This window comes from Deinococcus sp. YIM 77859 (assembly GCF_000745175.1).
GTDB lineage: Bacteria > Deinococcota > Deinococci > Deinococcales > Deinococcaceae > Deinococcus.
Map to the genome: position 1 here is coordinate 382,501 of NZ_JQNI01000004.1, position 57,671 is coordinate 440,171.

Consider the following 57,671-nt stretch of genomic DNA (forward strand, 5'->3'; position numbering starts at 1 on the left):
CAATCTCGAGTTCACGCTCGAGGTGCTTGATCCGTTCTTCCTGTTCAGAGCGGGCCGCGACACCGCGCCCCGTGACTACGGGGCGTCCTGCGACTTCCTGCACCTCCTGTTGCTTTTTCCAGCGAACGACGTCGTGGGCGGGAACACCGAGGTCGCGGGCGATCTGGGCGCAACTCTTGCCCGTAGATTTAACCAGTCGCATGGCCTCCTGCTTGAACTCGGCGGTGTATTGCTGCCGGGGGGTAGTCATGGCTGTCTCCAGTCTGGATCAACCCGAACTCCCCCTCCACAAAACCCTAACAAGACCATTACCAAGTGCGGCCGTAGTACCTAGTACTAGGTGAACAGGGAGGGATTGTAGCCGATACGGATGGACAGCCGCTCCGTAACACGAATCACCGCCGTCCGGTACGCGGCCTTCCGCGCGTAAAAGCGGGGAGCGGGTGCTGCGAGACTTAGTGACGCCACCACATCACCCAGGTGATTGCGAATCGGGGCGGCGACGGAACAGGCGTCATGACGGTACTCGCCGACGTCGTACGCGAAGCCCTGCGCACGAACCCGCTCCAGTTCGGAGGCCAGTTCGTCGTGCGTCACGATCGTGTTCTCTGTAAAGCGGTTCAGGTGCTGGTTTTCCAAGACCTGCATGGTCCGTTCCGTGGAACTGAAGGCGAGCAGGATTTTGCCATTCGAGCTGCAATGCGGTGGAATGCTGCTCCCAACTTCTGCGATCTGGACGCTTTCGGGCTGCGTTCCCCCCACCCGGGCGACACACACGAGCCGCTTACCATCCAGGGCGGCCAGTTGCACGGTCTCGCCAAATTCCCGCACGAGATCGTGCAGGATCTGCTCGGCAGAATCACGCCAGGGGGTGGTTTGCAGCACGATCCGGCTGAGAGCGAGGGCCCGGTACCCCAGACGGTAGTGCCGGTTGGTTGTACGTTGCAGCAGGCCGATTTCGGCGAGCGAGGCAAGCAGGTGGTGCGCGCTGGGTTTGGGGATGCCCAGCGCGGTGGCCACCTCCGTCACCCCCCACTCCGGCTGTTCGTCCGAGTACAGATCGAGCACCTGTCCGGCCTTTTCCAGCGTTCCCAGCATGCGCTCCTCCAAGATCCGCTCTGTGTTTCATTATATGAAACAGAGGGGTTGTTCACCGGCCGTTCGTTCCACATAGTGAAGGCACACGACAAGCCATACCGCTTGCGCCGGACGAGGCGTCGCCCGTCCACGGCAGCCCTTTCCTAGGAGGAACTATGAAGCGTTTTGCGCCCGGCCTCACCCTGACCGTCCTGCTTGCTGGCCTCGCCGCTGCCCAGAGCACCCCCCGCACTGACCCGCTGAAGGGCAACCCGAGCCTGACCGGCGAAATCACGTACATGACGAACAAGGCCGATGTCATGAAGGGCTGGCTGCCCGCCTTCGAGAAGCTGTACCCGAAGGTGAAGGTGACGCTCGTTCCTGTCGGCGCCTCGGACCTGCGGCAGAAGATCACGACCAGCGCCTCCGCGAACCAGATGCCAGCGGACGTGATGCAGATCGAAGGTGCCGACCTGGAGTTCGTGGTGCGCCGCTTTCCGAACCTGCTGATGGACCTTACCGCGAAGGTGAAGAAGTACCAGGGCGGCTTCTCGAAGGGTCACTGGCAGGGCGGGACCGTCAATAACAAGGTGTACGGCCTCCCACTGGACAACAGCACCACCGCGATGTTCTACCGTGCGGATCTGTTCAAGAAGGCGGGCATCAACCCTGCCACCATCAAGACGTGGGACGACTACATCGCTGCGGGCGTCAAGCTTCAGAAGATGGACCCGGACATTAAGATGACGGCGAGTGACTTTTTCTCCGATGACCTGATGCTACGCACCATGATGCAGCAGGCGACCGGTGGGTATTACTTTAACAAGGATGGGGAGATCACCATCAACTCCGCTGGTGCCCAGAAGGCCCTGGCGACCCTCAAGGAGATGTGGGATAAGAAGATCCTGCTGCAATCCCGAGCGATCGACACGACCGTCGGCTCCTGGAAGGCGAACCGGAGCGCCACGATTCTCGCGCCGGCCTTCATGGCGAACCTGCTGCAAGTCATCGTTCCCGAACAGAAGGGCCTCTGGGGCGTCGCGCCGCTGCCGGGGTTCGGCAAGCCGCAGCCGGCCGACTTCGGCACGACGTACGCGACCGTCGCGCAAGCCAGCAAGAGCAAGGACGTCGCGCTGGCGTTCGTGGAGTGGCTTGCCACCGTCGGCGGCCAACGACGCGGGTTTAACCCGGGCGCGCTGAACGCGTACTTGCCGGGCAGTGACAAACTCAACCTCCGGAACGCTTACTTCGCCACCCCGAACTACGCTTCAGTCTTCATTGCCGGGCAAGGCAAACTGCCGTACCTGCGCTACACCACCGACTCAAACGCCGCGCGCCAGGCGGTAATGACGGCACAAGGTGCTGTTCTCAATGGAGCGCCCGTCGCCGAAACACTTGGCAAGGCTGCACGCGACCTCGCCAACCAGACTGGCCGGGACCTCGCCAAGTAACGCTCGACAGGAACGGGGCCGCTGTCGCAGCGACCTCGTCAACCTAGAGGAGTCCGTCATGACCGACCTGTCCACCACGGCCCGTCCCGCGCTTCGACCAAGACGCCCTCGGCGTTTCAACGCGGCACCGTGGCTGTTCGCATTGCCGGTGCTGGCATTGCTGACGCTGTTCATGCTGCTTCCCATCGCGCAGTCGCTGCTGCTGTCCTTTCAGCGCAACCTGGACGGCGTGGACAAGTTCGTGGGCGTGGCGCAGTACCAGCGTCTCGCGGGTGACGAAGTCTTTCGCACGGCCGCAATCAACACCGCACTGTTTTTCGTGATGCAGGTTCCGCTGACCCTGTCCATCGCGCTCGGCATCGCGTACCTGCTCAACCGCCCCGGCTTTCCCCTCAGTGGGCTCTTTCAAAGCGCGTACTTCCTGCCCACCGTCATGGGCCTCGCCACCGCGGGCATTTTGTTCCGCACACTCCTGAACGAGGACCTCGGCGTGATCAACTTCATGCTGAAGGCCATGGGACTCGCGGGGGTGCCGTGGATCTCGAATCCCTGGTGGGCGAAGGTGTCGATCAGCGGCGTGCTGCTGTGGCGTGCCGTCGGCTTCAACGTCCTGATCTACCTCGCCGCGCTTCAGAGCGTGCCAAAGGAACTGTATGAGGCCGCGGAGATCGACGGGGCGACCAACCCGCAGGTCTTCTGGCACATCACACTGCCGTCCCTGCGTCCGGTGCTGCTGTTCACGGCGATCATGTCGACGCTCGCGACCATCAACCTGTTTGACGAGGTGCAGGTCCTGACGGGCGGCGGGCCAGCAGACGGGACACTCACGCTGGGCCTGTACCTGTACCGCGTCGCCTTCCAGAATTTCGACCACAACTACGGCAGCGCCGTCGCCTGGGTCATTGTCCTCCTGGCCGGACTCGTCGCGTTTGTGCAGGTCCTGGCCGTTCGGAGGAACGCATGAGACGCGAGCGGTTCGGTCCCGCCCAGTGGCTGCTCCTGACCCTGATGGCTCTGGGCGCTCTCGCAGCCCTGTTCCCCTTCGTCTGGATGTTCGCTTCCGCGACCCGTCCGGCCAGCGATGTGCTGGCCCTCCCGCCCCGCTGGAACATCGGGAGTGCGCTGCTGCCCAACCTCCGCACCTTGATTGAGGAGGGCTTCCTACGCGCCGCGTTCAACTCCGTCTTCCTTGCCGCCGTCACCACCCTGCTCACGCTGCTGCTCAGCGCCCTGGGCGGGTACGCCATGACCGGCTTCAAGTCACGGGTCGGGGGGATCCTGTTCGGCATCATCCTGCTCACGCTGTTCGTTCCGGCGCAGGTCACGATCATCCCGGTGTTCAAGCTGCTGGCGGACCTGCACGTACTGGGGACGTACTGGGCGGTCATTCTGCCGGCGATCGCCTCGCCGTTCGCGCTGTTCTACATGCGACAGGGCTTCCTGAGCTTTCCGCAGGAACTCGCGGAGGCCGCCCGCATTGACGGCGCGAACGAATGGCGGGTGTTCTGGCACATCGCGCTACCCGCCGTCCGCCCTACCCTCGCGTCCCTCGCCGTGTTCGTGTTCCTGTTCCAGTGGAACTCCTACTTCTGGCCGCTGGTGGTGCTAAACACGCCGGAAAGCTTCACGCTGCCGCTCTTCCTGAATGCCCTCTCCACACGGAACACCGTGGATTACGGGGCGCTCATGCTCGGCCTGTCGCTGGCCACCCTGCCCGTGCTGCTGTTGTTCGTGTTTGCCCGCAGGCTCTTTACCTCCGCCGTGCTGAGCGGTGCCGTCAAGGGGTAAGGATGGCCCTGCTCGCCTCACACCCCCCCGCTCTCCCCGAGGTCACCCATGACGCTTCCCGACCTGAGTGCATCCCCTTTCTTCCTCGACGATGAGGCGCAGGCCTGGGTCACCCGCACCCGCGACGCCCTGAGTCTGCACGAGAAGCTCGCCCAACTGCTGATCCCGCTGAGTTTTCGCCTGGAACGTGAGGAACTGGACCGCTTCCTGGCACTTGGTGTGGGCGGTATCTCCCGGTTCGCCTCCCTCGACCCTCACGCCCTGCGGGACTCAGCGGAGTATCTGCAAGAACGCAGCCGCGTCCCTCTGCTCCTCAGCACCGACCTCGAAGGCGGCGAACTCGCCTCGGTCGGCGGCCCGGCGGGCACGCCCTACCCCAACCAGATGGCGGTGGCGGCGACGGACGATCCCGCATTCGCCGAGCACTTCGGCCGGGTCCTGGGCCGCGAGGGCCGCGCGGTCGGCTTCAACTGCACGTTCTCCCCGGTCGCGGACCTGGACCTCAATCCCCTGAACCCCATCGTGAATACCCGCTCCTTCGGCAGCGATGCGGCGCGGGTGACAGCCTTTTGCGAGGCGGCCATCCGCGCCTTTCAGGCCGAGGGGGTCGCCGCCTGCGCCAAACACTGGCCCGGGGACGGGATAGACTATCGCAACCAGCACCTCGTCACGAGTGAGAACACGCTGGACCTTCCCGCCTGGGAGGCGAGTTACGGGGCGGTGTACCGGCACCTGATCACCTCGGGCGTGAAGATCGTCATGCCCGGGCACATCACCCTGCCCGCCTACGCCCACGCCAGGGGCCGACCGGACGAGGCGGACCTGCCCGCCACCCTCTCCCCGCTGCTGACGACCACGCTGCTGCGGGACGAGCTGGGCTTTAACGGCGTGGTGGTCTCGGACGCCACCGAGATGGGCGGCTTCACCTCGCAGGGACCACGCGAGAAGCTCGTGCCGCAGGTCATCGCGGCGGGGTGCGACATCCTGCTGTTTCCCACCGACGTGGAGCGCGACCTGGAGTTCCTGTGCCGGGGCGTGCAGGACGGGCGGCTGAGTGAGGCGCGGGTGGAGGAGGCGATCACGCGGGTCCTGGCCCTCAAGGCGTCCCTGGGCCTGCACAAGAGCACGGCCCTGCCGGACCTCGGCACGCTCCGCGCCCCGGACCATCTGGCCTGGGCGGAGGACTGCGCGGCGCGGGCGGTGACCCTGGTGTCTGACACCCAACACCTCCTGCCGCTCGACCCCGCGCGGCACCGCCGCCTGCTGATCATCCGGCAACCCCAGCGCAGGAACGGGCTGGGCTTTCCGCTGCCGGACCTGCGGGTCCCCGAACTGCTGGACGGGATGGGGTTTGAGGTCACGCTCTACACACCTCAGACGCATGTCAGCCCCGACCTCTACGACGCGCTGCTGTACGTGGTCGCGGAGGAGGCGCTGATGGTCACGCCGGACCTGCGGCTGGACTGGGTGGAACTGCATGGCAACCCCTTCCGGGCGATGGAACGGTTCTGGGACGTGCTGCCGACCGCCATCATCTCCCTGGGCACGCCGCACTACGCCCACGACGCGCCGCGCTGCCAGACGCTGGTCAACGCCTACTCGCCGGTCCTGCCCGTGCAGGAGGCGGTGGTGCGTGCCCTCACTGGTCAGCAGCCGTTCCAGGGCGTGAGTCCGGTGGACGCGTGCTCCGCCCTGCGCCCGGTTCGGGAGTGGCACAAGCTCGTGGTGGAGAGATGACCCGCTGGCCGCGGCACCTTTCCACCCTGAGTGTCCTTCACCCCGGCCTGGGGGTGGCGGGAGGTTTTAAGGGCGTCTCCTTCGCGCTGTACGCCAACAGGAACGAACCCGCCACGCCCGCGTTCTTCGAGTGGTTCGAGGCACGCCGTCCAGTCGGGCGGCCCTCCGCCCCTCCCTCCTCCACGTCTCCAGGAGACCGATCGTGACCCAAACCTCGCTACCCACTGAAGAGACTGGTCCAGGCACAGCGTCCATCACCCACCTCCGGGCTGAACGGCGTGACGACGCCCTGGGGGTCGCCTCACCCACGCCGCGGCTCTCCTGGCGGGTCAGGTCGGCCTCGCCCGGCTGGGTGCAGTCCGGGTACGAGATTGAATGCCAGGACGAGCAGGGTACCCACACCTCTGGCCGCATTCCTTCACCCGACGCCGTGCTGGTCCCCTGGCCCTTCGCCCCACTAACTTCCCGGGAGCGGGTGCAAGTGCGGGTCCGGGCCTGGAACACGGAGGAGATGCCCACCGACTGGAGCGTGCCCCTGGCCGTGGAGGCTGGACTGTTCCACTCTGAGGACTGGACGGCCCATTTCGTCACGCCCGAGTTCACGGAAGGACCGGCCCCCCTTTTGCGGCGGGAGTTCGACGTGCGGGGCGGGTTGACGGCCGCGCGGCTGTACATCACAGCGCTAGGCGTGTACGAGGCCCAGCTCAACGGCGAGCGGGTGGGCGATCATGTCCTCGCGCCCGGCTGGACGAGCTACGATCATCGCCTGCGCTACCAGACCTTCGACGTGACCTCGCTGCTACGTGAGGGACGCAACGCCCTGGGCGTGATGCTCGGGAACGGCTGGTATCGCGGGCGGCTCGGCTTCTCGGGCGGGCAGCGCAACATCTACGGCGACCGCCTCGCCCTCCTCGCACAACTCGAACTTCGGTACGCCGATGGGACGGTCGACCGGGTGGTGACTGACGAGGACTGGCGGGCCGCCCGCGGGCCCATCCTTTCCTCGGAGTTGTACGACGGGGAGTGCTACGACGCGCGTCTGGAACCCGTGGAGTGGGCTCAACCCGGATTCGATGACACCGCCTGGCAAGCTGTCCACATCGTCGAGCGGGACCTGAGGACGTTGATCGCCCCCGAGGGTCCTCCCGTCCGTCGCACCGAGCTGGTCGCGCCCACCTCCATCTTCCAGTCACCCTCCGGGAAGACTCTGGTGGACTTCGGGCAGAACCTCGTGGGGTGGGTGCGCTTCACCGTCCGGGGTGAGGCGGGGCAGACCGTCACGCTCCGGCACGCGGAGGTGCTTGAACACGGCGAACTCGGCACCCGGCCCTTGCGGACCGCACAGGCCATGGACCAGTACACCCTGAAAGGTGGGGGAGAGGAGACCTGGGAGCCGCGCTTCACCTTCCACGGCTTCCGCTACGCCGAGATCGAGGGCTGGCCGGGCGATCTCTCGCCGGAGGATGTCACTGCCGTGGTCGTCCACTCCGACCTTGAACGCACCGGCTGGTTCGAGTGCTCCGACCCCCTCGTCAATAAGCTGCACGAAAACGTGGTGTGGGGGATGCGGGGCAACTTCCTGGACATTCCGACCGACTGCCCGCAGCGCGACGAGCGCCTGGGATGGACGGGAGATATTCAGGTGTTCGCGCCCACCGCCTCCTTTCTCTACGACGTGGACGGCTTCCTGACCTCCTGGCTGGGGGACGTGGCCGCCGAGCAGAGTGAGGAGGGCGTGCCGCCCTTCATCGTGCCGAATATTCAGGGCGAGCGGTCGATGGTGCCCGCCGCCGCCTGGACGGACGCCGCGGTTATCGTACCCTGGGTGCTGTACGAGCGGTTCGGCGACCGGGACGTGCTGGCCCGGCAGTTTGCCAGCATGTGCGCCTGGGTGGACTTTCTCGACCGGCACTGCGGCCCGGCCCGCGTGTGGGACCAGGGCTTCCAGTTCGGCGACTGGCTGGACCCCACCGCGCCGCCCGACCAGCCCGGCGCAGCGAAGACCGACGCGGAGATCGTCGCCACGGCGTACTTCGCCCGGTCCGCGGGTCTGGTATCGCAGGCTGCCGCCGTCCTCGGCCAGGAGGACCGCGCCCGGCACTACGCCGCCCTCGCCGCCGAAGTTCGCGCCGCCTTCGCGCGGCGGTACGTCACGCCCGACGGGCGGATGATGAGCGACGCAGTGACGGCCTACACCCTGGCCCTCGCCTTCGACCTGCTGCCGAACGTGGCGCAGCGTGTTCAGGCGGGCGAGCGCCTCGCCAAACTCGTCCGGGACGGCGGCTACCGCATCCTCACCGGCTTTGTCGGGACGCCCCTGATCTGCGACGCGCTCACGGAGGCGGGCCGGGCGGACGCGGCCTACCGCCTCTTGATGCAGCGCGAGAACCCCTCGTGGCTGTACCCCGTGACGATGGGCGCGACGACCATCTGGGAACGCTGGGACTCCATGCTGCCCGATGGCTCCATCAACCCGGGCGAGATGACCTCCTTCAACCACTACGCTCTCGGGGCGGTGGCGGACTGGCTGCACCGCACGGTGGCGGGCCTCGCCCCTGCCGGACCGGGCTACCGGCGGATGACGATTCGGCCCCTCCCCGGGGGCGGCCTCACCTCCGCGTCCGCGCGGCACGTCACGCCCTATGGGGAGGCGAGCGTGGCGTGGACCATCTCGGGGGATACCTTCACGCTGGAGGCCGTCCTCCCGCCGAACACGTCGGCCACGGTGATCCTGCCCGGCGAGGAGGACATGCCGCTGGAGGTCCTGTCTGGTGAGCACCGCTGGGAGCGCCCGTACCGCTCTCCCCAGCGCAGCCTGCCCCCCCTGACCCTCGGCCTGCCGCTGGTCGATCTGTGGGACGACGAGGAGGCCCTGAACGCGGTCCTGGCACTGGCCCAGGAGAAGCACCCCCCGCTCGCCGCTGCCCTGAAGCCGGGCAGTGGCCTGCGGAAGCTCCCCCTGGCCGTGGTCCTGGGCTTCTCGGCAGAGAACAAGACCCTCACGCCGGACGTGCAGGCCATCTTCGACCGGCTCAATCGGGCGCGCGGCCTCATCTCAGCCTGATCCGCCCTCCTGGATGTCCCCATGACTCGAACGACGCTCCCTTCCTGAACCCTCCGAGATGTTCCAGGGGCTCGTGAGTGCCCACCGTCCAGAAGACTGCCTCATTGCCAAGGAGCTGCTATGACTTCCACTTCCCCCGAGACGACCATCCTGCCCGCCACAACCGCGCCTTACGTCCTAGAAGCCGGGGGCGGCACCTCTGGTGTGCTGCTCGGCCAGACCACCCGCATCCTCGTGGGTGGCGCGCAATCGAACGGTTCGCTCGCCGTCGTCGCCGTTCTAGGCCCGAAGGACAACCCCATCCCCTTCCACTCCCACCGGGGGGCGCGCGACACCTTTTTCGTCACCCGCGGTCAGATGCAGCTCTGGGCCGACGGGGAAAGCCGCGTCCTGAACCCCGGCGATTTTGCCTATGTCGCTCCGGGCACCGCACACGCCTACCAGTTTCTGGGCAACTACACCGAGACGGTCGGCGTGATCACCCCTGGCGGCTGGGAGGAGTTCTTCGTGTTCACCTCCAACCCCTACCGGGGTCCGGCCTTCCCCCCGGTCGATACCACCCCGCCTCCATTCGAGCGGCTGGGCCGGGCACAGGAACTGCACGACGTGACGTTCCGCCGCGACCTGACGCCCTTCCCGGCTCAGACGGACCGCCCTGACGACACCCTGCCCGAGGAGGAGCGGTCGTACTTCCTGAAGGCGGATACCGGCGAGAGGCACGTGATGCTGGGGCAGATGTGCACGGTCCTTGCGGGGAGCGCCCAGACGAGTGGGGCACTCGGCATGGCCGTGATCGAGGGGCCGCGAGGAGCACGGATGCCTGCCCACGTCCACCGGGAAACGCACGAGGTGCTGTACGTCCTGAACGGGCGGTTGCGGGTGACACTGGACGGCGCGGAGAGCCTGGTGTACCCCGGGGATAGCGTCAACATCCCCGCCGGGTGCGTTCACAGCTATGGACTGGAGGGCGGCAGCACCCGCTTCCTCTCCATGAACGCGAAGGCGGGGATCGAGGGGCTCTTCGCGGCGGCGGGTGAGCCGTGGGCGTATCCCGTCTTCCCCGACCAGTCGCCCGCCCCAGGGGATCAGCCGGACCTCGCCCGCGCCGAGGAGACCCTCGACATCTCGTTCGTCTCGTGACACCCGGGGGAAGGAGCTGCCGCGCTGAGCTCCGACCCCCGCCATCCCCCTGTTCCCGGCCCCGCACGCCTGCTGCTGGGGCGGCTCTGACCGTTACCCCAGCTCCCCTGAGTCAAGGATACTGCCATGTCCCAATCCCAAAGCTTCACCCCTGCCCACGACCTGATCGCCCGCTTCGGGACGACCTGGAACAAGGGGATCGCCGACGCAACCCTTGCCGCCTACCTCCCGGTGCACCGGGACCAGCCCAACGAGAACATCCGCGTCACCCTCGACCTCCCCTACGGGCCGGATGAACGGCACCGCCTGGACGTGTATCAACCCCGGACGCCGGGTGCCCATCCTGTGGTGCTGTTCTTCCACGGTGGGGGCCTGTGGACGGGGGACAAGACGCTGCCTGAATCGGGCGGCCTGGTGTACGCCAACCTGGGCACCTTCCTCGCCCGGCACGGTTTCGTCGCGGTTCTGGCGAACTACCGTCTGGTGCCCCACGTCCGTTTTCCCGGGGGCGGGGAGGACGTGGCCCGGGTGGTGGGCTGGGCCCACGAGCATGTGGCGGACTACGGGGGCGATCCCCAATGCCTGACTCTCTTCGGGAACTCGGCAGGCGGCGTGCACGTCGCCACCTACCTGTTCGACCAGGCGCGGCAACCCCGGGATGAGGTGGCCGCCGCGGTGCTGTTGTCGGTGCCCTGCACCCTGCCCTATGACGGTCCGCGCGAGCAGGTCACCAAGGCGTACTTCGGGGCGCAGCCCGAGCAGATCGATGCGAATGCTCCCCTCGGCCTGCTGCGGGCGTACCGGGGAGAGACGGTGCCCCTGCTGTTCATGACGGCGGAGTACGATCCGGAGGAGATTGAGCGGCCCAGCGTCAAGTTCCTCTCGGCCTACGGGGAGAAGTTCGGCATGCTGCCGCGCTTTTTCCAGGTGCCCGGACACAACCACCTCTCCACGGTGCTGAGTCTGGGGACCGGTGACGAATCGCTGGCTGACCCGCTGCTGGCCTTCCTCCAGTCCGTTCGGTCGCCTGAACACCCCGCCGCCCGTGCGCTGTCCCTGGTGGAACGCTGCCTGTGACGGGCGCTCAGGCAGGGCAGTTTTGCTCGGGTGAACGGCTCCCGCCTGCATGCCCAGCGGACGGCGGGCGCAAGGGCAGTTCGCTGGAGGAGCGGACAGCCGACCTGCGGGACGTGGAAGGCTCAGAAGTTGAACTTGTCGATGTTGCTCTTGTCAAACACCGTCAAGGGCCCCAGGACGATCACGCCGTCCTTGCCGATGGTGCGCTGGCCGAGCCGCCCGGCGGTGAACTTCTCGCCCGCCTTGCCGCTGATCTGCCCGCTGGCGAGCGCGCCCGCAGCGTAGGCGGCGAGGTAGCCTAGGTCTTCCGGGTTCCACAGGGCGAACGCCTGCACCGTCCCGTCCTTCACGAATTGCCGCATCTGGTTGGGCGTGCCCAGGCCGGTCAGGGCCACCTTGCCCTTATAGGGGCTGCCCGACAGGTAGCGCGCGGCGGCGCTGATGCCGACCGTCGTGGGCGAGATCACGCCCTTGAGATTGGGGTAAGCCTGCATCAGGCCCTGCATCTCGGTAAAGGACTTCTGGTCGTCGTCGTTGCCGTAAGCGATCTTGACCAGCTTCATGTCCTTGTACTGCGGCTTTTTCAGCTCGTCCTGCATAATCTTGATCCAGGCGTTTTGGTTGGTGGCGTTCGGCGTGGCCGACAGGATGGCGATCTCGCCCTTGTTGCCGATTTGCCTTGCGAGGAGCTTCACCTGGTCCCGCGCGATGGTGTCCGCGTCCGCCTGGCTGACGAACAGGTTACGCCCGCCGACCGCCACGTCGCTGTCGTAGGTCACGACCTTTACGCCCTGACTCATGGCACGTTTGAGGTACGGCACCAGCGCATTCGGGTCGCTGGCCGACAGCACGATAGCGTTTTGGCGCTGGGCCAGCAGGGTGTTGATGTAGCTCACCTGGCTGCTTGCGCCCGCGTCCGAGGGCCCCACCTGCTTGCCGACGCCCCCGAACTCCTTGATGGCCGCCTGCCCACCCTTCCAGGCGGTGGTGAAGTAAGGGTTATTAACCTGCTTGGGCAGGAAGGCGATGGTGAGACCCTTCTTGATGGCGGTCTGCGCGCCGGCGACGGCGGCGGCACCGAGGGCAAGGGTCAGGGCGGCGAGCAGGACTTTGCGGTGGTGCATGGCATTCCTCCGGGAGATCAAGGACGGGGGGTGAGCAGGCAGAAGGGGAAGCAGGGCAAACGCACTGGGCTGGAGCAGGCGAAGTCAGGGACTCACGGCGCGCCCCCTTTCGACTGCGTGAGGGCGTTGCGTTTCTGACGCGCTGCCTTCACGCGGGCAGCGAGGTTGGGCCCCAGGACGGAGAGGATCAGCAGCAGGCCGGTGACAATGGTCAGAATCTCGTTTGGGACGTCCGCGAGGGTCAGGGCGTTCTGGATGATGCCGATCAGGAACACGGCGGCAATCACGCCGATCACGCTGCCGCGCCCGCCGAAGATGCTCACGCCGCCCAGCAGCACCGCCGCAATGACCGAGAGTTCCAGGCCGACCGCGTTGTCGGCGCGGGCGCTGGAGAAGCGGAAGGTGTAGATGATGCCTGCGAAGCCACTCATCAGGCCCGAGAGGACGAACAGCAGCAGCTTGGTGCGTTCGACCCGCAACCCCGCGAAGCGTGCCGCGACCTCGTTCGCGCCGATGGCGTACAGCGAGCGCCCGAAGGGGGTGGCATGCAGGACGACGGCGGTGATGACCGCGAGGATGACGAACGCCACGATGGGAATTGGAATCTGCGTGCCGGGCACCAGACCGAAGCCCAGGTTAGTCCAGAAGGGGGGGAAGTCCGCTACCGCCCGGTCCCCCAGCAGCGCGTACGCGAGGCCGCGGTACAGCGCCAGTGTGCCGATGGTGACCGCCAGCGAGGGCAGCCCCAGCCGAGTTACCAGCAGGCCGTTCACGGAGCCGGCGAGTGCGCCCAGCGCCAGCGTGAGCAGGATCGCCAGCGGCATCGGCACGTGCGCGGCCCACAACACGCCCAGCATCGCGCTGCACATGCCCACGATGGACGCGACGGACAGGTCGATCTCCGCGACGATGATGATCAGCGTCATCGTGAGGGAGATCAGGGCGATCTCCACCAGATTCGACGTGAGGTTCGAGAGGTTCGCGCCGGTCAGAAAGGCGTCCGAGAGCCTGGACCCCAGCAGCAGCGCGGCGGCAACGAGGGCGATGATCGTGGCGTCCCAGCCCAGCAGGCTGCGCGCGGGCCTGAGCGGTGTACTCATCGGTGGCTCCTTTCCTGCAGCGCGCGGGCCGCACGGCGGGCAAGAACGATGTCGACGCTGATCGCGAGCAGCAGCAGGGCACCCTGAATGGCCTGCTGCCAGAAGGCGGGAGCGCGCAGCGCGACGAGGGCGCTGCCGATCACGCCCAGCAGCAGGGCGCCGATCCCTGCCCCGGCGATGGTGCCCACGCCGCCCGTGATGGCAACGCCGCCGACCACCGCTGCGGCAATGACCTGGAGTTCCAGTCCAGTCCCTGCCGCCGCATCCACCGTGCCGAAGCGCGCCAGGTACAGCACGCCCGCGAGTCCCGCGATGGCTCCGGAGAGGATGAAGCCCGTCAGGACGCGGCGATCTACGTTGATTCCCGCCAGCCGGGCCGCCTCCACGTTGGAGCCCACTGCGTAGTACTCACGGCCCGAGCGGTACGAGCGCAGGTAGACGCTGAACCCAACCATCACGGCGAGGACGAGCAGCACGAGGTACGGCACGCCCAGGATGCTGCCGCTCGCAAACGCACTGAACGCCGGGGGTAGGTTGCTTGCTGTGATCTGCCCGCCGTGGACGATGGCATAGTCCAGCCCGCGGAACACGTACAACGTTCCGAGGGTCGCGACAAGTGCGGGAACCTTGCCGTACGCGACGAGCAGGCCGTTCACCGCTCCGAGCAGGGCTCCGATGCCCAGCCCCGCAAGGAAGGCCAGCGGGATCGGCATGCCGGGGTTCGCGACGAACAGTGAGCCGGTGAGGAAGGCCGTGAGGCCGAGGATGCTGCTCACGCTGAGGTCCACATGTTTCATCAGCAGCACCAGGGTCTGCCCGACCACGACGAGCACGACAATGGAGACGTTCAGCGCCAGGTCACGCAGGCTCTGCGGGCTCAGAAAACGCGGGTTGATGGCGGCGGTAACCGCGATCAGCGCCAGCAGGATCAGGATCAGGCTGGCCTCGCGGGCGCGAAACAGGCGCGTCAGCAGGTTTGGCGCGACCGCGGGAGGGCTGCCAGGAGAAGAGAGTTCAGTCATGGCGCCCCACCACCCCTTGCGGCCATTGCTGGCTTTTGCCCGGTCACGGTCCCCTGGCCGGTCGCCAGGTACATCACAGCTTCCTCCGACGCCTCATGCCGCGGGAGTTCGCCGACGAGTTCGCCCTCGCGCATCACCAGGATGCGGTCGGCCATCCCCAGCACTTCCGGGAGGTCCGAGGAGATCATCACGACGGCGAGGCCCTCTGCGGCGAGTTCGGCGAGCGTGCGGTGGACCTCCGCCTTGGCACCCACGTCCACCCCTCGGGTCGGCTCGTCCACGATCAGGACGGAAGGACCGGTGGCGAGCCACTTGGCAAGCACCACCTTCTGCTGGTTGCCGCCCGAGAGGGTGCTCACCGGGTCCGTGAGGCGGTGAGCCTTGAGCCGCAGCTTGCTTGTCCAGTCGCTCGCGGTCTGGTATTCCGCCGCTCGGTTCATCAGGAAGCCGCGCCGCAGCCGGTTGAGGATGGCAAGGGTCGCATTGCGCTCGATGGACATGTCCATCACCAGCCCCTGCTGACGGCGGTCCTCCGGGACGAGGCCGATCCCCGCCCTCATCGCGGCGACGGTGTCCCCGGCGGGGATGGCCTGACCCCGCACACGCACCTCCCCGCCATCGCGCGGGTCGATGCCGAAGATCGTGCGGGCGACCTCGCTGCGTCCAGCACCGACGAGTCCGGCGAGGCCGACGATTTCTCCCCGGCGCACGTCGAAGCTTATGTCCCGGAAGACGCCGCGCCGACTCAAGCCGCGCACCTCTAGAACGACTTCACCGGGCGTGACGTTGAGTTTGGGGTACAGCTCACTCACGTCGCGCCCGACCATGCCCCGCACCACGGAGTCGATGGTGTACTTGGAAGCGGGGCCGGAACTCACCCAGCGCCCGTCGCGCATGATCGTGAACCGCTGGCACTCCGCGAAGGCCTCCTCCAGTCGGTGGGTAATAAACAGCACCGCCGCACCCCGCGCCCGCAGCGTGCGGACGACCCGGAAGAGCCGTTCGGTCTCCTGCCCAGTCAGCGCGGCGGTGGGCTCGTCCATGATGAGCACGCGCGCCTGGAAGGAGAGGGCCTTGGCGATCTCCACGATCTGCTGGTCCGCGATGGAGAGGCCGCGCACGGGCCGCGCCGGACCAAGCGGCACGCCGAGTTCCTGGAGAATCTCGCCCACCCGCGCGAGCATGGCGGCCCGGTCGATGCGGCCTCCCCTCAGCGGTTGGCGGCCCATCAGGACGTTCTCGGCGACGGTCAGGTCCGGGAAGAGGGTCGGTTCCTGGTAGATGATGGCGACGCCCGCGTCCCGCGCCTCGGCGGGGTCGTGGAAGATGCGCGGCTGGCCGTTCACGAGCAGTTCGCCGCCGTCAGCGCGGTGGACCCCCGCGAGAATCTTGACCAGGGTGCTCTTGCCCGCCCCGTTCTCGCCGAGCAGGGCGTGCGCCTCGCCGCCGAAGAGTTCCAGGCTGACATCCACGAGCGCCCGCACCGGCCCGAAGCTTTTGCTGGCGTGGTGTAGGGCGAGGATGGGGGCAGCTTCGGTCGGGATCACCTCAGTCAAGGTGAAACACCTCCTCCAGGCGCAGGAAGCCCTCGTCCGGGTTCTTCCCATCAAGGGCCTCGAAGAAGGGGGCTATCTCAGCCTGCCAGCGCACATTGACCTCGCGCCCCTGCATCCCGTCCAGCGCCGCCTGGAAGTCCGGCGTCTCGAAGTAGCCGACGAGCAGGCCGTCGTCACGCAGGAACAGGGAGTAGTTGTGCCAGCCGGCCTCGCGAAGGGCCTGGAGCATGTCGGGCCAGACGTGACGGTGGCGCTTCCGGTATTCCTCCAGGCGGTCGGGGCGGACCTGGAGCAGAAAGCAGACACGTTGGAGAGGGGATGCGTCAGAGGACACGTGAACTCCAGACAGGGGGAGAAACGACAGGAGGAGCGCGGCTCGGTTGTGATCTTTGTCTTTCGCATCTAACACCACCGCTCAAAAAAATGCAAGTCCTTGTAAAGTGGTGTTTGAATGGTGTTAGATTCTGGTATGGTCAGCGACAGCTTCAAGGTGAGCAGCGAGCGCCAGCACCTGATCCTGCGCCGTGCCCTGGCTGAGCGCGTGGTGAGGATCAAGGATCTGGCAACTGAGCTCGGCGTTCACGAGATGACCATCCGGCGCGACCTCGACCAACTGGCGGAACAGGGGTTATTGGAGCGTGTGCACGGCGGGGCCCGCGTTCTGGAGAAGACCAGTGAGGAGATCGCGCACCAGCTGCGTGCCGTGACAAATACCGAGGCCAAGGCTGAGCTGGCCCGCGCCGCTTTGGACCTGATCGAGGACGGTGACGTGGTGGCACTTGACGCCAGCACCACCGCCCTTGCCCTGGCCCGTATCCTGCACGCTCGCCACGTAACAGCCATCATGACAGGGCTCGATGCGGCCAATGCCGTCGCTCAGAACGGCGTGCCGTTCCTGATGGTCGGCGGCAACTTCCACCCACCCGCCCGGTCCTTTGTCGGGGCCTTTTTTATGGATACCATGGCCAAACTCCATCCCGACAAGGTGTTTTTTTCCGCCAAGGCTTTTTCTCCGGCGACCGGCTTCACCGACGCGCACCTGCCCGAAGTTGGTGCCAAGCAGGCTCTGATCCGCTCGGGTGGCACGCGCGTTGCCCTGCTTGACGCCTCTAAGTTCGAACGCCGCGCTCTTGCCACCATTGCCACGCTTGATCAGGTGGACGTGGTCATCACCAACCGTCCGCCCCCCGCCGAAACGCGCGCCGCACTCGACGCTGCCGACATTCGACTTATCGTCACCACGCAGGAGGAGCAGTGAATACGGACGCCCTTTTTCAGGCCCTTGACCGTCAACGCCTCGAGACCCCTTCCTGGGGCTACGGCAACTCCGGCACTCGCTTCAAGACCTTTCCCGCTCCCGGCGCTGCCCGTGACGTGTGGGAAAAAATCGAGGACGCTGCCGAGGTCCACCGCCTCACCGGCATCGCCCCCTCCGTCGCCCTGCACATCCCCTGGGACGAGGTGGAAGACTATGTGGAACTGCGCCGCTTCGCCGAGTCGCACGGGGTGAGCCTCGGGGCGATCAACCCCAATGTCTTTCAGGACGACGCATACAGGTTGGGAAGTATCGCCAACCCCGATGGTCGTGCGCGCGAACAGGCCCTGGCACACCTGCTGGACTGCGTAGAGATCATGCGGCAGACCGGCTCGCGTGACCTCTCGCTATGGTTTGCGGACGGCACGAACTACGCCGGGCAGGACGACCTGCGGGCCAGGAAGCGGCGGGTGCGGGAGGTGCTGCGGCGGGTTCATGACGCCCTGCCCGAGGGAAGCCGGATGCTCGTCGAGTACAAGCTCTTCGAGCCCGCCTTCTACGCGACCGATCTCTTCGATTGGGGCGCGGCCTACGCCCACTGCCTCGCGGTCGGGGAAAAGGCGCAGGTCCTCGTGGACCTGGGGCACCATGCGCAGAGCGTGAACATCGAGCAGATCGTCGCGTTCCTGCTTGACGAGGGGCGGCTGGGCGGCTTCCACTTCAACGCCCGGCGCTACGCGGACGATGACCTGATCGTAGGCACCACCAACCCTTACGAACTCTTCTGTATCTACGCGGAACTCGTGGCGGCCGAGAGAGCGGAGGACAAGCTCACCCGCACGACGGCGCAGAACGTCGCCTACATGATCGACCAGAGCCACAACATCGAGCCCAAGGTCGAGGCCATGCTCTACTCGGTCCTGAACTGCCAGGAGGCTTACGCAAAGGCCCTCCTGATTGACCGCGAGCGCCTCGCCGCCGCCCAGCAGGCGGGGGACGTGCTGGAGGCGCACCGCGTCTTCACGGACGCTTTCCGCACGGATGTCCGCCCCCTGCTCGCCGAGTGGCGCCGCTCGAAGGGGCTGCCCGAGGACCCCGTCGCCGCGCATCGCGCCAGCGGTTACCAGGACAAGGTGGCTGCCGAGCGTGGGACCGCCCCCACGGGTGGAGGCTTTCCCGTCAAGAGCTGAACCCGCCCGAATCCGCCTCTTTTCCCCTTTTCTCGGAGGATCTCATGACCACCGCCCAGCCCAAGACCGTGATCCAGAACCGCTGGAACGACGCCGAAGCTCCGCAGGGAGACGGCCTCGCCTCGCTGACCTACCGCTCCAACCTCCTCGGGGCCGACCGTACGCTCGTCAACATCTACGGCGGCAATACGAGTACCAAGAGCGTCGAGAAGGACCACCTCGGGCGGGACGTGACGGTCCTGTGGGTGAAGGGGTCGGGCTCCGACATCGCCTCCATCACCGAGAAAGGCTTCGCGGGCTTGAAACTGGACGAGGTGTTGCCCCTCTTTGACCGCCCGGGCATGACGGACGAGGAGATGACCGCTTACCTGGAGCGAACGGTCTTCGAGCCGGGCCGCCCCCGACAGAGCATCGAGACGCTGCTGCACGCTTTCGTGCCCGCCAAGCACGTGGACCACACGCACCCGGACGCCATCATCGCCATCGCCTGCACCCCGAACGGGAAAGAGATCATGCGCGAGATCTACGGCGACCGGGCGGCGTGGGTGGACTACATCCGTCCTGGCTTCACGCTGTCCAAGCACATCGGTGAGGCGGTGCGAAACAACCCGGGGCTGGAAGCGGTCGTGATGGGCAAGCACGGGCTGGTCACGTGGGGCGACACCTCTAAGGAGAGTTACGAGAACACCTTGCGGATCATCGGGGAGGCGCAAGCATACCTTGACGCGCACCAGCAGGACCAGCCGTTCGGGGGCGCGCGGGTCCAGAGCCTGCCGGAGGACGAGGCGAATACTCTGCTGGCCGAGATTCTGCCTGTCCTGCGCGGCGCGATGAGGGGCGCGCGGCCGGTGATCCTAAACGTGGACCGCAGCCCGGAAGTGATGGAGTTCGTGAACTCGAATGCGGCGGCGGAACTCTCGCAGGTGGGTGCTGCGTGCCCCGATCACCTCGTCCACACCAAGCGGGTGCCGCTCTTCCTGAACTGGACTCCCGAGCAGGGCCAGGACGCGCTGATCGCTGCCGCCAAGGAAGGCGTGGAGCGGTTCAAGACCGAGTACGCGGCCTACTTCGAGGAGAACAGGGGCGAGGGCGACGTGATGTTCACGCCCAGCCCGCGTGTGGTCCTGATCCCCGGCCTCGGCATGGTGAACAGCGGTCCCGACGCACAGGGGGCGGACGTGTCCCGCCAGCTCTATCTCCGCGCCATTCAGGTCATGAAGAGCGCGAGTGCCCTCGGGGGCTTTGTCAGCCTCACCGCCGCCGAGAGCTATGCCGTCGAATACTGGCCGCTGGAGCTGTACAAGCTCGCTCAGAAACCCGCCCCAAAGGTGCTGGAGGGGCATGTCGCCCTGGTGACGGGGGCGGCGAGCGGCATTGGCCGGGCCATCGCCAGGCGTCTTGCGGCGGACGGAGCCCATGTCGTGATTGCGGACCTCAACGCCGAAGGCGGTCGGCAGGTCGCGGGGGAGATCACGCAGGAGCGCGGCTACCGCCGGGCCACGAGCGTTGGCATGAACGTCACGAGCGAGGAGCAGGTGCAGCAGGCCTACCGGACGGCTGTCCTGAACTACGGCGGCGTAGATATCGTGGTAAACAACGCGGGCATTGCCTCCAGCGCCCCCATTGAGGAGACCAGCCTGGAGATGTGGAACAAGAACCAGAGCATCCTTTCCACGGGATACTTCCTCGTCGCCCGTGAGGCGTTTCGGGTGCTCAAGGCTCAGGGTACCGGCGGCAATCTCGTCTTCATCGGGTCGAAGAATAGCCTCGCCGCCGGGAAGAACGCTGCTGCATACAGCGCCGCGAAGGCCGCCGAGGTTCACCTGGCCCGCTGCCTGGCGGAGGAGGGTGGCCCGTACGGCATCCGCGTCAACTCCGTGTTGCCCGACAGCGTCCTCTCTGGCTCTGCGATCTGGGACAGCAAGTGGCGGGCCGAACGTGCGGAGACGTACGGCATCCGCGAGGACCAGCTCGAGGAGTTCTATCGCCAGCGCAACACACTCAAGGTGAACATCCTCCCTGAGGACATCGCGGAGGCGGCTTTCTTCTTCGCCACGCCCGCGGCCAGCAAGACCACGGGAGGTATCCTCACGGTGGACGGCGGGGTGCCCATCGCCTATGTCCGCTGAGCCCACCCTTGCTCGCACAGCCCGTCACGTTGCCATCGACCTCGGCGCGTCCAGTGGCCGAGTGGCTCTGGGGACCGTCCGGGACGGGAAGCTCGTGGTCGAGGTCCTTCACCGCTTTTCCAACGGTGGTGTGCCGGTGCAGGGTGGGCTCTACTGGGACGTGCTGGGGCTGTGGCGCGAAATCCTGCATGGCCTGCGCCTCGCGGCTGGTCATGGCCCCATCGACAGCGTCGGCGTGGATTCCTGGGCAGTGGACTATGCCCTGCTGGACGAACACGACCTGCTGCTTGACGGCGTGCATCACTACCGCGACCCCCGGACGAACGGCGTGATGGAAGCCCTGGTGGCAGCTGTAGGCCGCGAGACGATCTATGACACGACCGGTATCCAGTTCCTGCCCTTCAACACTGCGTACCAGCTCGCCGCACATGAACGGCAGGCCCCCGGCCTCCTGGGCCGTGCTCGCCGCCTGCTGCTGCTCCCGGATCTGCTGCACTTCTGGCTCTCTGGACGCTCCGTGACCGAGCGAACAAACGCCAGCACCACCCAGCTCTATGACCCTCGCCGGGACGAGTGGGCCTGGCCGCTGCTGCGCGCCTTTGCTCTCCCCGCTGGGCTTTTTCCAGAAATCGTTCCTGCCGGAACGGTGCTGGGCGAAATCAAGCCGGAGATTGCGCGTGAGACGGGGCTGGAAGCAACAAGGGTGATCGCTCCGGCCACCCACGACACTGCGAGCGCTGTGGCGGCGGTCCCCGCGCGAGGGGAGGGCTGGGCCTACGTGTCCAGCGGGACGTGGTTTTTGGTGGGGGTGGAGACGCCCCGGCCAATCATGACCCCTGAGGCGCTGCGGCATAACCTCACGAATGAGGCAGGCGTGGACGGCACCACCCGGCTGCTGAAGAACGTGATGGGCCTATGGATCGTGCAGGAGTGCCGCCGGGCGTGGGGGAATGTGGACTACGCGGAGCTGTACGCAGAGGCGGAAGCCGCGCCTCCCGGCGGCCCGCTGATCGACCCGGACGACCCGCGCTTCCTACCGCCTGGCCCCGATATGCCGGGGCGGGTGCAGCGGTTTTGCGAAGAAACCGGCCAGGCCGTTCCTGGAACGCGGGCGCAGATCGTCCGCTGCATCCTCGAAAGCCTCGCCCTCCGTACGGCACAGGTGCTCGCGCAACTCGAAGCCGTCACTGGACGGGTAATCCACACCGTCCACGTGGTCGGGGGTGGCTCGCAGGTCCACTTCCTGAATGGGCTGATCGCGGAGGCCTGCAATCGCCGGGTGATCGCCGGGCCAGTTGAGGCGACGCTGATCGGAAATCTGCTGGTACAGGCAGAAGCGTGTGGGAGCATTCCCACCGGTCACCGGCGTACTATAGTCCTTGCCTCAGAACCCCTGCACACCTTCGAGCCGGGTACAGGTACACCCTTCCCCCCCGACCGGCTCGCCCTGTTTGCCGGACTAGGTCACCCCCATCCCGTGCAGTCCTGAAGCGGTGAGGAGGCGGTCAGATGAACGCGGGAACGTCCCGGTCTCCCCGAATCCACCCGAGGTTTCCCTATGCAGATCGACCTCTTTATCACTTGCCTGAATGACGCCCTGTTTCCCCGCACCGGCGAGGCCACGGTAAAGCTGCTCGAACGCCTGGGCCACGTGGTGCGCTTCAACGAGGAGCAGACCTGCTGCGGGCAGATGCACTTCAATTCCGGGTACCAGGAAGATGCTCTGGTGTTGGTCCGGCACTTTGTGGAGACGTTCTGGGACGCCGAAGTTATCGTTGCCCCCAGCGGCTCTTGCGTCGGCATGGTCCGTGACCTCTACCCCCGTGCGGCGGCGTGGGCGGGCGACGAGCGGCTGCTTGCAGAGGTCAACGCCCTCGCCCCCCGGGTGTTCGAGCTCAGTGAATTTCTGGTGAGGTACCTGGGCGTCGAGGACGTGGGCGCGTACTACCCGCACCGCGTCACCTACCATCAGACCTGCCACGCGATGCGTGTGCTGCGGGTGGGAGACGCGCCGCTGCGGCTGCTGCGGAACGTGCGCGGCCTGAGGCTGGTGGAACTTTCGCAGGTGGAGCAGTGCTGCGGCTTCGGGGGGACCTTTAGCGTGAAGAACGCCGATACAAGCACCGCGATGCTCGCCGACAAGGTGCAGCACGTGATGGGTACGGGTGCCGAGGCCTGCACTGCGGGGGATAACTCCTGTCTGATGCATATCGGTGGGGGACTTTCCCGCCTGCGCAGCGGAACGCGTGTGGTGCATCTGGCAGAAATTCTTGCGAGCACGGAGCAGGAGGTCTTTGGATGAGCGCCGGAGGCATCAAACCCGCGCGGCCCTTTTCGCAGGCCGCCCAGATCACCCTCGCCAACGCGCAGATGCGCCGCAACCTGCGCCACGCCACCACCACCATCCGCGAGAAGCGGCTGCGAGCCGTTGCAGAGTTGCCGGATTGGGAGGCGTTGCGGGAGGAGGGGGCGGCGCTCAAGGACTTCTCCTTGGCCCACCTTGCCGACCTGCTGCTTGACCTGGAGGCTGCCGTGCAGCGCCAGGGTGGCCAGGTGCACTGGGCGCGGGACGCCGCCGAGGCCCGTGCCATCGTCGCGGGGATCGCTGCTGCCCACGGTACCCGCGAGGTCATCAAGGTCAAGTCCATCACCACCGATGAGATCGAACTGAATGCGGGCCTGGAAGAACACGGAATCCACGCGGTCGAGACCGACCTTGCGGAACTGATCGTGCAGCTGGCCGAGGACCGCCCCAGCCATATCCTCGTCCCGGCCATCCACCGCAACCGCGCCGAGATTCGTGACCTCTTCCGCCGCAGACTGGGCGCGGAGGGGCTAACTGATGATCCGAAGGCCCTGGCGGAGGCGGCCCGCCTCTACCTGCGCGAAAAGTTTCTCACCACGAAGGTGGCGGTGTCGGGCGCCAACTTCGCTGTGGCGGAAACCGGCACCGTCTGCGTGGTGGAGTCCGAGGGGAACGGCCGCATGTGCCTGACGCTCCCTGACGTGCTGATCAGCGTGATGGGGATCGAAAAGGTGCTGCCGACCTGGCAGGACGTGGCGGTCTTCCTGCGCCTCCTGCCCCGCTCGTCCACCGCCGAGCGCATGAACCCCTATACCTCCTTCTGGTCCGGGGTGACGCCGGGCGACGGCCCGCAGGAATTCCACCTGGTCCTGTTGGACAACGGCCGAACGGACGTGCTGGCGGATGAGGTGGGCCGGCAAACGCTGCGCTGCATCCGCTGTTCGGCCTGCCTGAATGTCTGCCCGGTGTACGAACGCACCGGCGGCCATGCCTACGGCAGCGTCTACCCCGGCCCCATCGGGGCGATCCTGACGCCGCAGCTGCTGCACCTGGGAGATAAGAATGCGAACACCCTCCCCTGGGCGAGCAGCCTCTGTGGGGCGTGCTACGACGCCTGCCCGGTGAAGATCAACATCCCCGAGGTGCTGCTTTACCTGCGGGGAAAAATCACCGGAGAAAAACCGCTGAGTGCAGAAGCCTTAGCGTTCAAAACAGCGGCTTGGGTGATGGCGGAGCCGCACCGCTTTGCAGGAGCCATCCGGCTGGCGCGCGTCGGACAGGGACCGCTGGTGAAGAATGGGGCCATCCACGCCCTACCGGGTCTGCTGGGCGGCTGGACGGGCACGCGCGACCTGCCGGCCTTCCCCCGGCAATCCTTCCGCGAGTGGTGGCGCACCCGGCCCGCGCCGCCTGCCCGTCCTGGCGACGAGAGCGCGCGGCTCAGCGAAGGCGAACCCATCCTTCCCGAGCGCGAGGACCGGCGATGAGTGGCAAAGCAGAGGCCCGTCTGGAGATCCTGACGCGCATCAACCGTGCTGCGGCGCAGGAGGACACGCGCCCCCAGCGCCCCCCGGTGACGCCTTCGGTCCGTCCGCGTGAGGCGATCGTGTCCCAATTCGCCGCGTTTGCTGCGGATTACCGCGCGAACGTCCTCCGGGTGGACGCGGGTCAACTGCCGACCACCATCCGTGACGTCCTCCGGGCCCGCGGGAGTGAATGCGCCGCCATCCCGCAGGACCTGCCGCCCGAATGGCTGCCGCGGGACCTCCCGGTCCTCCGGGACGAGCCGGGCGGAACGGACCTGACGGCGGTGCAGTCCGTCATCACGGGGTGCGCGGTGGCCATCGCCGAGACCGGTACTGTGGTGCTTGACCACGGGCCAGGCCAGGGACGGCGTGCGCTGAGCCTGGTGCCCGATCACCACATCTGCATTGTGGAGGAGGCGCAGGTGGTGGACACCGTGCCGGAGGCGGTCGCCCGGTTGGAGGCAAGTGTGCGGCGCGGTCAGCCGCTCACCTGGATCAGCGGGCCGAGCGCGACCAGCGACATCGAACTCAGCCGTGTGGAGGGGGTGCACGGTCCGCGGGTGCTCGACCTTCTGATTGTGCAGGAGCCCGCGTCGCTCCGGGCAACGTGAAGGTGACGGCCGTTCCCACACCGAGGGTGCTGGTGATCTCGATCTGCCCGCCGTGCGCCTCGACAATGGAGCGGCAGATGCTCAGCCCCAGGCCGCTGCCTCCACCCGAGCGAGCTTGATCGGCGCGGTACAGCCGGTCGAACACGTGCGGCAGGTGTTCCGGGGCAATACCGCTACCGGTGTCCTGTACTCGCACCACCACCTGCTTTTCGCTGCGGCTCACGGTGACGTCCACCCGGCCGCCGGGGGGCGTGTGGGCCAGAGCGTTTCCCAGTAGGTTCTGGAGAACCCGCGTGATTCGCACCCGGTCCAGGGGGACGGTGCCGTCACCCTCGGGCAGCGTGGTCTCCAGCGTCACCCCCTGTGCCCGCGCCACCTCCTGGAAGTTGCCCACCGCGTCCGCAATCAGTCCGGCCACGGCGGTCGGCTGCCGGTGGATGTGCAGCTCGCCCGCGTCGGCCAGCGACAGGAAGCGCAGGTCGTTCACGAGCTGGGAGACGTGCTGGGTTTCACGGTGCAGGCGCGCGAGACGTTCTGGCGTGGGCTGGAAGGTGCCGTCCAGCATGCCTTCTAACGTTCCCGCAATCACCGAGAGCGGCGTCTGAAGGTCGTGGGCGATATCGGCCGTGAGTTGCCGCCGTGCCTGCTGGTTGCGCAGCACCTCCTGGTGCATTGCCCCAAAGGCGCTGAGCACTTCCCCAAACTCGTCGGTGCGGCTCTGGCGCAAGGGGGGCGGGGCCGCCTCCCCCCGTTGCAGCGCCCGAATGCCGCGCCGCAGCTCTGCGAGCGGCCTCAGGAGAGTCTGTGACACCAACAGGCCCATGAGCACTGCCCACACGGTGGCCCCGAGCATCGCCCAACCGAGCGCGTGGGCGGTCCGGGCCAGGAATTCCTGGCTGCGCCGGTCAGGATGGAGTTGGCGGCCCGAGGGCACCAGGTACGCCACCGTCTTGCCCTCTACAGTGACTGGCGTTTCCGGGCGGTCTACGACCCTTTGGCCCTCCGCCACGTCCGGCGTGGCATACACGGCCCGGTGCTCCGCGTCCAGCACAATCCACGGACTCAAGGAGACGCGGCGCCCATCGTCGGGCGGTGGGTGCTCGTCTGGGCCTTTCGGTCGAGAGGGCCAGTACCCGCTCACGTTCCCGTGTGCCTGCACGTAGCTCTGCACGTCCCTGACCAGCGTTTCCCGTGCCTGCTCACCCAGAAAGGCATTAAACTCCGACCGAGTGGACACGGCAGCAATGACCCCTACGGCGCCCAGGGCCAGAGCGCTGACCAACACAAAGGCCAGCGTGAGCCGCCAGGCGAGCGTACGCCAAAAGGGGCGTTTCACGAGCCTGAACCGGGGTTAAGGCGGTAGCCCACGCCAAACACCGTCTCGATGTGCCGCGGTTTGCCGGGTTCGTCTTCGATCTTTGCGCGTAGATTCCGCACGTGGACGTCGATGGTGCGCTCAGAGCCCAGGGCCTCCTCCTGAAGCTGTTCCAGCAGCTCCAGCCGGGTAAAGACTCGCCCCGGCGCTCGCAAAAACGCCGTCATCAGCTCGAACTCCGAACGGGTCAGGTCCACCCGCCCGCCCCGCACCCGAAAGATTCGGGACACTGGGTCGAGTTCAAGGTCCCCGGCGCGCAGCACGGCCGCTGGGGGTTCACTTCCCCGCCGCAGGTGCGCCCGTACGCGTGCGAGCAGCTCCGCCATGGAAAAGGGCTTGGTGACATAATCGTCTGCGCCCAGTTCCAAACCCAACACCTTGTCAAGTTCTGCGTCGCGTGCAGTCAGAAAGATGACGGGCACATGGTCAGTGGTTCGAAAGCGGCGCAGGAACTCCAGACCGTCCATATGGGGCATCATGACGTCAAGCAGCACCAGATCTGGGCGGTGATGGCGGGCTTCCAGCAAGCCTTCCTGGCCGTTTGACGCCACGCGCACCCGGTAGCCGTGTTCCTCAAGGTACTCGCGCACCATATCGCGCACGCCGGCGTTGTCCTCCACAATCAGGACGGTTTTCATGGTCTGCCCTGGGCCCCTGTCACGCGAGAAGGAAAGGTCATCCTGAGAATCTTGCATACGCTCTCGTCCTGGCAGGGGGTCAACCGCCGAGCTGTCTAACGCGCTCACCGCCCAGGAGCCCCTGTGCGGTGAGACTGCCCAGCGGTTCGCGCTTCTCCTTCTACTCCTCGGCCCCGATGCCCGGCGTCAGGGCGAGCTGGAGAGCGGGAAGGCCCTGAGTATCCTCATCGTCCAACAGGGCGAGGGTATAGGTGCCGTCCTCCGCGACATTCACCGTCGAGCGCAGGACATCTTGTTGACCGGGAGCGAGGGCGGACGGGGTGATCACAACCTCATGCAGGCCACGAGTGACGTTCTGGGGAAACAGGGGAAAAGAGCTGGGAAACACGTCGTCAAACACCAATCGACCGTCCACATAAACGTCCACCAGTTCGCCCAGTTGGCTGCTGTTTTCGAAGTACACCTCGGCGGCGGAGGCGGTGGGCAAGGTGGCGGCAAAGAGGGCAGAAAGCAGCAGGGCCGGAAGGTTCTTGATTCGCATAGGTCGTCCTTTCTTGGTGCGGTAGGCACCGAGTGGGGGCGTCTCGCCTGTCCCTCACGGCGCGAAGTATGCGGGCCGCCTGTTCAGGGCCCGCATACACGCTGTTGAGAAGTTGTGAAGAGCCTCCGCAGCGCTGGAGGGCTGCGAACCTGTCTCCCCGGACCTTCCGGCTATCTACCCATCTGCGCGCGAGCCTGCTCCTGGAGTTGCCGCCAAGCCACCTTGCCGGTGGCGCCGCGCGGCAGGCTCTCTACAAACACGTAGTCGCGCGGCACCTTGTAGCTTGCCATCTGTGTTCGGGCCCAGGCCTCGATGTCTTCGCCGCTGGCCTGCTGGCCGGGCTTGAGCACGATCAGCGCGCGGGCGCGTTCGCCGGTGCGCTCATCGGGGACGGCGATCACGCAGGCCTCCTGCACGGCCGGGTGCCCGTGGAGCGTGTTTTCCACCTCGGCAGGCCACACCTTCATGCCGGAGACGTTGACCATACGCTTGAGGCGGTCGGTGAAGAAGAAGTAGCCCTCCTCGTCCCTATAGCCCAGGTCGCCGGTGCGGAAAAAGCGCTTGCCGTCAAGCTCCATAAAGGCTTCCTCGGTGGCCTCGGGTCGGTTCCAGTACCCCTTCATCACCTGCGGACCATGAATCACAATCTCGCCGGTGCCCCCAGGGGGAAGCTCCTTGCCGGTGTCGAGGTCGACCACCCGCGCGTCCACATCAAACAGCGGAATGCCCAGGCACTGGAGTTTTTGGCGCCCCTTGGGGTTGGTGTGCGTCTGCGCCATCGTCTCCGTCAGGCCGTAGCCCTCCATAAAGGTGATGCCCGTCAGATCGAGGAGCCGTTGCCCGACGGAAGCCGGAAGGGACGCGCCGCCGCCCGTCACGTCGCGCAGGCTGCGCAGGTCCGCCGGGTTGAAGTTCGGGGACGCCATCAGGTCAATCACCATCGTGGCGGTGTTGGTCCAGCGGGTCACGCCGTGGTCGCGGATCAGTTCGCGGGCGGTGTCGCGGTCCCAGCGGGCCATGATGACAATTTTCCCCCCGCCGTTCAGGGGCGCGAGCAGGCTGTTGACAAAGCCCGTGACGTGGAAAAAGGGCAGGCTGGCAAGGAAGACGTCTTCTACCGTACCGTCGACCCAGACGCCCGCTCCAAAGACGTTCGCCTGTACTGTACCGTGCGTGTGCATGCAGCCTTTGGGCAGCCCGGTTGTGCCGCTGGTGTAGGGCAACACCGCCAGATCGTCGGAGGTGACCTCGGCAGCAGGGGCGGAAGCTGCCTCCAGCGCCTCTTCCAACGTGACGTCACCCGCCTGAAGCTCCGGGTTCACGTCCAGTCCCTCGGGAAGCTTGACGCCCGCCCTCGCGGCGTCTGTCCCCCGCATAATGTTCGCTACGACCGCGTGGGCAAGGCCCGCCTGCTTGGCCTTTTCGTACAGCTCGGCCCCGACCACGCCGACTCGGACTCCTGCGTCCCCCAGGAAGTAGGCGAGTTCGCGTGGCTGCAACATGGGCGCGAGCGGGACCACCACCGCTCCCAGATGCCAGGCGGCATGTGCGGCCACCACCCAAGCAGGACTGTTTTGCAGCCACACCGCCACGCGGTCACCCTTGCTCACGCCCTGTGCCGCCAGGTGCCCCGCGAGGCGTTCCGCCTGTTCGCGAAGCTCGCGGTAGCTCAGTTCTCGCCCATAGAAGTGCAGCGCTGTCTTGTCGGGGTAACGTTCGGCCGAAACACGCAGGTTGTGCATCAGGCCGGTGCGGGGAAGCGTCAGGTGCCGGGGCTTGCCCGCCGGCCAGTACTGTTCCACCGTCGGCGTAGCGGGCGGGACGGGACGGGGCGGCTCAGTGTAGGGATCATGCGTCATGGGGCCTCCTGCAAGGGTGCCGGGCCGACTGCCAGAGGTCGGGGCCGGAACCGGGCGATTAGGTGTATTCCGAGTGTAGGACAAAGCGCGGCAGATGCGCACGTCCCCGTTACTCGTCACGTGACGAGCAGGAGGCGTGACGTCCTGGGCGGGGGCCGCCCCTATGCCGGTAGACTGAAAGCCCTTGAGGCCAACTCAGGTGCCGCTTCCTCGCTCCTCTCTTCCGGAGGTTCTCCTTGCTCACGTCTCAGCATGAAACCCTGTTTACCATCGAAGCCACGCCGGTCAAGTTCGGTCCTGGGGCGGCTGCCGACGCGGGCTGGGAAGCGGCTCGCCTCAACATTCGCCGCGCCTTTGTGGTCCTCGATCCGGCCCTAGCAGAGCGTGAGGCGGCACGCGGCGTGCTGATGAGCCTGCGGGCCGCAGGAATTGACCCGGTCGTCTTCAGCGATATTCGGGTAGAGCCCGACCTGGCTAGCCTGGAGCGAGCTGCAGCGGCGGCGCGGGAGGCAGCGCCCGACGGTTTTGTCGCCCTGGGGGGCGGTTCCACCATTGATACAGCCAAGGTCGCCAATCTGCTGACGACCCATGGTGGCCGCGTGATGGATTATGTGAATCCGCCCATCGGCGGGGGCCAGCCCGTGCCGGCGCCCCTGCGGCCCCTGTTGGCTATCCCCACAACAGCCGGTTCGGGGTCGGAGGCGACGACTGTGGCCATCCTCGATCTGCCCGAACTGGGGGTCAAGAGCGGCATCAGTCACCGTTACCTGCGTCCTGCACAAGCCATTGTGGATCCGGAGCTCACCCGTACCGCTCCCGGAAGCGTGATCGCCGCAGCAGGGTTGGATGTGGTGTGTCACGCGGCAGAGAGTTTTCTCAGCCGTCCCTACACCAGCCGTCCACGCCCGGCGACTCCCGCTGAGCGCCCCCCCTACCAGGGGAGCAACCCCGTCGCAGATCTCTGGTCGGCGCAGGCCCTGCGGTACGGTGGGCAGTACCTTCGCCGCGCCGTGCACAATCCGGACGACCTAGAAGCGCGCGGTTTCATGATGCTGTCAGCCACGATGGCTGGGGTGGGCTTCGGCTCGGCGGGTGTCCACATTCCGCATGCCTGCGCCTACCCCATCGCAGGGTTACGCCACACCTATCATGCGCCCGGCTACCCGGAGGATCATGCGTTTGTGCCGCACGGCTTCAGTGTGATCGTCACGGCTCCCGCCGCCTTCCGCTTCACGTTTGACGCTCATCCTGCCAAGCATGTAGAGGCTGCAAGGTTGCTGACTGGCCAGAATGACACTCCAGAAGATCGAGAGGCCCTCCCCAACGCCCTGCTTGACCTGATGCGGGATGTGGGCGCACCAAGCGGCGTGGCCGAGCTTGGCTACAGCGAGGCTGACCTTCCTGCTCTGGTGGCAGGAGCACAAAAGCAGCAGCGGCTCCTTGCCGTTGCGCCGAAAATGCCCACCGCGGAGGACCTCACCGATATCCTGCGCGCCTCCTTGTACAACCGCTGAGTGCCTCGTTCCCTGCGGTTGATCAGCTCCTGCTTCATCCCCACCCGCGTGGGGAACACCCGCGATTTCGCCCACGCGTTTCCAAAACACGCGGTTCATCCCCACCCGCGTGGGGAACACAAGCGGTGCCACAGCCAGCGGCCCTTCTGCTTCGGTTCATCCCCACCCGCGTGGGGAACACTCCCACACAACCCGCACGGGCAGGGGGCGCTGCGGTTCATCCCCACCCGCGTGGGGAACACGTAGGTATGTATTTTTTCTTTTTCTTCTTTTTCGGTTCATCCCCACCCGCGTGGGGAACACTCGCGGCCTGTTCGACCGTGCTGGCCGACTCGCGGTTCATCCCCACCCGCGTGGGGAACACTTCATGTTGGGGAACCTCGGAGATGATGACGACGGTTCATCCCCACCCGCGTGGGGAACACGGCCGCCGCCCCGCCCAGAGACGGCGGCTGAGCGGTTCATCCCCACCCGCGTGGGGAACACGGGTCGAGCAACCGCCCCCCCACGTAGAAGGGCGGTTCATCCCCACCCGCGTGGGGAACACGCCTCTTGCGCGGAGGGAATAGGGAGGTTATACGGTTCATCCCCACCCGCGTGGGGAACACTGGTGCGCGGCGGGGCCACCGACCTGCGGGCTCGGTTCATCCCCACCCGCGTGGGGAACACCCTACGCATGGTCTCGCCCGGTGGGGGTGGGCCGGTTCATCCCCACCCGCGTGGGGAACACGCAATCCCCTGATAGCGCGCCCACGCCTCGGCCGGTTCATCCCCACCCGCGTGGGGAACACCGGTCGAGGAAAACGCGTTCCGCGACACGGGCAGGTTCATCCCCACCCGCGTGGGGAACACGTGCTCTCGTCCCAGTTCCGATTTTCGACCTGCGGTTCATCCCCACCCGCGTGGGGAACACTGTCCGTTGAAAATGCCCAGGGTGGTGTTGTTCGGTTCATCCCCACCCGCGTGGGGAACACACGACGGTGATCCCGGCCCCGTCCGCGATGTACGGTTCATCCCCACCCGCGTGGGGAACACCGGGAACGTACGTGCTGCTGGAGGTTAATGCCCGGTTCATCCCCACCCGCGTGGGGAACACAACATACTGGAGATTGGCTACAGCACCATTGGCGGTTCATCCCCACCCGCGTGGGGAACACCGGGGCGTGAGGAGGCTGGGGCGGGTGCGGTGCGGTTCATCCCCACCCGCGTGGGGAACACGCCCAGTACAGCCGCGCCGACCTGCTGAGCGGCGGTTCATCCCCACCCGCGTGGGGAACACACGTTCTGGGGGAAGTTCCGAAAATTATTTCACGGTTCATCCCCACCCGCGTGGGGAACACATTCCGCTGTCTAGTGCCACCTGTTCCTGACTCGGTTCATCCCCACCCGCGTGGGGAACACGCTGGACAGGTAGCAGGCGCGGATGCGCGCCGCGGTTCATCCCCACCCGCGTGGGGAACACCCTACCAGCGCACCCAGGAGCTGCTGCGTGGCCGGTTCATCCCCACCCGCGTGGGGAACACGAGGCCGTCCGAAATGGCTCGGCCCGCCGCGTCGGTTCATCCCCACCCGCGTGGGGAACACACGCCACGGGCGGCGCACGGAGAGGAGACCCCCGGTTCATCCCCACCCGCGTGGGGAACACGTTTTTCGGTGCGTAGCCCGCGAGAATCGCGGCGGTTCATCCCCACCCGCGTGGGGAACACTGGCGGGCAGGGAAATCGGAGAGGCTCTTCACCGGTTCATCCCCACCCGCGTGGGGAACACCGGTAGGCGGCGGTTTCGGCAGCCAGCACCGCCGGTTCATCCCCACCCGCGTGGGGAACACGTTTTTCGGTGCGTAGCCCGCGAGAATCGCGGCGGTTCATCCCCACCCGCGTGGGGAACACTGGCGGGCAGGGAAATCGGAGAGGCTCTTCACCGGTTCATCCCCACCCGCGTGGGGAACACCGGTAGGCGGCGGTTTCGGCAGCCAGCACCGCCGGTTCATCCCCACCCGCGTGGGGAACACGCGGCAGGGAGCGGGAAATGCCCGCTCCCTGCCGGTTCATCCCCACCCGCGTGGGGAACACGGGCACCGCGTAGTAACCGAGTTGCCGGGCGCCGGTTCATCCCCACCCGCGTGGGGAACACGTTCCAGCCGCGTGGGGGCATTGCTCGTTTAGCGGTTCATCCCCACCCGCGTGGGGAACACCCGCCGTGCCCGAACAACTCACAGGCCGTCACCGGTTCATCCCCACCCGCGTGGGGAACACGTGAGCGTTCACGCCTACGGCGCGGCGATTGACGGTTCATCCCCACCCGCGTGGGGAACACGTGTCGGATGAGCGTCACCACCTCCCCGCCCTCGGTTCATCCCCACCCGCGTGGGGAACACACTTCAGAAACACATTGTTTTACACCCCTGATGAGCCCGGAAGGGTCCTTGGCTCTATGTTACTTGGCTTACTTTTCATGCAGCGCGGCGTGACACCAGCTTCAAGCTAGCGCGCCAGCTTTGTGACGTACAGCCAGCGGGGTGTCTTGGTGGCTCGCGAAGGGCTGAACCCAGGAGCGTCTGATCTGTGGGGAAAAACGAGCCTGGTGCCGATGACGTGTGAGGGCCATACCTCACGCTCAGGGAACGACCGAATTTGACGTTCCGGCCGGGCAGCATCTGGGTGTCGCGCCGAAAAAGCGCGATGCAGACACTGCCACGCGCTCCATCCCAATTGGAGGCGAGCGCACCCCCCGGATCTGATGCCTGCGGTGCCCAGTCCCTGGGCGCTGACAGACCGTCATGTCCTGTTTCGCGGCCCGACCCGGCCTGGGAGAGACACCATGATCCGTCCCTCTGGCTGCCTAGCCCCTGTCCTGGCCTTTTGTTGTCTCATACGGATTCCGACCCCAGCCATAGCCCCCGGGAAAGCGCCCAAGGCTCACTCCATTCTGGAATCCCTTGGAATCCGTACCACCTCGCGGCTGGCCGCAGCGTTTGGCCGCAGAGTAGCCTCACCCTGGCCTGACTCGCTTGCAAAACCTTCCGCCCTGCTCTGGCCCGGAGGTGACAACGACAAGGGTGGGGGAGGGCTGGGTTGAAGCAGCCAAGGGCTCTACACTGATGGGGTGCCCCGTCCCAAGATCACCGCGGTGACGGAGGAGGAATGGAACGCTTCCGTTACGGCCCTCCTCGAAGAAGGTCGCGAAGACCTCGCCCTTCAGATGCTGAGCCGGGCGGCGGATGAGGCCACCACCATTGCGCGCTTCAGCGAGCTGCTCGACCTGTTCGCTCGCCTCTCTATGGCGCACAAGAGGAGTGAGGAGGGTGTGCGTTTTCACCTGCGCCTGCTGGCGAGCCTGCGCCTGCATGAACCGGTGCTGGAAGTGACCAGGAGCGCCCGGTTAGAGGGGCTGGCCGCTCCCTTCCTGAGCGCGTTTGAGGGTTGGGCCCTTTCGCAGCGGGAAGAGTGGGAAGCGGCGCTAGACGCCCTGCTGCCTGCCCTGCATGCACCCTTTGAGGCGCTGACGCTACTGGAAGATATGTTGACCTGGCGCGTGCGGGCACGGGCCCTCGCGGCGCTGGGGCAGGGGGGCTGGCGGGAAGCCTACGCCCGAGCACGGCAACACGTGCAGGGTCGCCCGCTGGCGCTGGTCTGGTTGGAGGAGGGGGCAACGCTGGGGAGGCAGGGCGCAGTGCTCGAGGCGCTGGCAGCCTACGCGCGGGCGCTGCCCCTGTTGGAACGTGATCCGTACTACCGGGCCTTCACGCTCCATAACATGGGCCTGGTGTGCCTGCGGGCCTGCCGCTTTGAGGAGGCAGAAGCGTACTTTCAACGGGTGCGGCAGTGTGGGCGGGGGGCGCGTGCCCTGGAGGCCCGGGCGCTGTGTGGGGAGGCCGCCGTGCGCCGTGCCCTGGGCGAGTGGGAACGTGCGGAAGCCGCCTACCGCGCCGCGGCGCACCTGGAAGGCGACGACGATGACCGGCAGCAGGCCTGGCGGGGCCTGGGACACACCCTCCGCCTGGCCGGCAAGCCCCTAAGCGCCCTGGAATGGTTGATGCGCGCAACGACGGCCGTGCCGGGCGAACGGCAGGCGGGCCGCTCCTGGGTCTTTGTGGACCTCGCGGCCGCTCACGCCGCGTTGGGGGACGAGCAGGCTGCCTTGACCGCGCTGGAACGGACCGGGCCCCTGGCGGGAGAGGACGCTGACCGAGCCGTCATCGTGCGGGCCGAACTCGCGCGGCAAGCAGGAAACATAGAGGGGGCGCTGGCCCTCCTGCGCCCGCTGCCCCGGCACACCCTCTGGGCCCGGGAGGAAGCCCACGCCTTTGCCGACCTCTTTGCGCTGTTGGGCGAGGCCCGCCCGGCACCGCTTCCCCGTACGGGCCGACCGCGCGTGGTGGTGCGGGCCGCCGGACCATTGGAGGTGCGGGTCAACGGGCGTGTGGTGCCGCTTGCCCCTACATCGCTTGCGGGCGTGCTGTTGGTCGCGTTGCTCGAGGCGGGCGGACGAGCGAGTACCGGGCAACTGGCGCTGGCGGTCTCGGAACGTGAAGAACGCCGCGAGCGGTACGGCAAACAGGCGGTGTCCCGACTCGCGCGCGAGCTGCGGCGGGCGCTGGGTTGGGCGGGCAGCGTGCAGGCCAGCGCAGGAGCCTACGCGCTCGATCCGGAAGCCGAGTGGACCTATGACGTGCGTGAGGCGCAGACACGCGGTTTGCCCGTGGAGGCCTTCCTCTCCGGGGTGAACCTTCCCTGGGTGCTCGAGCGCGAAACAGAGCTGCGTCAAAAAGACGCAAGCCCCTTGAGTGCATCTGCGGATTAACCCGATGACGACAGATGTGTGACAGGCAAGCGGCATCCTGCGGGTGGAGGATGACCGTGGGTGACCCTGAGGTACAGGACATCGAACCGCAAGCGCGGCGTACGGCCGAGCGCAGCACCTGGCGCAAGGCGCAGCGCCTGAGGCAGCTCGAAGACGATCTGCGTGCGCGCCCGCTGAGTAGCCGTGAGCTCGCCGACCTGTACGGGGTCCCCATCCGCAGCATTCAGCGGGACCTTCAGGCGCTCCGGGCGATGGGTAAGGGCCTGGAGGAACGCGGGGGCAAATACAGTATTCCCAACCGGCGCGAGCCCCTGAACGCGGTCGAGGCGCTGACGGTTCATGCGGCTGTACGCCTGCTGTACCACCACGCGCCCGCCCATAACCCGCATTACCTGCGCGCCCTGTACAAGATCGCGGGAAACCTTCCCGAGGCAACCCGCCGCCTGCTTGATAACTCGGTGGTCGTGAACTCCGCGCGGCGCGGCGACGACCAGGCGCTTGAGGTGGTGGCCCGCGCCTGGGACGAGCGGCGGGTGATTCGTTTTGACTACAAGCGGCCCAATGGCGAACTCGAGCGCGGCAATGAGCTGTGCGTGTACTTCGTGGAGGTGAGCCGCACCAACCTCGCGCTCTACGTGATCGGGCTGGAGCGTCGCTACCGAAACGCCGTTCGCACCTTTAAGCTCAGCCGCATCCAGTCACCGGTGATGCTGCGCGACACGTACAGCATCCCCGACAGTTTCAACCCACGTGACCACCTGATGGACGCTTGGGGCGTGATGGGTGGCAGCCACTCGGTGACGGTGCGGCTGCGCTTTACACCCGACGCCGCGTACCGCGTGCTGGAGGGCGGCTACCCCAACACCAGTGACCCCCTGATCTATCCCGACGGCAGTGTAGAACTGGAGATCCGGGCGGGCGCAGACCAGACGGGCTTGCCGCGTGAGCTGCTGCCCTGGATTCTCTCGTGGGGGCCGCGGGTGGAGGTTTTGGAGCCCGAGCCCGTGCGCCAGCACTGGCTCTCGGAGCTGCGCGCTGCTCTGAGGCGGTACGACCCGAACGCTGCCGCGCAGCCCCCAGACAGCGCGGACAGCCCGGGTTGATCGCCTCAGCCCCGCTCATAGACCAGGCCGAATTCGGGATCCAGCGTGACCGTCAGGTTACCGAACTGCGCCTGCCCACCTTCTAGGACCACAGGAATACAGGTTTGCAGCAGGGCGTCTTTCTGCCACGCGGGATGAGGAGGCGCTTTCTCCGCCGCGAGACGGACCAGTGGCCAGGCACTCACCTGAAGGCTGTGGCTGTAGATGTGCCGGGCGGTCTCCGGTGACAGTGTTCGCCCATTCAGACGGGCCGAATCCCGGCCCTGCGGGTCTAGGAAATAGGTTCCGTCCACGCGGTGCAAGGGCACGATTCGTACGCTTTCCTCGCCCAGGCGGGTCGTGGGCCGCTTCTCCTGCGCGCCTGCATCGTCGCTCACGGGTTCGCCGTCACTGTCGGGGCGGTACGCCTGGGGCATCCCCAGGGGCCCTTCGGGAGAACCGATAGGGGCATCCTGCCCGTGTTGGCCCTCGTTCTCCACCCGTGTCTCGTAGGTACGGCGGGCTGCCGCTACCTGCTCGGCACGTTCCGGCGTCAGGTCGCCCTCTACCCAGTCGCGGGCGTAGACACGTTGGACCAGCGCGTCAAGGTCGGCGGGGAGCGCCACCTCTTCTCGGTTGGCCAGGGCCAGCCAGGAACGGTACAGCAGGTGCGGTGCGTACACCCACTGCCAGGCGTGGTCCTCCATTGCTGCGTCTGGCCAGGCGTCCAGACCCGCCACGTACAGCACGGGCTGCGTGTGCCCGTGGCGCCGCTCCGCGTTGTGCTCGTGCCGGTGCAGCCGCCCGGCCCGTTGAAGCAGCAGGTCTATGGGAGCCAGGTCGCTGAGCAGCACGTCCGCATCGAAATCCAGGCTCTGCTCGGCCACCTGGGTGGCGATCAGGATGCAGCGGCGGGGACGGCTGCCCTCCCTGCCCAGCAGCCGAAGAACCAGCCCTTCGCGCTTGGCCCGGTCGCGGGCAGGGTAGCGGGCATGAAAGAGCAGGACACACACCGCGTCGGTGCCCTTCTTGACACCTCGCACCGGGGTCTTCACGGCCTCGCCCGCCGCCTCCAGCCCCGCGATCACTGCCCGGCACACCTCCTGCGCCCGCTGCACTGTGTTGACAATGACTGCCACGCAGCCCCCGCTTGCCGCCAGCGCCACGGCTTGGTCCGCCACCGTCTTCACGTCGGCGGCAATCGGCCGCAGCGCGACCGTTCTGCTCATGCTGCTGGCTGCGATGGTGCGGGTCTGGGCCGCCTCGCCCTCCCGGGCCAGGGTCAGGCGGGGATAGGCCGCTTCCGGCCCCGGCGCAGCTCTCCAGGTGTCCAGCAGACGGGCACGGCTGGTGGCGGGTAGGGTTGCACTCATCACCACAGCACTCGATCCCAGGGCGCGCAGCCAACGCAGCAGCGCGTAGATCAGCTCGCTGGTGTACGTGTCGTAGGCGTGCACCTCGTCCAGCACGACGACCCGGTTGCCCAGGCCCCACAGCCGCACGAACTGGTGCGGTACGTTCAGCACGCCCAGGAGTGCCTGATCCACCGTGCCCACGCCGTACTCGCTCAGGAGTGCTCGCTTGCGGATGCTAAACCACCCCTCCGCGCGGATGTCGGGGGCTTCGGCGGGGTCGCCGTCCACGTTGCCCCGCGGGTGCAGCAGCGTCCGGGTGCGCTTCAGCTCGGCCTGGTAGGTCTCGTTCAGCAGGGTGCCGCCGTGCAGCAGTTGCAGGTCGGGAGGAGTGGCGCGGCCCTGCGCCTTGAGGAAGGCGCTCAGGCGGGTGAACATCGCGTTTCCCGTCGCCTGTGTGGGCAGCGCCACGTACAGCCCGCGGTGTCCCGCCGCGTTCTGCCGCTGAAGGAAGGTGTACAGGGCCGCTTCTGTTTTCCCTTCCCCCATGGGCGCTTCCACGATGGTGAGGGTAGGGCGCTCGTCCAACCCCGCGTGCAGCTCGGCCATCTCCCGCTGGAGGTCGCGGGGTGAGAAGCCGGGAATATAAGAAAAGACCGTCTCTATGCTGGGCAGCTCCGCCCGGAGCGGTTCGCGCTTCGTCCAGCCGATTTCCCGCAGCTTCTGCCGGGCCTTTTCCTGCGCCCTCTCGAAGTAGGCGGCAGGGTCCGTGCGCGCCAGCTCGTCCGGGGTGGGCGGCACTTCGAAGGAACTCCCCACCCAGTCGGCAAAACTGGTCAGGCCCGCCAGGCGCATAAAGGCGGGGCCGGACAGACAGGAGACCTGGGGGGCGGGCGGCACCTGCAGCGCGACAAGGACCGCACGGGTCAACTCGAACTGCGCGTCACGCCACTTCTCGTCACCGCACTGCGCCTCGGGCAGGCCATTCACCCACGAGCGCCGCCCATGGTGGCAGCCCACCGCATCGGCAACCTGCTGGGCGACTTCAGCAGGCCAGCCGAATGGGTCTTCCAGCAGGCCCCACAACAGATCCTGGGTGACTTTGCCGTGTGGCTCGGGCAGAGGCGGTTCGGCAAAGGACAGGAACCGCCGGGTACGCGCCGCACCTTCCTTCCACAACCCCTGAAAGGCCGGGCTCGCCTTGCCCAGGTCGTGCAGCCCGGCCAGGGCACACACCCACCGCTGCGCCCCTTCCCTATCCAGACCGTAGTCGGCGGCGAACAGGTCCAGCGTTCGTTCCGGCTCCAGGTTCAGAATCTCCCAGGCGCAGGCCGCCACATCGAGCAGGTGGGCGACGACCGGCAGCCAGCGGCCATCCCCATAGTTCTTGTCGCTCTTGGCCCACAGATTCCAGGCAGCGTCGGAAAGAGGAGGAAGGGGCATGCCCCAGCGTAGGGGAAGACGGGCTGCTGGGGGTTACGGTTCATGCCGAGGAGAGGCATACAATTGTCACTGCTCTGTTTCCCCACTCGGGTGGGGATGATCCGCTATGACGGGCAGGATACAGCTAAGCAGGAGACGACTTCCCCACATTGGTGGGGATTTCATTTTGCCTCGTTCAGAAGTTATGACGTCACTTTCCAGCCCGTCATAGCTTTGGAAAGCACTTGCAATTCGGCCGCGGCCCCCTTAAGGTGGAGGCAAAGGAGGAGCAGGCGAACCGCTGTTTCCAGTGAGGGAAGCAGCAATTCAAGGTTCGCCCACCACAGACCGCATCGTTTCGGCTGCACCACAGTCTACCACTGTGGGCACCAAGCCCCTCACTCCTGAGGAGAACCGCACGTGGACATGGAAGAGATCAAAGAGGTCTTCAGGGCTGCGGCGCGACGAGCCGCCCTGAAGTGCAAAGGTCTAGTCAGCCCGTGGGAGTTCAACAAGCTTCTGGAGCAGGAACTTTCACTGGAATTGTGGGAGTACTGGCTCAAACAGCACGGCTACTCCGTTTAACTGCTGGTGGCGAGGGGGGAATGCTCCCCTCCTGTCCCACCGCATGTGCGGCCTTTTTTGACGTTGCCCCGTGCTTCAATCGGGGCGGAGGTGCCATGACGGCCACATTCAATCTCCTGACCGAACCCTGGCTGCCCGTGCGTGGACCAAGTGGCGTGCAGGAAGTGAGCCTGCGCGAGGCGCTGACGCAGGCCCAGAAGTACACCCGAATAGACGCGGCCTCACCGCTGATGACGGTGGCGGCGCTGCGGCTGTGCCTGGCGGTGCTGCACCGAGCGCTTCTGGGGCCACGTGATGCCCAGCAGGCGGCGCAGTGGTACCGGGAGGGTTTTCCTGCTGAGGCCCTCGACAGGTACCTAGAAGCTCACCACGACGCCTTCGACCTCTTTCATTCAGAGCGGCCCTTTCTGCAGCTGCCGGGCCTGACGCCCGAACTGGAGGGCGGCAAGTTTCTAAGCCACTGGACACGGCTGGGCGCAGAGGTAGGAAGCGCGAACACATCCGCGCTGTTTAACCCGGCGGCCCGACCCGGCGGCGCACGCACGGATGCCATTCCACCCGCCGAGGCGGCGCGCCGCTTGCTGGAAGCGCAGACATTCATGCTGGGCGGCCTGATCAAACGCTTTACCACGAGTGCTGCGGCGGCACCGGTGGCGACAGCAGCCCTGGTGGTGGCCGAGGGGGCGAATCTACACCAGACCTTTTGTCTGAACCTGGTGCCCTACCCCGAAGTGATGCATGACCGTGACCGACCCGCCTGGGAACGCGAGCCGCACAGCGTGGCCGAACTGCGCGAGCGCAACGACAAGGACGCGCCACGCCCCCAGGCCATTCGGGGCATTGCAGACCGTTACGCCTGGCTCAGCCGCAGCATCCTGCTTCACCCGGAAGACGAGCAGGGAACGGTGCGCTTCATCGGCTTTGGCGCGGGTATTCCTGTGGACGGAAACCCGTTGGGGGAGGGACAGAACCGTGATCCGATGGTGACGCTGGTTCCGAGCGGTGATCCGAAGAAACAGGAGCTCTTCCCACAGAAGCTCCAGCGCGAACTGCTGTTCTGGCGTGACCTGAGCGCGATCCTGCCCGAACCGCAGAACGAGCTGTACCTGAACGGCAAGAAAGCGCAGCAGGTCCGCTCCGGCCTTCCTGCAGGAACGGTGGAACATGCCCGCGCGGTGCTGACCGCCGTTCAACGCCAGACACCGCCGGTAAACCGGGTCACGGATTTTGCGCAGGCGACCCGCTCGAAGGCCGGCGACAAGAAACGGTACGGCCCCATCGTCTCGGTGAGCGTCTACGGCCAACTGTCCGATCAGGGCAAGGCGTTTGCATTCCGGCAGGAGACCTATAGCCTTCCCAAGCTGTACGTGAATGACGCCCAGAAGTTCACCAACACCATCTCCCTCGCCCTGACCGACGCCAAGAAGCTGGGACAGTTCCTCCGTCAGGCTGTGCGGCTGCTGTGTCAGGAACTCCTGACCCGAGTGGGCGAGCGCGAGCCGCACAAGGAGGATGTGAGCGCTCTTGTCAGCACGCTTCAGGTGGAGGCGACCTACTGGGCGCAGCTCGAAGCCCCCTTCCGCACGTACCTGCTCGCCCTGGACGGCGACACGGACGCGGCCTGGGCCGAGTGGCAGAACGAACTGCGCCGCGCTGCCTGGGCCGCCTGGGACGTGGCCGTGGAGGGTGTGGGCCGGAGCGGCCCGGCCCTGCGCGCCGAGCAGAAAGCCGTGCGGCGGCTGCTGGCCGCCCTGCCCAAGGAGGTTCCCGCATGACGACTGCACCCGCAACACAGCCCCCGGAGGAACGCTTTTTTGCGGAACTGGCGAAACTCTCGCGCGGACAGCACGCCGAGCTGCGCCGCACCCTGAGTGACGACCGGCCCGCCTACGGGGCTTATTTCCTGGAGGGCGTGGCGTACCGCAGCGGCCTCGCCTGGGCCCGGAAGGAGGAGCTCGACGGGCTGGAGCAGAGCCAGCGCCGCGCCCTGTACCTCGTGGCGGGCCTCTACGCTCTGGTTGAGCGGCCCCACGACGACGAGCCGGAAGAGGAGCGCACCAAGACGCAGGCCCGGAAGCCGCTGTCACTGGGGGCGCTGCTGGGTGACCTCTACCGTTCCCAGGACGCCCGCCCCAGCATCGAAAAACGCTTTTTGACCTTGCTGGACGCCGACCGCGAGGCCCTCTCCTACCACCTGCGGCAGGCGGTGACCCTCCTCAAGGCCGCCAACATGCACCCCGATTGGCCACAACTGCTCCGGGACGTAACCCGCTGGGGCGACGCGGTGCGTCAGACCTGGGCCCGTGACTTCTACCGCCACGCCGAATCGCCCGAGAAGGCCGTACCCGCGGCCAGTGACGAGGACGACGCGGCCCCACGGACCTTTACGCCCGCCCCCGGCACCGAAGAGGAGACCCTAGAATGAAAGCCCTGCTCGAACTGCACATCCTTCAGAACTTTGCCCCCAGCAACCTCAACCGCGACGACACCGGTAGCCCCAAGGATGCCTATTTCGGCGGAGTCCGCCGCGCGCGTATCAGTTCCCAGAGTTTCAAGCGGGCCATGCGGCTCTATTTCCGCGAGCAGCAGCTCCTGAACCCGGACGAGCTGGGCGAGCGCACCAAGCGGGCGCATGAGGCCATCCGCGACCTGCTGGTGCAGCGTGGCCGTGGCCGCGATGAGGCAGAGGCGGCGGCGATGGCCGCGCTGGGCGGGCTCGGTCTCCCCGTCAAGGACGGCAAGAGCCAGTACCTCCTCTTCCTGGGCCGCGACGAGCTCGAACGGGTGGCGGGCATCATCGAGGCTCACTGGGACGATTTCGCCGCTCTGACACCAGCCGCGGACGAGGGCAAGAAAAAGGCCAAGGGCAGCAAGAAGGCCGAGCTGCCCGGCGACATCGGGAGGCAACTGGCGAACGCGCTGAACGGCACCAAGGCCGTGGACGTGGCCCTTTTCGGTCGAATGCTGGCAGATCTGCCCGACAAGAACACGGACGCTGCCGCGCAGGTGGCGCACGCCCTCGGTACGCACGCCGCGAACCGCGAATTCGACTTCTACACGGCGGTGGATGACCTCAAGCCCGAGGACAACGCGGGCGCGGACATGCTGGGTACGGTGGAGTTTGGCAGCGCTACCTTTTACCGCTACGCGGCGGTAGACCTCGCCAAGCTGCTGGAGAACCTGGGGGGTGACGCAGACCTGGCCCTGCGCGGCCTGCGGGCCTTTCTGACGGCGGCCGTCTATGCATTGCCGGGAGGCAAGCAGAACACCTTCGCGGCCCACAATCCGCCCAGCCTGTTCGCTACCGTGGTGCGCGAGGACGCCTCGCCACGCAACCTCGCCAACGCCTTTGAGGTGCCGGTCCGGCCTGGACAGGGAGGCATCGTCGAGAACAGCATGAAGGCCCTTGCTGCCGAGTGGGACCGTCAGGAGCGCATCTTTGGCCAGGCGGGGCGGGGCCGGTACGTGAATGCCCGCGACGAACGCGACCTGGAGGCGTTGCCCGGCGAGCGCTTCCCCGATATTGCAGGGCTGCTGGATGCCACCCTCGCGGATGTGGAGCACCTGCTGGACGGGCTGCGCTGACCGTGGGCACCCTGCTTCTGAGACTGGTGGGCCCCATGCAGTCGTGGGGAACCCGCTCACGGTTCGATGACCGTGACAGCGAACAGGAACCCAGCAAATCGGGCGTGCTGGGTCTGGTGGCCGCCGCGCTGGGCCTCGACCGGGCCGAGCCGGTGGATCACCTGGCGCGGCTGGCCTTTGGTGTACGGGTGGACCGCGAGGGCCTGGTTCGCACCGACTATCACACCGCTCAGCTCTATCCCGGCGAGCGCCGAACGAGTACGAGTCTGACCCGGCGCGTGTACCTCTCGGACGCTGCCTTTTACGCGGGGCTCAGCGGGGACGCGTCGCTGCTCACCGAAATCCAAGCTGCCCTGAAAAATCCGCACTGGCCCCTTGCGCTGGGCCGCAAGGCGTTCCTGCCCAGCCTGCCCGTCTGGCTGCCGGAGGGCGTGCAGGACGGACCGCTCCTGGAAGTGCTGCGCTTGGCGCCCAGCCTGCGCGGCTGCGAGCGGCTGCCGGACGAGGAGCGCCGCCAGCGGTGTCAGGACGCCCCTTACCGCTTTGTGGTCGACCAGCGGGCCGTGCCGGACGACCTTCCTGGCCGCGAGCGCCTTTCTCCCGCCGAACGGCGTGACGAACCGGCTGGCCCCTTTGCCGCGCGCCGGTATGCCCTGCGCGCCGTGTACGTGTTCAGTGAACGCCTGACCTTGCCCCCCCGCCAACCCGACGAGGAGGTGCCCTCATGTACCTCTCCCGCCTGATCCTGAATGAGCGCCACCCGCAGGCTCGGCGCGACCTGGGCAGCGGCTACGCCATTCACCAAAGCCTGCGCTGGGCCTTTCCGGGTGCGGGCGAACCGGGTACCCCGCTGCCGGACGGCGAGCGCGTGCTGTGGCGGAACGAGGGTCGCGGCTACCTGCTTGTACAGAGTCAGACCGAACCGAACTGGGGGGCGCTTACGGAACGGCACCCCGGGTATCTGGAGACCGCCGAGACACGGCTTCTTCACCTCAGCGGGGTGCTGACAGCGGGACGGCACCTGCGCTTTCGCCTCCAGGCCAATCCCACGGTGACCCGGAAAGACGACCGCACCGGGAAGCCCAAGCGCTTTGCCCTGTATGGCGCCCGCGAGGCGCTGGCCTGGCTCGACCGCCAGGGGGAACGCGGCGGCTTCACCGTGCTGAGGGCCGACATCCTCCAGACCCGCACCGTCTGCGACCGAAAGCCGGGCAGCACGCGTCCCCTGACCCTGCACGCCGTGACCTTTGACGGCCTGTTGCAGGTAGAAGACCCCGAGCGGCTGGCCCACACCGTCCGTCAGGGGATCGGGCACGGCAAGGCGCTGGGCTTCGGCCTCCTGAGCCTCGCGGGGAGGTAGGCCTTGACCGAAGAAGGAAACGCCATCATCTGGAAGCAACAGAACCTGCGTGAGCTGCCTAAGTTTCGTGATGGGACCAGTTACCTCTACCTCGAACACACCCGCCTTGAACAGGACGACCGTGGTCTGCGCGCCTACCACCCCGAAGGGATGGTGGGCATCCCGGCCGCCAGCCTGGGTGTGCTGCTCCTGGGTCCCGGTACCAGCGTCAGCCACAGCGCGGTCAAGGCCCTCTCCGACACGGGCTGCTCGCTCCTGTGGGTGGGTGAGCAGGGCGTGCGGCTGTACGCTTCGGGTATCGGCGAGACGCGCAGCTCTACACGCTTGCAGCGTCAGGTCGCCCTGTGGGCCCATCCGGCCAGCCGTCAACGCGTCGTCCGGCAGATGTATGCCATGCGCTTCCCGGAGGGGCTGCCTGCCAACCTGAGCCTGCAGCAGATTCGCGGCCGCGAGGGTGCGCGGGTCCGCGACGCCTATGCCCGCTACAGCGCTGCGTACGGTGTGAAGTGGGACAGCCGCCAGTACCGGCGGAACGATTGGGACCGGACCACGCCGATGAACAAGGCGATCAGCACCGGCACAGCCTGTCTGTACGGCCTCGCACACGCCGCCATCCTCAGTTGTGGCTACAGCCCCGCCCTGGGCTTCATCCACACCGGTAAGCAGCTCAGCTTCGTCTATGACGTGGCTGACCTCTACAAGACGGAAATTGTCCTCCCCGTCGCCTTTCAGGAAGCCGCGCACGGACCGGAGGACCTCGAACGGCGCGTTCGCACTGCCTTGCGCGACCACATGACCCATCTGCGGCTACTGGAGCGGATGGTCAGCGATCTCCTCACGCTCCTTGACGACTGTGGCCCAGAAGACGACCCAGACAGCAACGATCCGGGCGACCTCTGGGATCCGGAGGGAAACGTTCAGGGCGGGGTGAACCATGCTCGTGATGACGCTTGAACGTGTCCCGCCCTCCCTGCGCGGCGAGCTTACCCGCTGGCTGATCGAGGTACAAACCGGCGTGTATGTCGGCCAAGTGAGTGCGCTTGTCCGCGACCTTCTGTGGGACAAATGCGTCCAGCATGCCCGCGCAGGCCGCTGCACGCAGGTCTACCGAGCCAACAACGAACAGGGCTTTGCTATCCGCATTCACGGTGAACAGGACCGCACGCTCGTTCACCTGGACGGCTACACCCTGGTTGCTGTCCGGGACGCTCGCCACGCGCAGTTGAGCCAGGAGTATGGCCCTCCCGAGGAGCTTGAAACTTTGTGACTAAAATTACGCTCCTCGTTGGAGACTTGAGGGGGATGGACCGCCCCTCGATAGCGTGATTCCAAAGTGTGTTCCCCACACGGGTGGGGATGGACCGACGGTGTCCCCCTCGCGTACTGGCGCGCCTACGTGTTCCCCACACGGGTGGGGATGGACCGGATGTGCGGGACTTCGAGCCACGCCCCTGGATGTGTTCCCCACACGGGTGGGGATGGACCGCCAAACGAAGATTGAGCCACCAGCCATTAGATGTGTTCCCCACACGGGTGGGGATGGACCGACGCTCAGGTCCAGGTCCCGTTCCAGCAGGGAGTGTTCCCCACACGGGTGGGGATGGACCGCACGCCGAACAGCCCGCGCGAGGAAACGAGGTGTGTTCCCCACACGGGTGGGGATGGACCGGTAGCGGGCTGCCTTAGTGTCCCAGATGCTGCGTGTTCCCCACACGGGTGGGGATGGACCGCATCGGTACGTCACGGGCGGCGACGAGGTGACGTGTTCCCCACACGGGTGGGGATGGACCGGCCCTCCGCGCGCTGCAGGCCCTCGACCCGGCGTGTTCCCCACACGGGTGGGGATGGACCGATGCTCCGCATTCAACCCGGGCACGCCATCACGTGTTCCCCACACGGGTGGGGATGGACCGCTCAGAGAGGCGCGGGACGGGTTTGTTCGGGCGTGTTCCCCACACGGGTGGGGATGGACCGCACACACACGCGTGTGCATACACCCACATCTCGTGTTCCCCACACGGGTGGGGATGGACCGAAAAGAGGTGCCCCCGGGTCAACCCCCACCGCGTGTTCCCCACACGGGTGGGGATGGACCGCTCAGGGGCAAACCTTCCTGTCGCTTGCGGGCGTGTTCCCCACACGGGTGGGGATGGACCGGTCCGCCGGGTGACCACCAGCGCGGGCAACATGTGTTCCCCACACGGGTGGGGATGGACCGCTTCGGCGCGGACGACGTTTTGTCCAGCTTGAGTATTCCCCACACGGGTGGGGATGAACCGGCGGAGGAAATGGCCGTTTTGCCGCTTGTTTCGTATTCCCCACACGGGTGGGGATGAACCGGCCCCGGCGATTTGCGCCGACGCCTCAAAGGCGTATTCCCCACACGGGTGGGGATGAACCGGCGGTGTGGCTCAGCACGTAGCCCGGCGAGAGGTATTCCCCACACGGGTGGGGATGAACCTGCGGGCGCTTTCCCGGCTGAGTGGCGTGCCCCGTATTCCCCACACGGGTGGGGATGAACCGCACAGCGCGGCCCCCACGATTAGCCCCCACCGGTGTTCCCCACACGGGTGGGGATGAACCGGCACAGGAGGTCGATGGCGATTCCGTCGACGTGTGTTCCCCACACGGGTGGGGATGAACCGAGCGGCCAGAGCAGCGCGGAGGCCGCCAACGTGTATTCCCCACACGGGTGGGGATGGACCGCCTGCCCCGGTGCTCCCCACCGGACAACGCGGGTGTTCCCCACACGGGTGGGGATGGACCGTTGGGCGTCGCCCCGGAGATCATCCGCGAGGGGTGTGCCCCACACGGGTGGGGATGGACCGGATGAATAAACGATAGGCGGATTAGGCAGAGGGTGTTCCCCACACGGGTGGGGATGGACCGTTGGGCGTCGCCCCGGAGATCATCCGCGAGGGGTGTGCCCCACACGGGTGGGGATGGACCGGATGAATAAACGATAGGCGGATTAGGCAGAGGGTGTTCCCCACACGGGGCTACGACAAGGTTCGGAAATCCTACTACGCTAAGGAAAAAGCTCGTCCTGCACGAGCTTTACTCGCGCAGTGCCCGATATGCCCCCTCCACGGGGACCCCTTCGGGGCGCCACACGTAGTCGCCCGTCAGCCCGATGTGCTCCCATCCCAAGGGCGACACATGCGCCAGCAGTTCGTCGGGCACGTCCGTGCCCTCCGCGCGCAGGGCCTCCACCGCGCGACCCAGGTACACCGTGTTCCAGACAGCGATGGCCGTCGTCACGAGATTCAGGCCACTGGCCCGGTTGCTCTGAGCCTCGAACGACCGATCCCGAATCTCCCCGCTGCGGTGAAAGGCCACCGCCCGCTTCAGCGCGTGCAGGGCTTCCCCCTTGTTCAAGCCCGCGAGCACACGACGGCGCAACTCAGGGTCGCGCAGCCACTCCAGCGTGAACAATGTCCGCTGGACGCGGCCCAGCTCGCGCAGGGCCAATGCCAAACCGTTTTGCCTTGGATATGAAGCGAGCTTGGACAGGATCAACGAGGCTGTCACCGTACCCGCCTTGATTGACGTCGTGAGCCGCCGCAACTCGTCCCAATGCTCGCGGATTAGGCGCAGGTTGAGCCGCTGGGCCACCAGCGGCTCCAGCAGACCGTAGGCTGAACCGACCTCGGGCGTGTACAGCCGCGTCTCTCCCAAATCCCGAATCCTGGGGGCGAACCGGAATCCCAAGAGGTGACAGAGGGCGAAGACCTGCTCGGTGTACCCCGCCGTATCGGTGTAATGTTCCTTGATCTTCAGCTCCGAGAGGTGGTACAGCAGCCCGTCCAGCACGTGTAGGGCGTCCCGCACATTGGCGGTGATGACCTTGGTGTGGAAGGGGGCATACTGGTCGCTCACATGCGTGTAGAACAGCACGCCCGGTTCCCGGCCGTACTTCGCGTTCAGGTGCCCGAAACTCTTGCCCCGCCCCCCGGTCGGGAAGCGTTGCCCGTCGGAACTGCTCGTCGTGCTGTCCCCCCACAAAGCGGCCAGGGGCAGCTTGGACTGGAAGTTGACCAGTTCAGCGAGACCCGCCGCGTAGGAGTCAGGGCGGACGAACCAGTCAGCGAGGTACATCAAGCGGCGCGCGGTCATGCCGGGGTCCGGGGAGGCCTCCGCCATCTTGGTCAGCCCCAGATTCAGGCCGTCCGCGAGGATGGCGGTCAGCAGGTGGTCGTGGCGCTCCACCTCCTTCCCGCTGTGCAGATTTAGAAAAGCGCCTGTGAAGCGGGTCCAGGCGTTGACCTCCAGCAGCAGGTCGGTGATCTTCACGCGCGGCAGCCGCGCGCTCAGTCTCCGCTCCAGAGGCTCCACCCCATCGGGCACGGCCTTCGTGACCTTCCCGATCCGGAGCCTGCCGCGCTGTACGGACACCGAAGACAGGGCACCCCTGGAGAGCAGTTCTGCCACCTCGCGCAACTGCCCGGCAAGCTTGGGTTCCGTGGCCGTCCAGAAGGCATCGAAGGTCTCGGGCAGGTCGAGTGACAGCTCGGAGAGGCGTTTCTGCCAGGTGCCCTGCGGCAGCAGGTAGGCGTCGAGGTCCTTGTACTTGCGACTCCCGGTCACCCACACGTCTCCGGCTCGCAGCGCGAGCCGCAATTCGTCCAGCACACACAACTCGTAGGCACGACGATCAACGGTGCCCTCTCGGAACACCTGCCCGGTCCACTTCTGCCGCACAAAACTGATAGGGACGTGTTCGGGCAGGGTGCGCTTCCCTGAGATGTACATCTCGCGGAGGACATTCAGTGCCTCGACCAGGGGAGCCGCCTTGCCCTCGGCCTGGAAGGTGAAGGCGGTCAGCAGCCGAGGCGCGTAGCTTCGTACCTTGGCATACCCCTTCATGGCATGGTGCAGGGGATCGAGTTGTTCGGTCCTCACCACCTCCTTCTCCCGCACGGTCTCGACGAGCTGTTGCCAGTTCACGACGGCCTCGATGGCCTGATAGGGATCGGCCCCCTGCTCCCGCGCGGCGAGGACCGCCATGCACACCGACTTGAACGTGCCGAACTGCTCGACGAGCGGCGGTCCCTGCTGCCCGAAGACCTCGGCCGCTGCCCGCTCGCCTTCTCTCAGCAGCGACACCATCACCCGGTCGTGCATGTCGAGGAGGTCATCCGTCAGGGTTTCCGACAGATCGAAGAGGTAGGCCATGAGGGTCGCCCGCCGCCGTTGCGGTTCGAAGTCCGCCAGAAGCGAGGCGCTCAGGCGCCTCGCTTCCTGTGCCAGGTGATCCAGACGGTTCTGCGGCAGAAAGGCCCGCAGGTTGCTCTGTACTGGGAAGGTCCGCACGAAAGCCAGCTTGTCCAGCAGGGCCAGGACATTCTTGGGCTTGGGTGCGCCGACAGGGCGGCCCAACCAGGCGAAGCGTGAAATCGGCTCATCCCCTTGCGGTGACAGCAGGACGTCCACCCGTTCGGACAAATCGCCTTTCAGGGGCAGGTTCAAGAGGCTGTAGGCGTGCTGATCGGCGCGGCCCCGGGCCGAATGGACCAGACGTTCGAGGACGCTGAAGCGCGGCACCAGGATGCAGCGCCGCCGCAACTCGTCCATCAGCGCACTCATCAACCCGAAGGGCTGGTCGGTGATCACCGCCAGCGGTACCAGCCAGTCCCGCAACTCGTGATTCAGGCGGCGGGACAGCTCGACGTAGCCGAGGTGCTGGCACAGGGCTGTGAAGTGTTCATAGCGGGTGGGTTCACGGGCGGCGTACTGGTGGTAGCACGCCGGGTCTACCCGCAGTTGCTCGGTGAGATAAGCCAGGACCTCCTCGGGAGGCATCTCGCCGAGACGCAGCGCGCGCCCGAGGTGGCGCAGCACGGTGAGCTGCACGGCGTAGCCCAGCTTGTTGAAGTCCCGCCTGCGTTCCCGGATCAGCCGCAGGTCGTCCTCACTCAGCAGGTAGTACCGGGCGAGGGTGCGTTCATCGAGAACGGGGAAGCGCGTGAACTGCTCGCGTTGAGTTGAAGTGAGGAGGGTGGGCGGGCGGAGAGTCAAGGCGCTCTCCAGGGGTTCGGAACCATGGCCTCTTTTCCTGCTGGAATAGGTGTTATCACTGGATTCTTCATTCCGATCCTCGATCAACGGCTGCCCCAATTCCCCTGCTGCGGACCCTCTGTTTTACACTTATCGCAGGAAGAGGAGGCAGGCGTGGATGCACCCACTCTCCAGACCCAGGCGGAACGCTTTCTGGCGGACTTGAAGCGCAGTCCGCAGACGGTCCGCGCGTATCGCGCGGACCTGCGCCACCTGACCGGCTGGTTGCAGGAGACGGGACACCTGCTGGAACGAGAAACCCTGGCGAACTACTTTGCAGCCCATTCGCACTGGGCACCTGCAACGCGCAGCCGGAAGCAGACGGCCCTGGAACGGTTCTGCCGCTGGGCACTGCAACATGACCTGCTGGATCGCGATCCCACCCTCCACCTGGAACATCCCCGCCTGCCGCCCCCGCATCCGCGAGGGTTGCGGCGGGAGGAGATCGAGCGCATCTTTGCGGCGATTCCGCCGGAACAGGTGCGGGACGCTCTGCTGTTCCGACTGGTCTTCGAGACGGGGCTGCGAATCGGTGAGGCGCTGGGCATCCACGTGGAAGACCTCGACCTGACACGGGGTGACGAACACCTGACGGTGATCGGCAAGGGCAGCCGGAAGCGGACGGTCCTGCTGGACGATCCCAGACTGGTGAACCTGCTGCGGCGCTACCTGCGGACACTGGGATACACCCATGGCCCTCTGTTCCAGGCCAGGAAAAACGGACGTGGGGGACCGTTGCGCTACCAGAGCGTGCAGGAACGCTGGCAGGGGTACGCAGGGCGTGCCGGGGTGACCTGCACGCTGCACCAACTCCGACATAGCCATGCGACGGAGTTGGTGAACGGCGGCGTGAGCCTGGCAACGATCAGGAAACGGCTGGGCCACCAACACATTCAGACCACCCTGCGGTACGCGGAGGTCAGCGATCAGACGGCGGATATGGAAATGCGTCAGTGGCGGAGGAAAAATCTGGGGTACCGCCACTGACGATTGCTTGAGGTGCGGTAACAGTGCGCCTCAGTCTGGGAGGGTGAACGGCGGTGTCAGGGGTGGGAAGTGGTCGAAGGTAGCGGTTTTACTGGAACGCTGGGAGCAGGCGGGGGAACGGGCTGAGAGATCGGAGTGGGCACAGGGGTGAGGGGCGGGCCAGAGCCGTCACCGGGGTCGGCATGGGCGATCCCGGCGCACAGCAGGACGAGGGCGCATAGCAGTCGTCTCAAGGGAAACCTCCGTGACCCCTGGAGGCTAAGAAACGTGCGGTTTGCACCCGTATTGCAGTTGAAGGGCTTGACTGCAATACGGGTGCAAACCGCCCCCTGGATACGGTACACACCAGCCGGACACAAGCATCGGTCTACGCCACTCACGGTCATCCACCGGGTGCGGAGGCTCTCGCATGACTCCGGCAACTCCAGGGGGACACATGAAGAACCGTAACCTGCTCCGTTCCATTCCGGTGGCTTTGGCGCTCTTGCTGGCTTCCTGTAATCAAGCGGGAGTCTCCACTCCCGCCACGGCAGGGCCTTCCAAGGGCACCTTGCCCGATGAAAGCGTGATGCTGAGTCCAAAAGGTATGCCCGTGACCAAAACCAGCACCGCCGGGTTGCGGCAACTCTCATCGGACCTCGCCGATAAGCTCACGGCGGAGGGGTGGGTCGAACACACCTTCTCCAACGGGGAAACCCTGCTGTACAGGAACTTGCGCGGGTACGCCGCCTATGGCGATGAGGTCATTGCGCCCAGCGAAAACATGCCGGAGTATGTCCAGTACGTAGAAGACTTCATTTCCGGCAAGACGCCCATGAGTACGCAGAGCATCGGCCTGAATCCGGACGGTTGCTCTGTGCGCACGCTGTTCTGCGCGATCCGAACCACCGCCTACATGTGGGCGGGCAAGCGGGTGGACTACTACTATGCGCCCGGCTTCACGGAAAGCCAGATCAACCAACTGGAACAGCAGGTTGCCGAGTGGAACGCCTCCAACACCGCCATCAAGTGGTACAGGTCATTCACGCCTAGCGGCAACATGGTGAGTGTGAATCCCGTCAACGTGACGGAATACTGCGGCCAGGCATACGTGGGCTACCAAGGTAGAGTGGCCTTTACCGGCCCCAACTTCATCAATATCAATGTCGGTTATGGCTGCGAGAATGCCTCGACAGGCACGATGCAGCATGAAATGGGCCACGTCGTCGGCCTGCCTCACGAGCAGGACCGGTGTGACCGCGACAACTATGTGAGGGTCACCGCCAATACCGCGAAGAGGTGTGGGGAAGACTTCCGGTACTACGAGAACTTCGACTACGATTCCATCATGCTCTATGAATCCCCTCACGTCTACGGTGTTACGCCGAAAGGCCCATACGTAGGGACATTCTCTGAATACCTGCCCCGGAAATTCAAGTTGAGCGCAGGCGATATCAAGACCATCAACGGCATCTACCTCAGCCCCTCGAACCCCCGGCCTTGACGGTTTCTACCCAAGCTTGTCCTGCTCCAGCTTTTTTGAGGTACCCATGAAGCGACTTCTTTTAGGCTCTGTCCTCGTGCTGGTCACGAGCTGCAACCAGCCGATCACCGATCCTGTCGGCGAGCCGTTCCGAATCTCACTCCAGGTCGCCCAGCCCAGTGCTGGCTCGACGACCGTGAGCATGACCGCGCTCGTGGACTATGGCCCGATGGGGGGCGTTCCCGCGACGGTTGAGTTCCTAGACGACAGTACAGTCCTGGGGAGTACCAGCGAGCGCGAGCCTCTGGCACCGGACGCGCAGAACCCGTGGGATTATAAATTCCAGAAGCAGATCGAGCTTCGGAAGGACACGGACTATAATCTCAAGGCCAGAATCCGCTGGACGTCCAAGGGCGTGGCGAAAACGCTGACCAGCGATGTGGTCAAGTTCCGCATCGGACAACCTTGAATCCTGAGGTGGGCTTCGGCCCACCTTATTTGAGCTGAGGACTACATTTCCTCGTGGTTCTTGGATCAGCCTATCGTTCTGCACGATTCCTACAACGCTTCAAGGGGAAGATCATATGCGCCACTATCCACTGCTCCTGGTCATCAGCAGCACCCTCGCCCTCGCCGCTTGTGGGACTCAAGCCCCGCAAAGCCAGGTCCCGGCTACTGATAGCAAGGTCGTTCGCCAGCTTGTCCCGACCGCAGTGCCGCCCGCGAAACTGACTCAAGCGGAGCGCATCCCCTCAGCCCTCAGCCAGATGATGACGCTTCAGCGGAGTGTCAGCCAGAAGCAGAGCGCTCAAAGCATCAAGGCTGTTTCGAGTCTCGATGTGAACAACCCGCATGGCCTTCTGGTCGTCCGGCTCGAAGTGCTTGGCCCGACCTCCGTTGACCTGCTCTCAGGCGAGGCGCTGAACGATGAGTACACCTACAGCATTGTCGGGGCGAACTCCACGCAGGACCGGGTGTACGTCTACGGCAACGCCAAGTATCTCAGCGAGAAGCTCCGTACCACCCTGGAAGCTGTGGGGGGCAAGACTCAGGTCAAGAGTGTCGTTACGGCAAACCTGATGGATCTGATCATTCAGACCAACGCGGGAGACCTCTACCTGGTCGGCGAGAAAACGCCCATGACTCGCGACCAGATCGCCAATTCCCTCGAAGTCTACGAAACCCTCAGTACCTGACAGGTCGGTTAAAAGCGCGTCCTAGACGGCATTTCGGCATCCTGCGTGCCCTCGGCACTCGACAGGCTGACGGAAATGTCGACCAAGACGCAGAAAAGCAGAGGGAAGGGCGACAAAAGGGTGTGTGATTCATCCCCATGCCGCCCTCTCGCAGGTTGACATATTCGCCGCGTACCTCAAGGGACGACTGCCTCATCACCGGTCAGACACGCTCCGTCGGCTGACCGAAGTGCTCTTCGGGATTCTTCAGGCCGAGTCCACTCTGCACCGCAAAATTGCTTTGCACATCGACCGTGATGCCTCACCTACCTCCATCACCCGGATGGTGGCGCGGACCTTCCACGAGACGAACCTCACGCCGCAGGACGTCCAAGACGTCCTGCTCCCGCTGCTTCCCGCGGGGAAACTGACCTTCGTCCTGGACCGGACGAACTGGAAGCTCGACGTTGCGGACCTCAATCTCCTGGTGCTGGGGGTCGCCCTCGGTGACGTGGTGCTACCCCTGACCTGGCAGGTGTTGCCGCATGGTCGAGGGGCGACGCTTCGCGCGACCCGATGGGCGGCAACAGTGACCTGCGGGGCCGGATGCTGCTGGTCGGGCTGCTCCTGAAGCGTCTCCCGGCCCGGCGCTGGGCCGTCCTGATTGCCGACCGGGAGTTTATCGGGCAGGAATGGTTCAGCTTCTTAAGGGGCCGCAAGATCAAGCGGTGCATTCGGATTCGGGACGATACGCTGCTGGACGACGAACCCGCGCGGAACGCCTTCCAGAATCTGAAACCGGGTGAGGTTCGGGGCGTGCTCGAGCGCGTCTGGGTCTATGGCAGCTTCATGCAGGTGGTGGCGACGCTCTCCCCGCAGGGAGAGCGCGTCCTGATCGCTTCTGACCTGTCCCTCTGGAACACCCTCACGACCTACCGCCGTAGGTGGGGGATCGAGTGCACCTTTTGCGCGATGAAGACGCGAGGTCTGAACCTCGAACAGACTCATATGACCCAGCCGGACCGCCTCTCGCGCCTGTTCGGTCTGCTGAGCCTGGCGCTCGCCTGGATGGTTCGCGTTGGGGCATGGCGGGCTCAGCAGCAGCCCATCCCTGTGAAGAAGCACGGTCGCCCGGCCTGGAGCCGGGCGAGACACGGGCATGACCTGCTCTGCACTGCCCTGCGCTGGGGAAAAACCACGTTCTACACGTACTTTGAACTGCTTAAATCGCCTTTTCCCGCTCCTGGACAGCAAAAATCACAACCTGTCAGGTACTGAGCTGCTGAAACCCGCCAACCTCCACGACACCACGGTGAGCTATGAGCTGAACCGCAGATGGCCGGAGTTCAGCGGGCCGAGGATCATCGGAGATAAGGGCTACTGCTGCCTGGGATACGTATTTCCACCGAAGAAAAACTCCCGGTACGACACCGGGTGGCGGGAAGACCGCCACCCAAAGGTACGCAAGCGGATTGAAACTGTCTTCTCCCAACTCGTCGAAGCCCAAATCCGCTCCGTTCAGACCAAGACGCTGGCCTCACTCCGCTTCCGTGTCGTCCTAGCCGTCCTCGCCCACAATCTTGCCCAGCCCTAAACGGCGTAAATTCTGTGTCTGGGACGACCTCTCACCCAAGTTGTCGGCTACTGAGGGGAAGGAGTAAGTCGTTCTGAACCAAGTCCAGCATTGATTCCGTCAAGTACGTGAACCGCAAGAGATCAACCGCGGATTCGTTGTCAGACCACATAATCCTCCCGCAGCGATTGGCTGCCACGCCAGAAACTGGGCGAAAATCAGGCGCTGGCCGACCCGACCCCGAAGCAGAGCCGTCTGTCCGTTTTGGTACCGGGTCGGCGTTGGGTCCAGCGTGATGAAGGCCGTCACTCTGTGTTTGGTGGCGGTGTATGGGTAACACCTGGCTGTGTGAGGCCGGGCCAGCGTGGCGTGAAGCCTCCGCCGGGGACGCCGCTGCCGCAGGGCGATCCCCGTTCCTGTCGGCTGTACGCCCCTTGCCTGAGCAGGGTCCCAGAGCAACAGGCCGCGCGACGTTATGACGGCGCTGATAAGGCGCTGGGGTCGTCCGTCGTCTCCGAAAGGAGCAACCTGGAGAGCCAGGCCTGACGAGCAGCGGGCGGGTCGAGCACCTCCACGCGCTTGCCCCAGGAAAGCAGCCAGGTCAGCTGTTCACCGGACAGACCGTTCCCTTCCGGGGGCACATGAATGTCGAATTCGACGCTGCCATCTACCAGAATCAGGGCATCGATCAGCTGAAGATACTGGCCTTTCAACACCTGAAAGCCCGCAGCTGGGGTGAAGCGCAGCCGTACCACCACCGCTTCAGCCGCTGAGGTCACCGGCCAGGGATCCATCACTGGCCCGCTGACAGGCAGCCCATTTGCTGCGCTCTGCCACGCGGCAGTCCGCGCCACACCCGGGTCTGCCAGAACGTTCGCTTGCTCGGCATACATGGCTTGATTAGGGCTGGCTCTCGGGGAGCACGCCCGGTTGGACCTGTGGGATGACGGCCGGACCCACGTCTTCCGGGTCGGGTTCGGCGGAAGCTGGGAAGGCGAAGAGAACGAGCAGGAGGGCGGTGACAAGCCGTCGAAACCAGGCCGTGACAGTCATGGCGGGACGGTAGGAAGCGGCCGGTTTGCGCCCGTTTAGCAACTGCAGGGACGATATTCTGTGGGGATGGGGAGCGTAAGGAAGGCGGCACAGGCA

The 57,671-nt window shown here is 66.0% G+C and carries 43 protein-coding genes, 3 pseudogenes and 2 CRISPR repeat arrays (1 of these 48 running past the window's edge); of the genes and pseudogenes, 31 read left to right on the plus strand and 15 right to left on the minus strand.

The features are described from left to right. A pseudogene (locus EI73_RS16095) lies at positions 1 to 250 on the minus strand (IS3 family transposase) (it extends 747 nt beyond the left edge of the window). Between the two features lie 86 nt (positions 251 to 336). Continuing rightward, entirely contained in the window at positions 337 to 1,098 is a 762-nt protein-coding gene (locus EI73_RS14935; protein ID WP_034388917.1) for an IclR family transcriptional regulator, read from the minus strand. A gap of 155 nt (positions 1,099 to 1,253) precedes the next feature. Here EI73_RS14935 and EI73_RS14940 point away from each other — a divergent pair, with 155 nt between their 5' ends. From EI73_RS14940 to EI73_RS14970, 7 genes are all read left to right on the plus strand, one after another. Next, positions 1,254 to 2,528 (plus strand): ABC transporter substrate-binding protein, encoded by a 1,275-nt coding sequence (locus EI73_RS14940; RefSeq protein WP_034388918.1) that lies wholly within the window; start codon positions 1,254 to 1,256, stop codon positions 2,526 to 2,528. 58 nt (positions 2,529 to 2,586) lie between these two features. Continuing rightward, the gene (locus EI73_RS14945) at positions 2,587 to 3,492 is read left to right on the plus strand and encodes a carbohydrate ABC transporter permease (RefSeq protein WP_197050796.1); all 906 of its coding nucleotides are present in this window, start codon (positions 2,587 to 2,589) and stop codon (positions 3,490 to 3,492) included. After that, positions 3,489 to 4,316: a carbohydrate ABC transporter permease gene (locus EI73_RS14950; RefSeq protein WP_034388919.1), complete on the plus strand. Its 828-nt coding sequence runs from the start codon at positions 3,489 to 3,491 to the stop codon at positions 4,314 to 4,316. The genes EI73_RS14945 and EI73_RS14950 overlap by 4 nt, the downstream gene beginning before the upstream one ends. A gap of 48 nt (positions 4,317 to 4,364) precedes the next feature. After that, positions 4,365 to 6,053, plus strand: coding sequence for a glycoside hydrolase family 3 protein (locus tag EI73_RS14955; protein WP_051935675.1), 1,689 nt, complete (start codon positions 4,365 to 4,367; stop codon positions 6,051 to 6,053). Positions 6,054 to 6,255: 202 nt separating this feature from the next. Then, entirely contained in the window at positions 6,256 to 9,117 is a 2,862-nt protein-coding gene (locus EI73_RS14960) for a glycoside hydrolase family 78 protein (protein ID WP_081909119.1), read from the plus strand. A 120-nt stretch (positions 9,118 to 9,237) separates the two neighbouring features. Further along, positions 9,238 to 10,257 (plus strand): quercetin 2,3-dioxygenase, encoded by a 1,020-nt coding sequence (locus EI73_RS14965; protein WP_034388921.1) that lies wholly within the window; start codon positions 9,238 to 9,240, stop codon positions 10,255 to 10,257. A gap of 126 nt (positions 10,258 to 10,383) precedes the next feature. Next, positions 10,384 to 11,334 carry an alpha/beta hydrolase gene (locus EI73_RS14970; RefSeq protein ID WP_051935676.1) on the plus strand — a complete coding sequence of 317 codons (951 nt, stop codon included), beginning with the start codon at positions 10,384 to 10,386 and terminating at the stop codon, positions 11,332 to 11,334. Between the two features lie 122 nt (positions 11,335 to 11,456). Here EI73_RS14970 and rhaS read toward each other — a convergent pair whose 3' ends face one another. The 5 genes from rhaS to EI73_RS14995 form a co-directional block, all read right to left on the minus strand. Further along, on the minus strand, positions 11,457 to 12,458 hold the full coding sequence (rhaS, locus tag EI73_RS14975) for a rhamnose ABC transporter substrate-binding protein (protein WP_034388922.1): 1,002 nt from the start codon (positions 12,456 to 12,458) through the stop codon (positions 11,457 to 11,459). A 92-nt stretch (positions 12,459 to 12,550) separates the two neighbouring features. After that, positions 12,551 to 13,558: an ABC transporter permease gene (locus EI73_RS14980; RefSeq protein WP_034388924.1), complete on the minus strand. Its 1,008-nt coding sequence runs from the start codon at positions 13,556 to 13,558 to the stop codon at positions 12,551 to 12,553. Then, entirely contained in the window at positions 13,555 to 14,580 is a 1,026-nt protein-coding gene (locus EI73_RS14985) for an ABC transporter permease (RefSeq protein ID WP_034388925.1), read from the minus strand. Before EI73_RS14985 ends, EI73_RS14980 begins: the two co-directional genes overlap by 4 nt. Further along, entirely contained in the window at positions 14,577 to 16,127 is a 1,551-nt protein-coding gene (locus tag EI73_RS14990; RefSeq protein WP_231557383.1) for a sugar ABC transporter ATP-binding protein, read from the minus strand. Before EI73_RS14990 ends, EI73_RS14985 begins: the two co-directional genes overlap by 4 nt. Position 16,128: 1 nt before the next feature. Next, positions 16,129 to 16,470 carry an L-rhamnose mutarotase gene (locus EI73_RS14995; RefSeq protein WP_034388929.1) on the minus strand — a complete coding sequence of 114 codons (342 nt, stop codon included), beginning with the start codon at positions 16,468 to 16,470 and terminating at the stop codon, positions 16,129 to 16,131. Positions 16,471 to 16,605: 135 nt separating this feature from the next. On the opposite strand from EI73_RS14995, the gene EI73_RS15000 reads away from it, so the two are divergent. From EI73_RS15000 to EI73_RS15030, 7 genes are all read left to right on the plus strand, one after another. Continuing rightward, entirely contained in the window at positions 16,606 to 17,394 is a 789-nt protein-coding gene (locus EI73_RS15000; protein ID WP_034388930.1) for a DeoR/GlpR family DNA-binding transcription regulator, read from the plus strand. Continuing rightward, positions 17,391 to 18,581, plus strand: a complete 1,191-nt coding sequence (gene rhaI / locus EI73_RS15005; RefSeq protein ID WP_034388932.1) for an L-rhamnose isomerase — start codon at positions 17,391 to 17,393, stop codon at positions 18,579 to 18,581. The genes EI73_RS15000 and rhaI overlap by 4 nt, the downstream gene beginning before the upstream one ends. A 44-nt stretch (positions 18,582 to 18,625) precedes the next feature. Beyond that, the gene (locus EI73_RS15010) at positions 18,626 to 20,710 is read left to right on the plus strand and encodes a bifunctional rhamnulose-1-phosphate aldolase/short-chain dehydrogenase (protein ID WP_051935677.1); all 2,085 of its coding nucleotides are present in this window, start codon (positions 18,626 to 18,628) and stop codon (positions 20,708 to 20,710) included. Continuing rightward, complete coding sequence (locus EI73_RS15015; RefSeq protein WP_034388934.1) at positions 20,700 to 22,199, plus strand: rhamnulokinase family protein; 1,500 nt, start codon at positions 20,700 to 20,702, stop codon at positions 22,197 to 22,199. The genes EI73_RS15010 and EI73_RS15015 overlap by 11 nt, the downstream gene beginning before the upstream one ends. Positions 22,200 to 22,268: 69 nt before the next feature. Then, the gene (locus EI73_RS15020) at positions 22,269 to 23,012 is read left to right on the plus strand and encodes a (Fe-S)-binding protein (protein WP_034388935.1); all 744 of its coding nucleotides are present in this window, start codon (positions 22,269 to 22,271) and stop codon (positions 23,010 to 23,012) included. Continuing rightward, positions 23,009 to 24,502: a lactate utilization protein B gene (locus EI73_RS15025; protein WP_034388937.1), complete on the plus strand. Its 1,494-nt coding sequence runs from the start codon at positions 23,009 to 23,011 to the stop codon at positions 24,500 to 24,502. Before EI73_RS15020 ends, EI73_RS15025 begins: the two co-directional genes overlap by 4 nt. Next, positions 24,499 to 25,152 carry a lactate utilization protein C gene (locus EI73_RS15030; protein ID WP_034388938.1) on the plus strand — a complete coding sequence of 218 codons (654 nt, stop codon included), beginning with the start codon at positions 24,499 to 24,501 and terminating at the stop codon, positions 25,150 to 25,152. The genes EI73_RS15025 and EI73_RS15030 overlap by 4 nt, the downstream gene beginning before the upstream one ends. Here EI73_RS15030 and EI73_RS15035 read toward each other — a convergent pair. From EI73_RS15035 to EI73_RS15050, 4 genes are all read right to left on the minus strand, one after another. Then, positions 25,070 to 26,488: a cell wall metabolism sensor histidine kinase WalK gene (locus EI73_RS15035; protein WP_081909120.1), complete on the minus strand. Its 1,419-nt coding sequence runs from the start codon at positions 26,486 to 26,488 to the stop codon at positions 25,070 to 25,072. The genes EI73_RS15030 and EI73_RS15035 overlap by 83 nt on opposite strands. Further along, entirely contained in the window at positions 26,485 to 27,165 is a 681-nt protein-coding gene (locus tag EI73_RS15040) for a response regulator transcription factor (RefSeq protein WP_034388940.1), read from the minus strand. Before EI73_RS15040 ends, EI73_RS15035 begins: the two co-directional genes overlap by 4 nt. A gap of 160 nt (positions 27,166 to 27,325) precedes the next feature. Continuing rightward, positions 27,326 to 27,706, minus strand: coding sequence for a DUF4397 domain-containing protein (locus EI73_RS15045; RefSeq protein ID WP_051935678.1), 381 nt, complete (start codon positions 27,704 to 27,706; stop codon positions 27,326 to 27,328). 170 nt (positions 27,707 to 27,876) lie between these two features. After that, positions 27,877 to 29,565, minus strand: coding sequence for a long-chain-fatty-acid--CoA ligase (locus EI73_RS15050; RefSeq protein ID WP_081909121.1), 1,689 nt, complete (start codon positions 29,563 to 29,565; stop codon positions 27,877 to 27,879). A 236-nt stretch (positions 29,566 to 29,801) separates the two neighbouring features. On the opposite strand from EI73_RS15050, the gene EI73_RS15055 reads away from it, so the two are divergent. The 3 genes from EI73_RS15055 (at position 29,802) to EI73_RS15065 (ending at position 36,985) form a co-directional block, all read left to right on the plus strand. After that, entirely contained in the window at positions 29,802 to 31,079 is a 1,278-nt protein-coding gene (locus tag EI73_RS15055) for a hydroxyacid-oxoacid transhydrogenase (RefSeq protein WP_034388942.1), read from the plus strand. Positions 31,080 to 31,109: 30 nt separating this feature from the next. After that, positions 31,110 to 33,456: direct repeats of the CRISPR family, unit length 29 nt; unit sequence CGGTTCATCCCCACCCGCGTGGGGAACAC. Between the two features lie 728 nt (positions 33,457 to 34,184). Beyond that, positions 34,185 to 35,882 (plus strand): tetratricopeptide repeat protein, encoded by a 1,698-nt coding sequence (locus tag EI73_RS15060; protein WP_051935679.1) that lies wholly within the window; start codon positions 34,185 to 34,187, stop codon positions 35,880 to 35,882. Positions 35,883 to 35,938: 56 nt separating this feature from the next. Further along, a complete protein-coding gene (locus EI73_RS15065; RefSeq protein ID WP_081909142.1) occupies positions 35,939 to 36,985 on the plus strand; it encodes a YafY family protein in 1,047 nt (348 codons plus the stop codon). A gap of 5 nt (positions 36,986 to 36,990) precedes the next feature. Here EI73_RS15065 and EI73_RS15070 read toward each other — a convergent pair whose 3' ends face one another. Continuing rightward, positions 36,991 to 39,759 carry a CRISPR-associated helicase/endonuclease Cas3 gene (locus tag EI73_RS15070; RefSeq protein WP_034388944.1) on the minus strand — a complete coding sequence of 923 codons (2,769 nt, stop codon included), beginning with the start codon at positions 39,757 to 39,759 and terminating at the stop codon, positions 36,991 to 36,993. A 405-nt stretch (positions 39,760 to 40,164) separates the two neighbouring features. On the opposite strand from EI73_RS15070, the gene EI73_RS16440 reads away from it, so the two are divergent. The 8 genes from EI73_RS16440 (at position 40,165) to cas2e (ending at position 46,535) form a co-directional block, all read left to right on the plus strand. Continuing rightward, positions 40,165 to 40,323: a hypothetical protein gene (locus tag EI73_RS16440; protein WP_156103626.1), complete on the plus strand. Its 159-nt coding sequence runs from the start codon at positions 40,165 to 40,167 to the stop codon at positions 40,321 to 40,323. A gap of 95 nt (positions 40,324 to 40,418) precedes the next feature. Further along, entirely contained in the window at positions 40,419 to 42,098 is a 1,680-nt protein-coding gene (gene casA / locus EI73_RS15075) for a type I-E CRISPR-associated protein Cse1/CasA (RefSeq protein ID WP_034388945.1), read from the plus strand. Beyond that, complete coding sequence (casB, locus tag EI73_RS15080) at positions 42,095 to 42,748, plus strand: type I-E CRISPR-associated protein Cse2/CasB (protein ID WP_051935681.1); 654 nt, start codon at positions 42,095 to 42,097, stop codon at positions 42,746 to 42,748. The genes casA and casB overlap by 4 nt, the downstream gene beginning before the upstream one ends. Continuing rightward, positions 42,745 to 43,908 carry a type I-E CRISPR-associated protein Cas7/Cse4/CasC gene (cas7e, locus tag EI73_RS15085; RefSeq protein WP_034388947.1) on the plus strand — a complete coding sequence of 388 codons (1,164 nt, stop codon included), beginning with the start codon at positions 42,745 to 42,747 and terminating at the stop codon, positions 43,906 to 43,908. The genes casB and cas7e overlap by 4 nt, the downstream gene beginning before the upstream one ends. Positions 43,909 to 43,910: 2 nt before the next feature. Continuing rightward, positions 43,911 to 44,651: a type I-E CRISPR-associated protein Cas5/CasD gene (cas5e, locus tag EI73_RS15090; RefSeq protein ID WP_034388949.1), complete on the plus strand. Its 741-nt coding sequence runs from the start codon at positions 43,911 to 43,913 to the stop codon at positions 44,649 to 44,651. Continuing rightward, entirely contained in the window at positions 44,633 to 45,268 is a 636-nt protein-coding gene (gene cas6e, locus EI73_RS15095; protein ID WP_034388950.1) for a type I-E CRISPR-associated protein Cas6/Cse3/CasE, read from the plus strand. The genes cas5e and cas6e overlap by 19 nt, the downstream gene beginning before the upstream one ends. A 3-nt stretch (positions 45,269 to 45,271) precedes the next feature. Beyond that, the gene (gene cas1e / locus EI73_RS15100) at positions 45,272 to 46,222 is read left to right on the plus strand and encodes a type I-E CRISPR-associated endonuclease Cas1e (RefSeq protein ID WP_197050797.1); all 951 of its coding nucleotides are present in this window, start codon (positions 45,272 to 45,274) and stop codon (positions 46,220 to 46,222) included. Next, positions 46,212 to 46,535: a type I-E CRISPR-associated endoribonuclease Cas2e gene (cas2e, locus tag EI73_RS15105; protein WP_197050798.1), complete on the plus strand. Its 324-nt coding sequence runs from the start codon at positions 46,212 to 46,214 to the stop codon at positions 46,533 to 46,535. The genes cas1e and cas2e overlap by 11 nt, the downstream gene beginning before the upstream one ends. A 14-nt stretch (positions 46,536 to 46,549) precedes the next feature. After that, positions 46,550 to 48,218: direct repeats of the CRISPR family, unit length 29 nt; unit sequence GTGTTCCCCACACGGGTGGGGATGGACCG. Between the two features lie 107 nt (positions 48,219 to 48,325). Here the strand turns inward: cas2e and EI73_RS15110 are convergent. Continuing rightward, on the minus strand, positions 48,326 to 51,286 hold the full coding sequence (locus tag EI73_RS15110) for a Tn3 family transposase (protein WP_034388955.1): 2,961 nt from the start codon (positions 51,284 to 51,286) through the stop codon (positions 48,326 to 48,328). Between the two features lie 153 nt (positions 51,287 to 51,439). Between EI73_RS15110 and EI73_RS15115 the strand changes: the two genes are divergently transcribed. From EI73_RS15115 to EI73_RS15140, 6 genes and pseudogenes are all read left to right on the plus strand, one after another. Continuing rightward, a complete protein-coding gene (locus tag EI73_RS15115; RefSeq protein WP_034388956.1) occupies positions 51,440 to 52,312 on the plus strand; it encodes a tyrosine-type recombinase/integrase in 873 nt (290 codons plus the stop codon). Between the two features lie 436 nt (positions 52,313 to 52,748). Continuing rightward, complete coding sequence (locus EI73_RS15120; protein ID WP_034388958.1) at positions 52,749 to 53,795, plus strand: M12 family metallopeptidase; 1,047 nt, start codon at positions 52,749 to 52,751, stop codon at positions 53,793 to 53,795. 46 nt (positions 53,796 to 53,841) lie between these two features. Next, positions 53,842 to 54,243 (plus strand): hypothetical protein, encoded by a 402-nt coding sequence (locus tag EI73_RS15125; RefSeq protein WP_034388960.1) that lies wholly within the window; start codon positions 53,842 to 53,844, stop codon positions 54,241 to 54,243. A gap of 115 nt (positions 54,244 to 54,358) precedes the next feature. Next, entirely contained in the window at positions 54,359 to 54,970 is a 612-nt protein-coding gene (locus EI73_RS15130) for a hypothetical protein (protein ID WP_034388962.1), read from the plus strand. A gap of 229 nt (positions 54,971 to 55,199) precedes the next feature. Continuing rightward, a pseudogene (locus tag EI73_RS15135) lies at positions 55,200 to 56,227 on the plus strand (transposase). 1 nt (position 56,228) lies between these two features. Beyond that, a pseudogene (locus EI73_RS15140) lies at positions 56,229 to 56,543 on the plus strand (IS982 family transposase); the annotation flags it as partial. Between the two features lie 452 nt (positions 56,544 to 56,995). Here the strand turns inward: EI73_RS15140 and EI73_RS15145 are convergent. Then, positions 56,996 to 57,301, minus strand: a complete 306-nt coding sequence (locus tag EI73_RS15145; RefSeq protein ID WP_197050799.1) for a WYL domain-containing protein — start codon at positions 57,299 to 57,301, stop codon at positions 56,996 to 56,998. A gap of 121 nt (positions 57,302 to 57,422) precedes the next feature. Then, entirely contained in the window at positions 57,423 to 57,575 is a 153-nt protein-coding gene (locus tag EI73_RS16445; RefSeq protein WP_156103629.1) for a hypothetical protein, read from the minus strand. Positions 57,576 to 57,671: the final 96 nt, after the last annotated feature.

Bases quoted from the DNA above. Each gene is read 5' to 3' on its own strand.
- EI73_RS14935 (WP_034388917.1), bottom strand. From the start codon at position 1,098: ATGCTGGGAACGCTGGAAAAGGCCGGACAGGTGCTCGATCTGTACTCG.
- EI73_RS14940 (WP_034388918.1), top strand. From the start codon at position 1,254: ATGAAGCGTTTTGCGCCCGGCCTCACCCTGACCGTCCTGCTTGCTGGC.
- EI73_RS14945 (WP_197050796.1), top strand. From the start codon at position 2,587: ATGACCGACCTGTCCACCACGGCCCGTCCCGCGCTTCGACCAAGACGC.
- EI73_RS14950 (WP_034388919.1), top strand. From the start codon at position 3,489: ATGAGACGCGAGCGGTTCGGTCCCGCCCAGTGGCTGCTCCTGACCCTG.
- EI73_RS14955 (WP_051935675.1), top strand. From the start codon at position 4,365: ATGACGCTTCCCGACCTGAGTGCATCCCCTTTCTTCCTCGACGATGAG.
- EI73_RS14965 (WP_034388921.1), top strand. From the start codon at position 9,238: ATGACTTCCACTTCCCCCGAGACGACCATCCTGCCCGCCACAACCGCG.
- EI73_RS14970 (WP_051935676.1), top strand. From the start codon at position 10,384: ATGTCCCAATCCCAAAGCTTCACCCCTGCCCACGACCTGATCGCCCGC.
- rhaS (WP_034388922.1), bottom strand. From the start codon at position 12,458: ATGCACCACCGCAAAGTCCTGCTCGCCGCCCTGACCCTTGCCCTCGGT.
- EI73_RS14980 (WP_034388924.1), bottom strand. From the start codon at position 13,558: ATGAGTACACCGCTCAGGCCCGCGCGCAGCCTGCTGGGCTGGGACGCC.
- EI73_RS14985 (WP_034388925.1), bottom strand. From the start codon at position 14,580: ATGACTGAACTCTCTTCTCCTGGCAGCCCTCCCGCGGTCGCGCCAAAC.
- EI73_RS15000 (WP_034388930.1), top strand. From the start codon at position 16,606: ATGGTCAGCGACAGCTTCAAGGTGAGCAGCGAGCGCCAGCACCTGATC.
- EI73_RS15010 (WP_051935677.1), top strand. From the start codon at position 18,626: ATGACCACCGCCCAGCCCAAGACCGTGATCCAGAACCGCTGGAACGAC.
- EI73_RS15015 (WP_034388934.1), top strand. From the start codon at position 20,700: ATGTCCGCTGAGCCCACCCTTGCTCGCACAGCCCGTCACGTTGCCATC.
- EI73_RS15020 (WP_034388935.1), top strand. From the start codon at position 22,269: ATGCAGATCGACCTCTTTATCACTTGCCTGAATGACGCCCTGTTTCCC.
- EI73_RS15025 (WP_034388937.1), top strand. From the start codon at position 23,009: ATGAGCGCCGGAGGCATCAAACCCGCGCGGCCCTTTTCGCAGGCCGCC.
- EI73_RS15030 (WP_034388938.1), top strand. From the start codon at position 24,499: ATGAGTGGCAAAGCAGAGGCCCGTCTGGAGATCCTGACGCGCATCAAC.
- EI73_RS15040 (WP_034388940.1), bottom strand. From the start codon at position 27,165: ATGAAAACCGTCCTGATTGTGGAGGACAACGCCGGCGTGCGCGATATG.
- EI73_RS15045 (WP_051935678.1), bottom strand. From the start codon at position 27,706: ATGCGAATCAAGAACCTTCCGGCCCTGCTGCTTTCTGCCCTCTTTGCC.
- EI73_RS15050 (WP_081909121.1), bottom strand. From the start codon at position 29,565: ATGACGCATGATCCCTACACTGAGCCGCCCCGTCCCGTCCCGCCCGCT.
- EI73_RS15070 (WP_034388944.1), bottom strand. From the start codon at position 39,759: ATGCCCCTTCCTCCTCTTTCCGACGCTGCCTGGAATCTGTGGGCCAAG.
- EI73_RS16440 (WP_156103626.1), top strand. From the start codon at position 40,165: ATGGAAGAGATCAAAGAGGTCTTCAGGGCTGCGGCGCGACGAGCCGCC.
- casA (WP_034388945.1), top strand. From the start codon at position 40,419: ATGACGGCCACATTCAATCTCCTGACCGAACCCTGGCTGCCCGTGCGT.
- casB (WP_051935681.1), top strand. From the start codon at position 42,095: ATGACGACTGCACCCGCAACACAGCCCCCGGAGGAACGCTTTTTTGCG.
- cas7e (WP_034388947.1), top strand. From the start codon at position 42,745: ATGAAAGCCCTGCTCGAACTGCACATCCTTCAGAACTTTGCCCCCAGC.
- cas6e (WP_034388950.1), top strand. From the start codon at position 44,633: ATGTACCTCTCCCGCCTGATCCTGAATGAGCGCCACCCGCAGGCTCGG.
- cas2e (WP_197050798.1), top strand. From the start codon at position 46,212: ATGACGCTTGAACGTGTCCCGCCCTCCCTGCGCGGCGAGCTTACCCGC.
- EI73_RS15120 (WP_034388958.1), top strand. From the start codon at position 52,749: ATGAAGAACCGTAACCTGCTCCGTTCCATTCCGGTGGCTTTGGCGCTC.
- EI73_RS15125 (WP_034388960.1), top strand. From the start codon at position 53,842: ATGAAGCGACTTCTTTTAGGCTCTGTCCTCGTGCTGGTCACGAGCTGC.
- EI73_RS15130 (WP_034388962.1), top strand. From the start codon at position 54,359: ATGCGCCACTATCCACTGCTCCTGGTCATCAGCAGCACCCTCGCCCTC.
- EI73_RS16445 (WP_156103629.1), bottom strand. From the start codon at position 57,575: ATGACTGTCACGGCCTGGTTTCGACGGCTTGTCACCGCCCTCCTGCTC.